48 protein-coding genes and 1 pseudogene (1 of these 49 running past the window's edge) are annotated in these 45,824 nt (G+C 59.8%); 24 read left to right on the plus strand and 25 right to left on the minus strand.

Going from position 1 to position 45,824, the window contains the following annotated elements:
- A protein-coding gene (locus HCF10_RS19475) for a hybrid sensor histidine kinase/response regulator (RefSeq protein WP_131699509.1) crosses the window boundary here: on the plus strand, window positions 1–1,853 show its 3' portion. It extends 457 nt beyond the left edge of the window; the window shows 1,853 of its 2,310 coding nt (coding positions 458–2,310); its start codon lies beyond the left edge, outside the window; the stop codon is at window positions 1,851–1,853.
- Here the strand turns inward: HCF10_RS19475 and HCF10_RS19480 are convergent.
- The 3 genes from HCF10_RS19480 to msrB all read right to left on the minus strand — a co-directional run bounded on the left by HCF10_RS19480 (window position 1,807) and on the right by msrB (window position 3,391).
- On the minus strand, window positions 1,807–2,298 hold the full coding sequence (locus HCF10_RS19480) for a MarR family winged helix-turn-helix transcriptional regulator (RefSeq protein ID WP_131699510.1): 492 nt from the start codon (window positions 2,296–2,298) through the stop codon (window positions 1,807–1,809). The genes HCF10_RS19475 and HCF10_RS19480 overlap by 47 nt on opposite strands.
- The gene (locus HCF10_RS19485; protein ID WP_027607003.1) at window positions 2,295–2,780 is read right to left on the minus strand and encodes a glutathione peroxidase; all 486 of its coding nucleotides are present in this window, start codon (window positions 2,778–2,780) and stop codon (window positions 2,295–2,297) included. Before HCF10_RS19485 ends, HCF10_RS19480 begins: the two co-directional genes overlap by 4 nt.
- A 218-nt stretch (window positions 2,781–2,998) precedes the next feature.
- On the minus strand, window positions 2,999–3,391 hold the full coding sequence (msrB, locus tag HCF10_RS19490) for a peptide-methionine (R)-S-oxide reductase MsrB (RefSeq protein WP_131699511.1): 393 nt from the start codon (window positions 3,389–3,391) through the stop codon (window positions 2,999–3,001).
- A 202-nt stretch (window positions 3,392–3,593) separates the two neighbouring features.
- Between msrB and HCF10_RS19495 the strand changes: the two genes are divergently transcribed.
- Together HCF10_RS19495 and htpX are read left to right on the plus strand one after the other, a co-directional pair.
- Window positions 3,594–4,805 (plus strand): pyridoxal phosphate-dependent aminotransferase, encoded by a 1,212-nt coding sequence (locus HCF10_RS19495; RefSeq protein WP_012723006.1) that lies wholly within the window; start codon window positions 3,594–3,596, stop codon window positions 4,803–4,805.
- A gap of 302 nt (window positions 4,806–5,107) precedes the next feature.
- Window positions 5,108–5,995, plus strand: coding sequence for a protease HtpX (gene htpX / locus HCF10_RS19500; protein ID WP_027607000.1), 888 nt, complete (start codon window positions 5,108–5,110; stop codon window positions 5,993–5,995).
- A gap of 53 nt (window positions 5,996–6,048) precedes the next feature.
- On the opposite strand, the gene HCF10_RS19505 is transcribed toward htpX, so the two are convergent.
- Window positions 6,049–6,705, minus strand: coding sequence for a thiopurine S-methyltransferase (locus tag HCF10_RS19505; RefSeq protein ID WP_167656200.1), 657 nt, complete (start codon window positions 6,703–6,705; stop codon window positions 6,049–6,051).
- A gap of 105 nt (window positions 6,706–6,810) precedes the next feature.
- On the opposite strand from HCF10_RS19505, the gene HCF10_RS19510 reads away from it, so the two are divergent.
- Window positions 6,811–7,578, plus strand: coding sequence for a DODA-type extradiol aromatic ring-opening family dioxygenase (locus tag HCF10_RS19510; protein WP_131699513.1), 768 nt, complete (start codon window positions 6,811–6,813; stop codon window positions 7,576–7,578).
- Window positions 7,579–7,647: 69 nt separating this feature from the next.
- Here HCF10_RS19510 and HCF10_RS19515 read toward each other — a convergent pair whose 3' ends face one another.
- A complete protein-coding gene (locus tag HCF10_RS19515) occupies window positions 7,648–9,321 on the minus strand; it encodes a DEAD/DEAH box helicase (RefSeq protein WP_027606997.1) in 1,674 nt (557 codons plus the stop codon).
- Between the two features lie 411 nt (window positions 9,322–9,732).
- Between HCF10_RS19515 and HCF10_RS19520 the strand changes: the two genes are divergently transcribed.
- Entirely contained in the window at window positions 9,733–10,524 is a 792-nt protein-coding gene (locus tag HCF10_RS19520) for a crotonase/enoyl-CoA hydratase family protein (protein WP_145338080.1), read from the plus strand.
- A gap of 116 nt (window positions 10,525–10,640) precedes the next feature.
- Here the strand turns inward: HCF10_RS19520 and HCF10_RS19525 are convergent, their stop codons facing one another.
- The gene (locus tag HCF10_RS19525) at window positions 10,641–11,396 is read right to left on the minus strand and encodes a spermidine synthase (protein WP_131699515.1); all 756 of its coding nucleotides are present in this window, start codon (window positions 11,394–11,396) and stop codon (window positions 10,641–10,643) included.
- A 124-nt stretch (window positions 11,397–11,520) separates the two neighbouring features.
- Here HCF10_RS19525 and HCF10_RS19530 point away from each other — a divergent pair, with 124 nt between their 5' ends.
- Window positions 11,521–12,867, plus strand: a complete 1,347-nt coding sequence (locus HCF10_RS19530) for a class II 3-deoxy-7-phosphoheptulonate synthase (protein ID WP_167656201.1) — start codon at window positions 11,521–11,523, stop codon at window positions 12,865–12,867.
- Window positions 12,868–13,056: 189 nt separating this feature from the next.
- On the opposite strand, the gene HCF10_RS19535 is transcribed toward HCF10_RS19530, so the two are convergent.
- The gene (locus tag HCF10_RS19535; RefSeq protein ID WP_167656202.1) at window positions 13,057–14,277 is read right to left on the minus strand and encodes a winged helix-turn-helix domain-containing protein; all 1,221 of its coding nucleotides are present in this window, start codon (window positions 14,275–14,277) and stop codon (window positions 13,057–13,059) included.
- Window positions 14,278–14,322: 45 nt separating this feature from the next.
- A complete protein-coding gene (locus HCF10_RS19540) occupies window positions 14,323–14,529 on the minus strand; it encodes a DUF1127 domain-containing protein (RefSeq protein ID WP_237683153.1) in 207 nt (68 codons plus the stop codon).
- A gap of 70 nt (window positions 14,530–14,599) precedes the next feature.
- On the opposite strand from HCF10_RS19540, the gene HCF10_RS19545 reads away from it, so the two are divergent.
- Entirely contained in the window at window positions 14,600–15,481 is an 882-nt protein-coding gene (locus tag HCF10_RS19545; RefSeq protein WP_131699519.1) for a LysR substrate-binding domain-containing protein, read from the plus strand.
- Here the strand turns inward: HCF10_RS19545 and HCF10_RS19550 are convergent.
- Window positions 15,471–16,220, minus strand: a complete 750-nt coding sequence (locus tag HCF10_RS19550; RefSeq protein ID WP_131699520.1) for a sulfite exporter TauE/SafE family protein — start codon at window positions 16,218–16,220, stop codon at window positions 15,471–15,473. The genes HCF10_RS19545 and HCF10_RS19550 overlap by 11 nt on opposite strands.
- A 108-nt stretch (window positions 16,221–16,328) precedes the next feature.
- Between HCF10_RS19550 and HCF10_RS19555 the strand changes: the two genes are divergently transcribed.
- From HCF10_RS19555 to HCF10_RS19570, 4 genes are all read left to right on the plus strand, one after another.
- Window positions 16,329–17,279 carry a LysR family transcriptional regulator gene (locus HCF10_RS19555; RefSeq protein WP_167656204.1) on the plus strand — a complete coding sequence of 317 codons (951 nt, stop codon included), beginning with the start codon at window positions 16,329–16,331 and terminating at the stop codon, window positions 17,277–17,279.
- 81 nt (window positions 17,280–17,360) lie between these two features.
- Window positions 17,361–17,813: a MarR family winged helix-turn-helix transcriptional regulator gene (locus HCF10_RS19560; protein WP_167656205.1), complete on the plus strand. Its 453-nt coding sequence runs from the start codon at window positions 17,361–17,363 to the stop codon at window positions 17,811–17,813.
- Window positions 17,814–18,050: 237 nt separating this feature from the next.
- Window positions 18,051–18,470 carry an organic hydroperoxide resistance protein gene (locus HCF10_RS19565; RefSeq protein ID WP_034126737.1) on the plus strand — a complete coding sequence of 140 codons (420 nt, stop codon included), beginning with the start codon at window positions 18,051–18,053 and terminating at the stop codon, window positions 18,468–18,470.
- Between the two features lie 27 nt (window positions 18,471–18,497).
- Window positions 18,498–19,514 carry an alpha/beta hydrolase gene (locus HCF10_RS19570; RefSeq protein WP_167656206.1) on the plus strand — a complete coding sequence of 339 codons (1,017 nt, stop codon included), beginning with the start codon at window positions 18,498–18,500 and terminating at the stop codon, window positions 19,512–19,514.
- A 64-nt stretch (window positions 19,515–19,578) separates the two neighbouring features.
- Here HCF10_RS19570 and HCF10_RS19575 read toward each other — a convergent pair whose 3' ends face one another.
- Window positions 19,579–20,151 (minus strand): elongation factor P, encoded by a 573-nt coding sequence (locus HCF10_RS19575; RefSeq protein ID WP_003172723.1) that lies wholly within the window; start codon window positions 20,149–20,151, stop codon window positions 19,579–19,581.
- 49 nt (window positions 20,152–20,200) lie between these two features.
- Window positions 20,201–21,334, minus strand: a complete 1,134-nt coding sequence (earP, locus tag HCF10_RS19580; RefSeq protein WP_167656207.1) for an elongation factor P maturation arginine rhamnosyltransferase EarP — start codon at window positions 21,332–21,334, stop codon at window positions 20,201–20,203.
- A gap of 132 nt (window positions 21,335–21,466) precedes the next feature.
- Between earP and HCF10_RS19585 the strand changes: the two genes are divergently transcribed.
- Both HCF10_RS19585 and HCF10_RS19590 read left to right on the plus strand, forming a co-directional pair.
- Entirely contained in the window at window positions 21,467–21,835 is a 369-nt protein-coding gene (locus HCF10_RS19585; protein ID WP_167656208.1) for a hypothetical protein, read from the plus strand.
- 5 nt (window positions 21,836–21,840) lie between these two features.
- Window positions 21,841–22,323 (plus strand): GreA/GreB family elongation factor, encoded by a 483-nt coding sequence (locus tag HCF10_RS19590; protein WP_167656209.1) that lies wholly within the window; start codon window positions 21,841–21,843, stop codon window positions 22,321–22,323.
- A gap of 5 nt (window positions 22,324–22,328) precedes the next feature.
- On the opposite strand, the gene cysB is transcribed toward HCF10_RS19590, so the two are convergent.
- From cysB to HCF10_RS19615, 5 genes are all read right to left on the minus strand, one after another.
- On the minus strand, window positions 22,329–23,303 hold the full coding sequence (cysB, locus tag HCF10_RS19595; protein ID WP_003189876.1) for an HTH-type transcriptional regulator CysB: 975 nt from the start codon (window positions 23,301–23,303) through the stop codon (window positions 22,329–22,331).
- 104 nt (window positions 23,304–23,407) lie between these two features.
- Window positions 23,408–23,908 (minus strand): universal stress protein, encoded by a 501-nt coding sequence (locus HCF10_RS19600; protein ID WP_131699527.1) that lies wholly within the window; start codon window positions 23,906–23,908, stop codon window positions 23,408–23,410.
- 53 nt (window positions 23,909–23,961) lie between these two features.
- Complete coding sequence (locus HCF10_RS19605) at window positions 23,962–24,879, minus strand: 5'-nucleotidase (protein ID WP_131699528.1); 918 nt, start codon at window positions 24,877–24,879, stop codon at window positions 23,962–23,964.
- 15 nt (window positions 24,880–24,894) lie between these two features.
- Window positions 24,895–25,857 (minus strand): putative 2-dehydropantoate 2-reductase, encoded by a 963-nt coding sequence (locus tag HCF10_RS19610; protein WP_167656210.1) that lies wholly within the window; start codon window positions 25,855–25,857, stop codon window positions 24,895–24,897.
- Window positions 25,854–26,240, minus strand: a complete 387-nt coding sequence (locus HCF10_RS19615; protein WP_131699530.1) for a thioredoxin — start codon at window positions 26,238–26,240, stop codon at window positions 25,854–25,856. The genes HCF10_RS19610 and HCF10_RS19615 overlap by 4 nt, the downstream gene beginning before the upstream one ends.
- On the opposite strand from HCF10_RS19615, the gene HCF10_RS19620 reads away from it, so the two are divergent.
- Both HCF10_RS19620 and HCF10_RS19625 read left to right on the plus strand, forming a co-directional pair.
- The gene (locus HCF10_RS19620) at window positions 26,239–26,673 is read left to right on the plus strand and encodes a PilZ domain-containing protein (RefSeq protein WP_167656211.1); all 435 of its coding nucleotides are present in this window, start codon (window positions 26,239–26,241) and stop codon (window positions 26,671–26,673) included. The two genes, HCF10_RS19615 and HCF10_RS19620, sit on opposite strands and share 2 nt — an antisense overlap.
- A 130-nt stretch (window positions 26,674–26,803) precedes the next feature.
- Window positions 26,804–27,880 (plus strand): 3-deoxy-7-phosphoheptulonate synthase, encoded by a 1,077-nt coding sequence (locus tag HCF10_RS19625; RefSeq protein ID WP_053130701.1) that lies wholly within the window; start codon window positions 26,804–26,806, stop codon window positions 27,878–27,880.
- 72 nt (window positions 27,881–27,952) lie between these two features.
- Here HCF10_RS19625 and HCF10_RS19630 read toward each other — a convergent pair whose 3' ends face one another.
- Window positions 27,953–28,234, minus strand: a complete 282-nt coding sequence (locus tag HCF10_RS19630) for a GNAT family N-acetyltransferase (RefSeq protein ID WP_027606976.1) — start codon at window positions 28,232–28,234, stop codon at window positions 27,953–27,955.
- Between the two features lie 609 nt (window positions 28,235–28,843).
- Here HCF10_RS19630 and oprI point away from each other — a divergent pair.
- A complete protein-coding gene (gene oprI, locus HCF10_RS19635) occupies window positions 28,844–29,095 on the plus strand; it encodes an outer membrane lipoprotei OprI (protein WP_003172710.1) in 252 nt (83 codons plus the stop codon).
- A gap of 135 nt (window positions 29,096–29,230) precedes the next feature.
- Here oprI and HCF10_RS19640 read toward each other — a convergent pair whose 3' ends face one another.
- The 3 genes from HCF10_RS19640 to HCF10_RS19650 form a co-directional block, all read right to left on the minus strand.
- On the minus strand, window positions 29,231–30,199 hold the full coding sequence (locus tag HCF10_RS19640; protein WP_167656212.1) for a L,D-transpeptidase family protein: 969 nt from the start codon (window positions 30,197–30,199) through the stop codon (window positions 29,231–29,233).
- A 72-nt stretch (window positions 30,200–30,271) separates the two neighbouring features.
- Complete coding sequence (locus HCF10_RS19645) at window positions 30,272–30,565, minus strand: hypothetical protein (protein ID WP_003172705.1); 294 nt, start codon at window positions 30,563–30,565, stop codon at window positions 30,272–30,274.
- A gap of 58 nt (window positions 30,566–30,623) precedes the next feature.
- On the minus strand, window positions 30,624–31,229 hold the full coding sequence (locus HCF10_RS19650) for an arylesterase (protein WP_167656213.1): 606 nt from the start codon (window positions 31,227–31,229) through the stop codon (window positions 30,624–30,626).
- Window positions 31,230–31,239: 10 nt separating this feature from the next.
- Here HCF10_RS19650 and HCF10_RS19655 point away from each other — a divergent pair, with 10 nt between their 5' ends.
- Both HCF10_RS19655 and HCF10_RS19660 read left to right on the plus strand, forming a co-directional pair.
- Entirely contained in the window at window positions 31,240–31,923 is a 684-nt protein-coding gene (locus tag HCF10_RS19655; protein ID WP_016972350.1) for an ABC transporter ATP-binding protein, read from the plus strand.
- Window positions 31,923–34,433: an ABC transporter permease gene (locus tag HCF10_RS19660; protein WP_145338087.1), complete on the plus strand. Its 2,511-nt coding sequence runs from the start codon at window positions 31,923–31,925 to the stop codon at window positions 34,431–34,433. The genes HCF10_RS19655 and HCF10_RS19660 overlap by 1 nt, the downstream gene beginning before the upstream one ends.
- Before the next feature lie 45 nt (window positions 34,434–34,478).
- On the opposite strand, the gene greB is transcribed toward HCF10_RS19660, so the two are convergent.
- Both greB and HCF10_RS19670 read right to left on the minus strand, forming a co-directional pair.
- Window positions 34,479–34,952, minus strand: a complete 474-nt coding sequence (gene greB, locus HCF10_RS19665; protein ID WP_167656214.1) for a transcription elongation factor GreB — start codon at window positions 34,950–34,952, stop codon at window positions 34,479–34,481.
- A gap of 113 nt (window positions 34,953–35,065) precedes the next feature.
- Window positions 35,066–36,037 (minus strand): hypothetical protein, encoded by a 972-nt coding sequence (locus HCF10_RS19670; RefSeq protein WP_167656215.1) that lies wholly within the window; start codon window positions 36,035–36,037, stop codon window positions 35,066–35,068.
- 212 nt (window positions 36,038–36,249) lie between these two features.
- On the opposite strand from HCF10_RS19670, the gene HCF10_RS19675 reads away from it, so the two are divergent.
- Genes HCF10_RS19675 through HCF10_RS19685 form a run of 3 tightly spaced genes read left to right on the plus strand, consistent with a single transcriptional unit; the run spans window position 36,250 to window position 39,659 of the window.
- Window positions 36,250–37,176, plus strand: a complete 927-nt coding sequence (locus tag HCF10_RS19675) for an ABC transporter ATP-binding protein (RefSeq protein ID WP_167656216.1) — start codon at window positions 36,250–36,252, stop codon at window positions 37,174–37,176.
- A complete protein-coding gene (locus HCF10_RS19680; RefSeq protein WP_145338090.1) occupies window positions 37,173–37,898 on the plus strand; it encodes an ABC transporter permease in 726 nt (241 codons plus the stop codon). The genes HCF10_RS19675 and HCF10_RS19680 overlap by 4 nt, the downstream gene beginning before the upstream one ends.
- A 15-nt stretch (window positions 37,899–37,913) precedes the next feature.
- Window positions 37,914–39,659, plus strand: a complete 1,746-nt coding sequence (locus tag HCF10_RS19685) for a Gldg family protein (RefSeq protein ID WP_167656217.1) — start codon at window positions 37,914–37,916, stop codon at window positions 39,657–39,659.
- A gap of 4 nt (window positions 39,660–39,663) precedes the next feature.
- Here the strand turns inward: HCF10_RS19685 and HCF10_RS19690 are convergent, their stop codons facing one another.
- The 3 genes from HCF10_RS19690 to HCF10_RS19700 form a co-directional block, all read right to left on the minus strand.
- Window positions 39,664–39,972, minus strand: a complete 309-nt coding sequence (locus HCF10_RS19690) for a hypothetical protein (RefSeq protein ID WP_090407344.1) — start codon at window positions 39,970–39,972, stop codon at window positions 39,664–39,666.
- 261 nt (window positions 39,973–40,233) lie between these two features.
- The gene (locus HCF10_RS19695; protein WP_131699539.1) at window positions 40,234–40,668 is read right to left on the minus strand and encodes a DoxX family protein; all 435 of its coding nucleotides are present in this window, start codon (window positions 40,666–40,668) and stop codon (window positions 40,234–40,236) included.
- A 103-nt stretch (window positions 40,669–40,771) separates the two neighbouring features.
- Window positions 40,772–42,193, minus strand: coding sequence for a transglycosylase SLT domain-containing protein (locus HCF10_RS19700; RefSeq protein ID WP_167656218.1), 1,422 nt, complete (start codon window positions 42,191–42,193; stop codon window positions 40,772–40,774).
- A 236-nt stretch (window positions 42,194–42,429) separates the two neighbouring features.
- On the opposite strand from HCF10_RS19700, the gene HCF10_RS19705 reads away from it, so the two are divergent.
- From HCF10_RS19705 to HCF10_RS19715, 3 genes and pseudogenes are all read left to right on the plus strand, one after another.
- Complete coding sequence (locus HCF10_RS19705; protein WP_167656219.1) at window positions 42,430–43,236, plus strand: TatD family hydrolase; 807 nt, start codon at window positions 42,430–42,432, stop codon at window positions 43,234–43,236.
- Window positions 43,237–43,332: 96 nt separating this feature from the next.
- The gene (locus tag HCF10_RS19710) at window positions 43,333–44,814 is read left to right on the plus strand and encodes a methyl-accepting chemotaxis protein (protein WP_167656220.1); all 1,482 of its coding nucleotides are present in this window, start codon (window positions 43,333–43,335) and stop codon (window positions 44,812–44,814) included.
- 198 nt (window positions 44,815–45,012) lie between these two features.
- Window positions 45,013–45,824: pseudogene (locus tag HCF10_RS19715) on the plus strand (type IV secretion protein Rhs); the annotation flags it as partial.

The raw sequence follows: 45,824 nt of genomic DNA on the forward strand, positions 1-45,824 counted from the left end.
TCCTACGCCGCGCTGAGATCACCCTGCTCAACGGGTTCGTGCGCAGCCTGCTGCTGACCGGGATTTTGCTGGGCCTGTTCTACGTGATGCTGACCCAGCCACTGGTGCGCATTATTCGTGAGCTGAGCACACGCAATCAGGCACGCCTGGACTGCCCGCCAGGGCATGAGCACGATGAAATCGGCGTGCTGGTAAACGTCGCCAACCAGCAATTCGAAAACATGGAAACCGAAATCCAGCAGCGCCGCCACGCCGAAGACCGGCTGACTGAATACTTGGGGCAACTGGAAGACATCGTTTCCGCGCGCACCCTTGAACTCAAGGCCAGCAACCAGCGACTGACCCAGTCCAACGATGAACTGGAAGCGGCGAAGATGAAGGCATTGGGCATGGCCCAGGCCCGGGCGGCCTTCCTGGCGAATATGAGCCACGAAATCCGCACCCCGCTCAACGGCCTGCTGGGCATGATCGCGCTGTCGCTGGACAGTCCGTTGAACGCCGAGCAACGCCAGCAACTGTCTATCGCCCATGACTCCGGCAAAGTGCTGGTGGAGTTACTCAACGATATTCTCGACCTGTCCAAGTTCGACGCCGGCCAGTTGGAGCTGGAGCGCATCCCGTTCGACTTGGGCGCACTGGTGGAAGACACCGCCAACCTGTTATCGCAGAACGCCGCACCGAGCGTGGAACTGAGCTGCCTGATCGACCCGCAGTTCCCGGCCCAGGTGCTGGGTGACCCGACCCGTGTGCGGCAGATTGTCAGCAACCTACTCTCCAACGCCCTGAAGTTCACGCGCTTTGGTCGGGTTGATGTGCGCCTGCGTACCCACGACGGCGGGGTGCGCATTGAAGTCTGCGATACCGGCATCGGCATTGCGCAGGAGGCCCAGGTGAAAATCTTCCAACCGTTCACCCAGGCAGGCGCAGGTATCACTCGCCAGTTTGGTGGGACGGGCCTGGGCCTGGCGCTGACGCACAACCTGTGCGAAGCGATGAAGGGGCGTTTGAGTATCAGCTCGGAAGTGGGCTTTGGCAGCCAGTTCTGCGCCGACCTGCCACTGCCTGCCCACTTGCCCGCCTTGCAGCCACCGCCGCTCAAAGGTGAGGTCATCGCCATCACCAACGCCGGCAGCGGCCTGACAGAGTTGCTCACGACCCTGCTGCCCAGCTGGGGACTGGCCCCCCGTTGTTTCACCATGGAAGACGACTTGAGCGGGCAAACGCCTGACCTGCTGATTACCGACTGCCCGGAATGCCTGTTCCGCATACGACCGGGCATTACCACGCCCATCCTGCTGGTGACCGCCTATGGCAATTTCATGCCCAGCGAAGAAGTGGCAGCACTCGCGCCGCTGCACCAACAGGCGCGCCCCTTGAGCCGCAACGCGCTGTACCAGATCCTGCACCGCAACTTACGCACCGACGCACATCTGATGCCTGACCCAATCCAACTGGATGCCGCGCCACTCGCACATCGGGCGCGCATCCTGCTGGTGGAGGACAACCCGGTCAACCAACTGGTGGCCAAGGGTATGCTCAGCAAGCTGGGCTGCGAAGTGATTGTCGCCGCCCATGGTGGCGAAGCACTCAAGTTTCTTGAAGAACAGCGCTTCGATATGGTGCTGATGGACTGCAACATGCCGGTGATGGATGGCTATGAGGCCAGCCGGCAGATTCGTCGCAGCGGGCGCTGGCCGGACCTGCCGATTGTCGCATTGACCGCCAACGCCCTGTCCGAAGAACGCGAGCGCTGCCGTGCGGCGGGGATGAATGACTACCTGGCCAAGCCGTTCCGCCGCGAAGAACTCAATGCGCTGCTGGACTTGTGGGTGCCTGGGACGACAAGTCTTTAAGCTGCGCAAGCAACTGGTCGAGGCCATCGCGCAAGGCATCGGCTTGATTCAGGTCGATGCCGCGATCACACAACAAGCGGGTCTTCAAACCATGGGCCTGGTCCCGCAGCTGCACACCGGCCGCGCTCAGGCTCAAATGCACTTCACGCTCATCCCTGGCACTGCGCCGGCGCTTCACTAACTCAAGCTGCTCAAGGCGCTTGAGCAGCGGCGTCAGCGTGCCCGAGTCGAGCATCAGGCGTTCACCCAAGGCCTTGACCGTCGGCTGCAGCGCAGGCGTGGCGTGCCACTCCCATAACACCAGCATCACCACATATTGCGGGTAGGTCAGGCCCAACTGGTCGAGCATCGGCTTGTAGGCGCGGGTGACTGCGCGTGACGCTGCGTAGAGCTTGAAACACAGCTGGTTGTTCAGGGCCAGGGACACGCTGGGCAGGTCGGTCATTTGAGCAAGGCTTCGATCTCTTGGGTCAAGTCCTGCGGCTTGGTGGCAGGACCGAAGCGCTTGACCACCTGGCCGTCGCGGCCGATGAGGAACTTGGTGAAGTTCCACTTGATGCCTTTGGAGCCCAGCAGTCCGGGCGCCTGTTTTTTCAGTTGCACGAACAGTGGATGGGCATCACTGCCATTGACGTCGATCTTCTTGAACAACGGGAAGCTGACACCGAAGTTCAGCTCGCAGAATTCGGAAATCGCACCTTCGTCACCGGGCTCCTGCTTGCCGAACTGGTTGCAAGGGAAGCCCAGCACCACCAGGCCCTGGTCCTTGTACTGCTGCCAAAGTTGCTCCAGGCCCTTGTACTGCGGGGTGAAGCCGCATTTGCTGGCGGTGTTGACCACGAGGACGGCCTTGCCGGCGAAATCCGCCAAGGTCTTTTGCTCACCCTTGATAGTGGTGCAAGGGATACTCAGCAGGTTGTTGCTCATGGCAGTGCCTCGATAAAGGGGGAAGAAGGTGAAACATAGTAGGCAATTCAATTGCGTGCAATTTAATTGACCAGACTGATGGCATCCCATCAACACTCTGTAGGAGCGGGCTTGCTCGCGAAAAACTCAAGGACACCGCGCGGAACCAGAATGCCCGCGTAATCGTTGACGACTTTCGCGAGCAGGCTCGCTCCTACAGAGGCCCGCCGTCAGTCGAGTTAACGGGGTACAAGGTCCAGGCACACCGAGTTGATGCAATAACGCAGCCCCGTCGGCGGCGGACCGTCCGGGAACACATGCCCGAGGTGCGCATCGCATTTGGCGCAGGTCACTTCGGTGCGGATCATGCCGTGGCTGACGTCACGGATCTCGATCATCGCGCTGTCGGCGATCGGCGCGTAGAAGCTGGGCCAGCCGCAGCCCGAATCAAACTTGGTGGTCGAATCGAACAGCGGCTCATTGCAACAGATGCAGTGATACACACCCTCAGTCTTGGTCTCATTGTACTTACCGCTGAAAGGACGCTCGGTGCCCTTGAGGCGGCACACGTTGTACTGCTCTGGATCGAGCATTGCCTTCCATTCTTCAACGGTTTTCTGCAACTTTTCCATCGGTACACCTCGGCAACTGAAAAAGCCTGATCTGTATCTTTTCCACGGATCAGGCGGCACGTATGATTGCGCCTCTTCAAAACGCCAGTCTGGCACCCGCGCTACCGGCATTCAAACGTATTTATGGGTGCGGACCTTGCAGCATTCACAGTACGGTAGTGCCCATACCGTCTGGATCGTTCATTTTCAGGATCACATCGCCATGCAGGTCAGCAAATCGAACAAGCTCGCCAACGTCTGCTACGACATTCGCGGCCCAGTGCTCAAGCACGCCAAGCGCCTGGAAGAGGAAGGCCATCGCATCCTCAAGCTGAACATTGGCAACCCGGCGCCCTTTGGTTTCGAAGCGCCGGATGAAATCCTCCAGGATGTGATCCGCAACCTGCCCACCGCCCAGGGCTACAGCGATTCCAAAGGCCTGTTCAGCGCGCGCAAGGCCGTGATGCAGTACTACCAGCAGAAGCAGGTCGAAGGCGTCGGCATCGAAGACATCTACCTGGGTAATGGCGTATCCGAGCTGATCGTGATGTCCATGCAGGCCCTGCTCAACAACGGTGACGAAGTGCTGGTGCCGGCACCGGACTACCCACTGTGGACCGCCGCCGTGACCCTGGCCGGCGGCCACCCGGTGCACTACCTGTGCGACGAGGGCGCCGACTGGTTCCCGGACCTGGCCGACATCAAGGCCAAGATCACGCCGAACACCAAGGCCCTGGTGATCATCAACCCGAACAACCCCACCGGCGCCGTGTATTCCAAGGAAGTGCTGCTGGGCATGCTCGAGCTGGCACGCCAGCACAACCTGGTGGTGTTCTCCGACGAGATCTACGACAAGATCCTCTATGACGATGCGGTGCATATCTGCACCGGCTCCCTGGCGCCGGACCTGCTGTGCCTGACCTTTAACGGCCTGTCCAAGTCCTACCGCGTGGCGGGCTTCCGCTCCGGCTGGATCGCCATTTCCGGGCCCAAGCACAACGCCCAGAGCTACATCGAAGGCATCGACATGCTGGCCAACATGCGCCTGTGCGCCAACGTGCCGAGCCAACATGCGATCCAGACCGCCCTCGGCGGCTACCAGAGCATCAATGACCTGATCCTGCCCCAGGGCCGCCTGCTGGAACAGCGCAACCGTACGTGGGAGCTGCTCAATGCGATCCCGGGCGTGAGCTGCGTGAAGCCCATGGGCGCGCTGTACGCCTTCCCAAGGATCGACCCGAAGGTCTGCCCGATCCTCAACGACGAGAAGTTCGTGCTCGACCTGCTGCTGTCGGAAAAGCTGCTGGTGGTCCAGGGCACGGCGTTCAACTGGCCGTGGCCGGATCACTTCCGTGTGGTGACCTTGCCGCGCGTGGATGACCTGGACATGGCGATTGGCCGAATTGGCAACTTCCTCAAGTCCTATCGCCAGTAGCGGTGCGGCGCCGTACGACCGACATTCGGTCGTACGGCGATTATCTGGCAACACTTCTCTGGCTATCTGTTCTCCCCGCGCTGCACTTGTGTCTCCACATCCACAAAACCCTGTAGTTACGGGGCCCCAAGGCAAAAAGTGGCATTTCACGGGTGGCATTCCTCATCGGAAAATCCCTTCAAGACTGTACATTCAAGCTGTAGGACACAGTTTGAAATAGTCGCTCGGTTGAATCACCCTAAGCCGCACCTTATATACCCCGCAGTACGCGACATATTAAGCATGAGGAGAACTCTACAACCATGATGCGCATCCTGCTGTTCTTGGCCACCAACCTGGCGGTCGTGCTGATTGCCAGCATCACCCTGAGCCTCTTCGGCTTCAACGGGTTCATGGCGGCCAACGGGGTTGATCTGAACCTCAATCAGCTGCTGATTTTCTGTGCGGTCTTTGGTTTTGCAGGCTCGCTGTTCTCGCTGTTCATCTCCAAGTGGATGGCGAAGATGAGCACCAGCACCCAGATCATCACTCAACCACGCACGCGCCATGAACAATGGCTGATGCAAACCGTGGAGCAGTTGTCTCAAGAAGCAGGTATTAAAATGCCCGAAGTCGGGATTTTCCCTGCTTACGAGGCCAATGCCTTTGCAACGGGCTGGAACAAGAACGACGCCCTCGTGGCGGTCAGCCAAGGGCTGCTCGAACGTTTTTCACCCGATGAAGTGAAGGCGGTACTCGCCCACGAGATTGGCCACGTGGCCAACGGCGACATGATTACCCTCGCGCTGGTGCAAGGCGTGGTGAACACCTTCGTGATGTTCTTCGCGCGGATCATCGGCAATTTTGTCGACAAGGTGATCTTCAAGAACGAAGGCGGCCGCGGTATCGCCTACTTTGTAGCGACCATCTTTGCCGAAGTGGTACTGGGCTTCCTGGCCAGCGCGATTGTGATGTGGTTCTCGCGCAAACGAGAGTTCCGCGCAGACGAAGCCGGCGCACGTCTGGCTGGCACCAGTGCAATGATCAGTGCGCTGCAGCGCTTGCGCTCCGAACAGGGCCTGCCGGTGCATATGCCCGACAGCCTGACCGCCTTTGGCATCAACGGCGGCGTCAAGCAGGGCCTGGCTCGCATGTTCATGAGCCACCCGCCGCTGGAAGAGCGTATCGACGCGCTGCGTCGCCGGGGCTGATACCCGGTAATGCAAAAGGGGCGATTGGATCGCCCCTTTTTTGTGCGCGGGTTTTACACCTTGGTGAGCCGATAAGCGCGCTCTTCGAGGCGCGTGACACCGTCCTGCACGAACTTCCAGCTCTCATCCAGAATATCCTGAGCTTCGAGCACCTCCAGGCACCACTGCAAACCCAGCCTTACCTTCACCTCATCGTCCGTCACCGCAAAGGGTGGGCCGGCTTTTTGCGTCTGGTCATAGTCCAGGGTGATCAGCAGCCCCTGGCAGCCCGGCCGCAACAGGCTGTTCAACTGCTCGGCGTACTGCGCACGCATCAGCGGCGGCAAGGCAATCAGTGCGGCACGGTCGTAAAGCGCCGTGCAATCAGCCAGTGCCCCAGCATCCAAGGCAAAGAAATCGCCGCACCATATCTCGATCAAATCGGCCTGGTACACCTTGAATACGCCGTGCCAAGTGATTCGCGGCGTCAGATTCTGCTCGCGGAAAAACGCATCAACCGCCTGCTCCGACAGTTCAACGCCGAGTACGTGATAGCCGTTGCTGGCCAGCCACATCAGGTCCAGGCTTTTGCCGCACAGCGGCACCAGCACCTTGGCGCCCTGAGCAAGGGTCAGCGAAGGCCAATAACGCAGCAGGTAAGGGTTAACTTCGGGCAAGTGAAAGCCGATCTGATTACGCGCCCAGCGCTCCTGCCAAAATTTGGGCTCCATGAAATCACCTCCGAGAATTCGATCAAAAAGCGCTAAAACTTATATTAGATTTAGATCAATGATCTGATTGAAGATGGGCCCATGTTAAACCTCAGGACCTTCCTTATGTTACCCAGCCTGTTTATCTCCCACGGATCACCCATGCTTGCCCTGCAACCCGGCGCCAGCGGCCCTGCCCTGCAGCGCCTGGCCGCTGAACTGCCACGGCCGAAGGCAATTGTGGTGGTGTCGGCGCATTGGGAAAGCCAGGAACTGCTGGTCAGCGGCAGCGCTGCGCCCGAGACCTGGCACGACTTCGGCGGTTTCCCCCGCGAGCTGTTCGCCGTGCAGTACCCGGCGCCGGGCGACCCGCAATTGGCCAACCAAATCGTCGACCTGCTTCATGCCGACGGCTTGAATGCGCGAATCGATGAGCGCCGCCCGTTTGACCATGGCACCTGGGTGCCGCTCTCGCTGATGTACCCGGCAGCGGACATTCCAGTGGTGCAAGTCTCCTTGCCCAGTCGCATGGGCCCTGCCCTGCAAACCCGCGTCGGACATGCCTTGGCCAGCTTGCGCGAACAGGGCGTGCTGTTGATCGGCTCCGGCAGCATCACCCACAACCTGGGCGAGCTGAACTGGCAGGCCGGACCTGAGAGTATCGAACCCTGGGCACGCGATTTCCGCGACTGGGTAGTGGACACACTCGCTGCCAACGACGAAGCGGCGTTGCATGATTACCGTCGCCAGGCGCCACACGCCGTGCGCAGCCATCCCAGCGATGAACATTTGTTGCCGTTGTACTTTGCGCGCGGCGCTGGGGGTGACTTCAGCGTGGCGCATCAAGGGTTCACCATGGGCGCGCTGGGCATGGACATCTACCGCTTCGGTTAACACCGGACAAAAAAAACCCCCGAACCAGTCGGGGATTTTTTATGTGCGATCAATCAGCCCAGGGGCGGATCAATCTTCGCGGTAACGACGCAGCTTCAATTGCTTGCCGGCAACACGAGTGTCTTTCAGCTTGGTCAGCAGTTTTTCCAGACCGTCTTCCGGCAACTCCACCAGGGAGAAGCTGTCACGGACCTGGATGCGACCGATGGCTTCACGTGCCAGGCCACCCTCGTTGAGGATAGCGCCCAGCAGGTTCTTGGCAGCGATACCATCACGCGCGCCCAGCGCGGTACGGCAACGAGCACGGCCTTCAGCCAATGGAACCGGAGCACGACGCTCACGATCGCCACGGTCCGGACGGTCGCCGGTACGTTCTGGACGATCACCGCGCGGCGCGTTGTTCGGCACCAGCGGGCGCTCTTTCTCGATGGCTGCCAGGGTCAGGGCCTGACCGTTGGTAGCCTTGCGCAGCAGGGCTGCAGCCAGGGCGCGTGGAGTGCAACCGATATCGGCGGTCAGGCGGTCCAGCAGGTCGCCGTGGGTCGATTCAGCGTCAGCCACCAGTGGCGACAGGCTGTTGGTCAGTTTCTTGATGCGGGCATCGAGAACGGCCTGGGCATCCGGCAGGCGGACTTCAGCCACTTTCTGACCGGTTACACGCTCGATCACTTGCAGCATGCGGCGCTCACGTGGAGTCACCAGCAGCAGTGCACGACCTTCGCGACCGGCACGGCCGGTACGGCCGATACGGTGAACGTAGGACTCTGGATCGTAAGGCATGTCAACGTTGAACACGTGGGTGATACGCGGAACGTCGAGACCACGAGCGGCTACGTCGGTCGCAACAACGATGTCCAGACGGCCATCCTTGAGGGAGTCGATCACGCGCTCACGTTGGTTCTGGGCGATGTCACCGTTCAGCGCAGCGGCTTTGTAGCCTTTGGCTTCCAGGGCACTGGCCAGGTCCAGGGTCGCTTGCTTGGTACGCACGAACATGATCAGGGCGTCGAAGTCTTCGACTTCCAGCAGGCTCAATACAGCCGAGGTCTTCTGGTCAGCGTGAACCAACAGGTGAGCCTGTTCGATCGCGGTAACGGTCTGAGTCTTGGTCTGGATCTTCACGTGTTGCGGATCGCGCAGGTGGCGTTCGGCAATGGCACGGATCGACTGTGGCAGGGTGGCCGAGAACAGCACGGTCTGACGGGTCGGTGGCAGCGCCTTGAAGATGACTTCCAGGTCATCCATGAAGCCCAGCTTCAACATTTCGTCGGCTTCGTCCAGAACCAGGTGGTTCACGGTCGACAGGACTTTCTCGTCACGACGCAGGTGGTCGCACAGACGGCCCGGGGTGGCGACAACGATCTGAGCGCCATTACGGATGGCTTTCAGTTGCGGGCCCATCGGCGCGCCGCCGTAAACGGCAACAACGGTAACGCCTGGCATTTGCTTGGCGTAGGTTTCAAAAGCGGTTGCTACTTGCAGCGCCAACTCACGAGTTGGCGCCAGGATCAGGGCTTGCGGTTCGCGCTTGGCAGGATCGATGCAGTGCAGGATAGGCAGGGCGAACGCGGCGGTTTTACCGGTACCGGTTTGCGCCTGGCCAATCATGTCCTGGCCGGCCATGATGATCGGGATCGATTGCTGCTGAATCGCCGAAGGTTCTTCGTAGCCGGTCGCGATGACGGCAGCGAGAATGTTCGGGTTAAGATTAAAAGCGGCGAAGCCGCCGGTTTCCTGGGTCATGGGTCTGCCTCTAAGTGCATCCGCAAAGACCCATGCTCCAAAGCTGCGCATGCCGTGTTGAGACTCAAGAGTCGCCCTGGCTGCTTTGTCGGCGGGGATTTGCGAAAACGAATGAATGAAAAAGATTCGTCAAGGGAGAGTCCGCTGTGCGGACGCGCAGCCGAAGCTGACTTCGGGGAATTGCACTACCTAAACGCGGCCCGGTTAAAGGCCGGCGCGCACTATACCGGAAATACCTGAAAAAGGGAGCTTTTTTTATCGCCAGGCGCCGATAAACCGCACGGCATCACAGTCTTTGCAGATAAGCGCGGCAGGGTCTATTTTTCAAAGGCCCGGCCCTGCTGGTCATGACGCTTAAACGGTTCACCTTCCATTGGTCTGAAACTTTTCCCCCGTCCGAGGACACGTCCGATGAATCAAGCCAGCAGTAGTCGCGTCAGCCGTGAACTGCAGGGTCATGTCCTGTTGTTGGGCCTGGATCGGGTCGCCAAGCGCAACGCCTTTGACCTGGACTTGCTCAATGAGCTCAGCCTGGCTTATGGCGAATTTGATCGAAATGATGACGCACGGGTGGCCGTTGTATTTGCCCATGGCGACCACTTCACCGCCGGCCTGGACCTGGCCAATGTCAGCGGGGTAATGGCAGGCGGCTGGCAACCGCCGCTGGGAGGCTGTGACCCTTGGGGCGTTTTCGCAGGCCCCAGGATCAGCAAACCGGTGATCGTCGCCGCCCAGGGCTACTGCCTGACCATCGGTATCGAGTTGATGCTCGCTGCAGATATCAATCTGTGCGCGAGCAATACCCGCTTTGCACAGATGGAAGTGCAACGTGGGATTTTTCCGTTTGGAGGCGCGACATTGCGTTTTCATCAGATCGCCGGCTGGGGCAACGCCATGCGCTGGCTGCTCACTGGCGATGAGTTCGACGCCCATGAAGCCCTGCGCCTGGGTTTGGTGCAGGAAGTCATGGCCAGTGAAGACCTTCTGCCCCGCGCCATCGAGCTGGCCAGTCGCATCGCGCGCCAGGCACCGCTTGGCGTCCAGGCCACCTTGATGTCGGCCCGCCTGGCACGGATGGAAGGCGAAACCGTTGCGGCCGCTGCGCTGCCGCCGATGGTGGATCAATTGCTGAACAGCGAGGATGCCAAGGAAGGCGTGCGCGCGATGGTCGAGAAGCGGCCGGGGGTGTTCAAGGGCATTTGAGTCGCCTGTACCGACGCTATCGCGGGCAAGCCCCCTCCCACATTTGAAATGAGTTCCAAGTGTGGGAGGTGTGGTGCGACGATTCGAGTTGCCCCCGATGGCGTCGGCACAGGCGACTACGTAGCCGGCCGAATCGCCTTGATCAACGCCTGCAACGAATACCCCAATCGCGGTGCCAGGGCTTCGGCGCGGGCCCAGAGCGCATCAAGATCCAGCGCCTGGTCCAGCTCCGAAGGCACCAACAGGATCACATTGCCCTCCTTCACCGGTAGTTCCCAGTAATGCCGGTGGTACAAACCACGCAGCAACGCCGCGCCCAAGGGTTTGCCATCATCGGTCGCCCACTGGTTGATCACCAGCCAACCGCCGGGGTTGAGTTTCTTCTGGCAGTTTTCCAGGAACGTCCAGGCCAGGTGTCCGACGCCCGGGCCGACATCGGTGTAGAGGTCGACGAAAATCAGGTCGGCCGATTCAGCGGTCTCCAACAGCTCCAGGGCGTCGCCGATGCGGATATACAAGCGCGGATCATCATCCAGCCCCAGGTATTCGATGGCCAGGCGCGGCACATCGGGGCGCAGCTCGATAGCTTCGACGTCTTCCAGAGGCAGGAACTTGAGGCAGGCCTGGGTCAACGTCCCGGCCCCCAGGCCGAGGAACAGCGCGCTCTCCGGCTGCTCATGGCACAACGCGCCGATCAGCATCGCGCGGGTGTAGTCGTACTCCAGCCAGCTCGGGTCAGCGGTGAACACGCAGCTTTGCTCGATGGCATCGCCAAACTCGAGAAACCGGTAATCGGCAACCTCAAGCACACGGATCATGCCGAAATCATCATGGACTTCGGCCAGCAGGCGCTCGACACGCTCCTCGGTCATCACAACTCCTAAAGGGTTTACCGCACGGCAAAGGCGCGATTGTCGGCCAACCGGCGGCAACAGGTCACGCACTAATTGCTGATAACATTGACGCCCGACCGTCAACCACCCAATCGAGTTCATGATGAGCCAACCCTGGAGCCCCGACAGCTGGCGCGCCCTGCCAATCCAGCAACAACCCCAGTACCCGGACGCTGCGCACTTGTTGCAAGTGGAGCAGAGCCTGGCCAGCTATCCGCCGCTGGTGTTTGCCGGGGAAGCCCGCGAGTTGCGCCGTCAGTTTGCCGAGGTGACCCAAGGTCGCGCGTTCCTGCTGCAAGGTGGCGACTGCGCCGAGAGCTTTGCCGAGTTCTCCGCCGCAAAAATCCGCGACACCTTCAAGGTGCTGTTGCAGATGGCAATCGTGATGACCTTCGCCGCCGGCTGCCCGGTGGTGAAAGTCGGGCGCATGGCCGGCCAGTTCGCCAAGCCGCGCTCGGCCAACGATGAGACCATTGAAGGCATCACCCTGCCCGCCTACCGTGGCGATATCGTCAACGGCATCGGCTTCGACGAAAAAAGCCGCGTGCCGGACCCGGACCGCCTGCTGCAGTCCTACCACCAGTCCACCGCCACCCTCAACCTGCTGCGCGCCTTCGCCCAGGGCGGTTTTGCCGACCTGCACCAGGTGCACAAGTGGAACCTGGACTTTATCGCCAACTCCGCCCTGGCCGAAAAATACAGCCAGTTGGCCGACCGCATCGACGAAACGCTGGCTTTCATGCGCGCCTGCGGCATGGACAGCTCGCCGCAGTTACGCGAAACCAGCTTCTTCACCGCCCATGAAGCGCTGCTGCTCAACTACGAACAAGCCTTCGTGCGCCGCGACAGCCTGACCAACGACTACTACGACTGCTCGGCCCACATGCTGTGGATCGGCGACCGCACCCGTCAGTTGGATGGCGCTCATGTCGAATTCCTGCGCGGGGTGAATAACCCGATCGGCGTCAAAGTCGGCCCGAGCATGAACCCCGATGACCTGATCCGTCTGATCGACATCCTCAACCCCGACAACGACCCCGGCCGCCTCAACCTGATCGCGCGCATGGGTGCAGGCAAGGTCGGCGACCACCTGCCCAACCTGATTCGCGCCGTGCAGCGCGAAGGCAAGCAGGTGCTGTGGAGCTCCGATCCGATGCACGGCAACACCATCAAGGCCAGCAGCGGCTACAAGACCCGCGACTTCGCGCAGATCCTCGGCGAGGTCAAGGAGTTCTTCCAGGTCCACCAGGCCGAGGGCACGTATGCCGGCGGGATTCATATCGAGATGACCGGGCAGAACGTCACCGAGTGCATCGGCGGCGCGCGGCCGATCACCGAAGATGGCTTGTCGGACCGCTACCACACCCACTGCGACCCACGGATGAACGCCGATCAGTCGCTGGAGTTGGCGTTCCTGATTGCCGAGACATTGAAGCAGGTCAAACGCTAGCAGACGTTTTGAAATAGGGCTTCCTGTGGCAACAAAGCCCCGTGTGGCGAGCGGGCTTGCCCCGCGTTGGGTGGCGAAGCCACCCCAAAACCCACGCCGCAATTCTGCCAGAACCAATACAGTGATCCACTGGGGCTGCTTCGCAGCCCAACGCGGGGCAAGCCCGCTCGCCACGAAAGTACCTTCCTCCTACAAGTGCAGCATAGCTAACCGCAAGCGGTCGGCACTCGGCCGCTGGCAATTGAGCTGGATATGTTCGAGCCCCAGCCAGTCGGCCATTTGCCGCAGGTTCAACGCCAGCACCAACATCCCCTCCTCATCCAGCCCCGGCTCTTCCTCATGCACCGCATGCACGGCCAGGCGTCCGTTGGCGCGTTCGGCCCGCAGGTCGATACGTGCGGCGATCCGCTCGTTGTGCAAAAACGGCAGCACGTAGTAGCCGTACACCCGTTTGTCTTGCGGGGTGTAGATCTCCAGCCGGTAGCGGAAATCGAACAGGCGCTCGGTACGGCTGCGCTCCCAGACCAGCGAGTCGAAGGGCGACAGCAGTGCGCTGGCCGACACCTTGCGCGGCACTTTGGGCTCGGGCAGACAGTATGCTGCCTGCTTCCAGCCTTGCACCTGGCAAACCTGCAAGTGCCCGTCCTCGACCAATTCCGCCAGGCGACTGCGACTGTCGGCGGGGTCAAGACGGAAGTAGTCGCGTAGGTCTTTTTCGGTACCTACACCCAAGGCGGTGGCGCTGTGCAGCAACAGGCCACGTTGGGCCTCGGCCTCGGTCAACGGCGCCTGCTGGAGGATGTCGCCAGGGATGACGCGCTCGGGCAAGTCATAGAGCCGCTCGAAACCACGCCTGCCGGCAACGGTAACCAGGCCGGCGGCGAACAGCCACTCAAGCGCATGCTTTTCATCGCTCCAGTCCCACCAGGGTCCGGCCCGCTCTTCGCGGGTCGACAAACTGCCCGCGCCGAGCGCGCCCTGCTGTTCGACGGTCTGCAAAACGCGCTGGATCGTGGCCTGTTGCTCACGACCGAAGCGCGCCATCTGCGAATAGATGCCGCGCCCCTGCTGCGCTCGCTCCATACGCCAACGCATCAACGGGTACAACGCCATTGGCAGCAGCGAGGCCTCGTGCCCCCAATACTCAAACAACGAGCGTCGTCGGCCCTGGCTCCAGGCCGCTTGTTCAAGCATCAATGGGGAGTAATTGCCCAGGCGGGAAAACAGCGGCAAGTAGTGAGAGCGCACCAGCGCATTGACCGAGTCAATCTGCAACACGCCCAAGCGCTCGATCACGCGGTTGAGGTGCGCAGCTTTTATCAGCGCAGGCGCCTGGCGCCCTGAAAATCCCTGGGCCGCCAGCGCCATGCGTCGAGCTTGCTTGAGGGAAAAGGACAAGTCGGCGGGCATGGGAATCTCCTTGAATGCTCGCGACCTACCCTACTGCATCCGGGGTCATTTTCGCAGTGGATCTTCCCAGAAATGCCGATGGCTCTCACGCTCCACATCGGCACGGCTGAGGCCGATGTCCTTGAGCGCATCATCGTTCATGCTCGCCAGCACCTGCCGTTCGTGGCGCAACACCTGCCAACGCAATACCACTTGCAGCAGCCTGGAAAACGGCCGTTTGGTGATCAACACGAAACCTTTCTGACCTTTCATCTTCTCGCCCTCCAGTGGGGATGACGCAAGTGTGTGCCGTGCAATATGATCAATCCAACGAATGTTTCTTATGCAACACATCTCGGAGATTGATCAATTGTCCGGCTACCCGAGCATCGACACTGAAGTGCTGCGTACCTTCGTCGCCATCGCCGACCAGGGCGGTTTCACCCGCGCCGGTGAACTGGTTAACCGCACCCAATCGGCGGTGAGCATGCAGATGAAGCGTCTGGAAGAAGACGTGTTGCAGCGCAAGCTGTTCGAGCGCGATGGCAGGCAGGTGCGGCTGACGCCCGAGGGCCAGGTGTTGCTGGGTTATGCGCGGCGCATCCTGAAGCTCCACAGCGAGGTGTTCAACACCCTGCGCGAGCCGCATATGGTGGGGTTGGTACGTATCGGTACGCCGGACGACTACGTGATGCGTTTCCTTCCAGGGATCCTCAAGCGGTTCTCCAAGGCCTACCCGCTGATCCAGATCGAGCTGCATTGCGAGTCGTCAACGGTGCTGATGCAGCGACGGGATCTGGCGCTGACCGTTATCAGCCGCGAGCCTGGCAAGGAAATCGGCGAGCTTTTGCGCACAGAGCGCATGGTATGGGCAGCCGCGCCATGTTTTTGTGTGGAAGAGCACGATGCCGTGCCCCTGGCGGTGTCCGGTGCCGACTGCGTGTACACGCAGTGGACCCAGGCCGCACTGGATGCAACCGGGCGGGATTATCGCCTGGCGTATCACAGCACCAACGTGGCGGCGATCCTGGCAGTGGTGAGTGCCGGCCTGGCTGCCATGATCTGCATGGAAAGCCTGGTGACTGAAGACTTGCGAGTACTCGGCAGCGACGAGGGTTTCCCAGCGCTGCCCTCTATGAATCTGCACTTGCTGCGCAATCCGCAAATGACCTCGCCCATCACCGAATGCCTGGCCGAATACATCGTCGAAGGCTTCAGACTTTAAACGTCAGCATCACCGCACACACCACCAGGAAGCCGCAAAACAGGCCGCGCAAGACACGCTCCGGCAACGCATGGGCAACCTTCACGCCCCAGCTGATACTGAGCAGGCCGCCGACGGCGAGCGGCACGCCGATCATCCAGTCCACCTCGTGGTGCCAGGCATAGGTGACCAGCGTCACGCCCGTGCTGGGCAACGCCAAGGCCAGGGACAACCCTTGGGCGACGACCTGGGTGGTGCCGAACAGGCTGGTGAGCACGGGAGTGGCCACCACCGCGCCGCCAACCCCGAACAAACCGCCCATGGAACCGGACGCCGCGCCCAACACGCCAAGCCAAGGCCAGGAGTAACGCATGTGTGCCGTCGGCGGCGCATTCCGCGTGAACATACGCAGCAGGTTGTAAGCCGAAAGCGTCAGCAGAAACACAATAAAGCCGATGCGCATGGCACCTGCGTCGAGCCCCACGGCCCAGATCGAACCAAGCCAGGCAAAGCTGAACCCCATGATGCCCAAGGGCAGCGCGTGCCGCAGTTCGATGCGATTGCGCTGGTGGTAACGCCACAGGGCGAGCATCACATTCGGCACCACCATGACCAACGCCGTGCCTTGGGCAAGTTGTTGGTCCAGGCCGAACCATACGCCGAGTACCGGGATCGCAATCAACCCACCGCCAATACCAAACAGGCCACCCACCGTGCCGAGGGCCACGCCCAATACCAGGTACACCGCTAAATCCAACACCGCTCGCTACTCCCCATTCTCAAGACCTGCATGCTACGCAGTCGACTCTGGCGCGGAAACGCACAGCAACGCACAATGGCTATGCCAATCTCGCATAAGCGCGTACCGATGAATCCCAATACGCTGACCGATCAACTGAGCCTGTTTCTGGATGTATTGGAAACGGGCAGCTTTTCCGCCGCAGCACGTCGCCATCCGCTGACACCCTCGGCGGTGGCGCGGCGCATCGACAGCCTGGAAAGCTCTGTGGGCAGCCGCTTGTTCCAGCGCAGCACCCACGCGGTGGTGCCGACCCCGGCGGGCCTGGCCTTCGCCGAACGGGCACGGCGGATTGTCAGCGAGTTGCAACTGGCACGGGCAGAGGCCGCTTCCCTGAGTCATGCGCCGGAAGGGCTGATTCGCGTGGATGCACCGGCAGCGTTCGGTCGCCGGCACCTGGCGCCGGTGATTGCCGACTTCTTGAACGTTTACCCCGGATTGGATGTGCACCTGCATCTGATCGACAGCTTTGTCGATATGCAGGGCGCGCACTTGGGCAAGGTCGACTTGGTGCTGCGCGCCGGGCATATCGTCGATACACGGCTGATCGCCACGCCCCTGGCCAGTATCGTGCGCATCGCGTGCGCCAGCCCGGCCTACCTGAAAAACCGTGGCACCCCGGCTCACCCCCGCGAATTGAGCGAGCATGACGGCCTGGATTGGGACGGCCTGGCGCCGATGTTCGCGTGGCGCTTTGAGTTGGACGGGCGACGTGCAACGCATCGCCCGCGGCGCATCCGCATGAGCGCCAACAACGCTGAAGCGCTGCTATCGGGCGCTCTCGCCGGGCTGGGCATCGCCCATCTTCCCACCTGGCTGGCCAGTGAATACCTGGTGCGCGGGGAATTGCTGCCGCTGTTTTGCGAGGACGGCCTGCCCAGCCCGGAGACCACCGGGATCTACGCACTGCGGCTGGAACAGCAGCCCAATGCGCGCAGCCGCTTGTTGCTGGAATACCTCAAGTCCCGATTCAGCCCCGTGCCGCCTTGGGATCTGGCCCTGCAAAGCGGGTTGGTCTGACCGCGGGGACAGAATTATCTGGCGCATTAAAGATTTGCCCGCTAGATTCCAGCGTAGACACGCTTTTTTTGAGGCACCACCATGAGCAAAAATCCCACCGCGTGCGATTCCCTGTTGCTGGACAATCAACTGTGTTTCGCCCTGCACTCCACATCGCTGCTGATGACCAAGGTCTACAAACCGCTGCTGCACGCCCTCGGTCTGACCTACCCGCAGTACCTGGCCATGATGGTGCTTTGGGAAGAAGATGGTTTGACCGTCGGCGAAATCAGCAGCCGCCTGCTGACCGACCCGGGCTCCCTGACGCCACTGCTCAAGCGCCTGGAAGCCGAAGGCCTGCTCAGCCGCACCCGCAGCCGTGAAGATGAGCGCGTGGTGGTGGTGGAACTGACCTGCGCTGGGCGTGCCTTGCAGGAAAAGGCCATGGGTATTCCACAGTGCATTCTCGGCGCCAGCGGTTTGGAGCTGGACCAATTGCGCAAGCTGCAGGCTGACTTGCTCGCGTTGCGGGGCAACCTGCAGAACGCGATCTAAACACAGCAAAACGCTCAACATGTGGGAGGGGGCTTGCTCACGATGACGGTTTATCAGTCGACGAATCTTTTGACTGAAACACCGCTATCGGGAGCAAGCCCCCTCTCACATTGGTTTGCAGCGACTGAAAAAATATTTATACATTTATCTTGCGCGCAAAACATTAGCGCTATACATTTGCCTCACCAACTACTTAGCGCACAAAACTTTAGCGCTAACAACCAAGAGGACGACACCATGCAAACGCTCTATACCGCAGTAGCCACCGCCACCGGCGGCCGTGATGGTCGCGCTGTTTCCAGCGACAACATCCTCGACGTCAAACTCTCCACCCCCAAAGAATTGGGCGGAGCCGGCGGCCAGGCCACCAATCCGGAACAACTGTTCGCCGCCGGTTACTCGGCCTGCTTTATCGGCGCCCTGAAATTCGTCGCCAGCCAGACCAAACGCAAAATCCCGGATGATGCCTCGATCACTGCCCACGTCGGCATCGGCCAGATCCCTGGTGGTTTCGGCCTGGATATCGACCTGCACGTCAGCCTCCCAGGCCTGGCCCAGGACGACGCGCAAAGCCTGGTCGACGCCGCTCACCAAGTCTGCCCGTACTCCAACGCCACCCGTGGCAACGTCGATGTGCGCCTGCACGTAACCGTCTAACCCCTGCCGATGTCACTGGAGAAGAACATGAACACATTTGCCAAAGTGCTGACCGGCAGCCTGCTCGCCCTGTCCGTCACTCACGCTTTCGCCGCCAATGGCGACGTTGAACACAACACCCAGGCCTTCCTGGATGTGTTGAACGCCGGCACCGGCAAACCGATGGAACAACTGACGCCCAAGGAAGCCCGCGCCGTACTGACGGGTGCCCAGGCCGGTGTGAAGTTGACCTTGCCCAAGGCGGACGTGAGCCAGAAGACCATTCAGGTCGATGGCCAGCCGCTGGACCTGACCATCGTGCGGCCAGCCGGGGTCAAGGGCACATTGCCGGTGTTCATGTTCTTTCACGGCGGCGGCTGGGTCTTGGGGGATTACCCGACTCACGAGCGCCTGGTGCGCGATCTGGTGGTGGGTTCGGGAGCCGTGGCGGTCTTCGTCAACTACACGCCTTCACCGGAAGCGCACTACCCGGTGGCGATCAACCAGGCCTACGGCGCAACCAAGTGGGTCGCCGAGCATGGCAAGGACATCAACGTCGACGGCAAACGCCTGGCGGTCGCGGGCAATAGTGTCGGCGGCAATATGGCAGCCGTCGTCAGCCTGATGGCGAAGGACAAGGGCACACCCGCGATCAAGTTCCAGTTGCTGTTGTGGCCGGTGACCGATGCCAACTTCGAGACGGCGTCCTACAACCAGTACGCCGAAGGGCACTTCCTCACCAGGAACATGATGAAGTGGTTCTGGGACAACTACACCACCGACGCCAACCAGCGGGCCGAGATCTACGCCTCGCCGTTGCGGGCGACCACGGATCAGCTCAAGGGCTTGCCGCCCGCGCTGATTCAGACTGCCGGTGCCGATGTATTGCGTGACGAAGGCGAAGCCTATGCGCGCAAGCTGGACCAGGCCGGGGTTCCCGTGACGGCCGTGCGCTATAACGGCATGATCCACGACTACGGTTTGCTCAATGTGGTCAGCCAGGTACCAGCCGTGCGTTCGGCCTTGCTGCAGGCATCGGACGAGCTGAAGCAGCACCTGAAGTAAAAAGCAGCGCTCACGAAAAAGCCCGACGCAAGGTCGGGCTTTTTTCGTATCGGCGAGGCCAGAATTACTTCTTGGCGCGACCTTTGTACGAACCACCTTCGCGGGTGTCGATCTCGATCAGGTCGTCGATTTCGATGAAATCGGCTACTTGCAGTTCGGTACCGTTGCTCAGTTTGGCAGGCTTCATCACTTTGCCCGAAGTGTCACCGCGAGCGGAACCTTCGGTGTAGGCAACCTTACGCACGATAGTGGTCGGCAGCTCTACGGAAACCAGGCGCTCTTCGAAGAAAATAGCTTCGCAGACGTCTTCCATGCCTTCTTCGATGAACGGCAGAACAGCTTCGATATCTTCAGCGTTCAGCTCGTACATGGTGTAGTCGGTGGTGTCCATGAACGTGTAGGTGTCGCCGCTGATGAAGGACAGGGTCGCTTCTTTGCGGTCGAGGATCACGTCATCCAGTTTGTCATCGGCGCTGTAGACGATCTCGGTCTTGTAACCGGTCAGCAGGTTCTTCAGCTTGGTCTTCATGATTGCGCTGTTACGACCAGACTTGGTGAACTCAGCTTTCTGAACCAGCCAAGGGTCGTTTTCGAGACGGATCACTGTACCGGGTTTCAGTTCTTTACCAGTTTTCATTGCGTATATCCGAAATTTGGATGGGATTTACAAAAATCAAGGTCGCGTATCATATCCAACTTTCATAAAACTGTACCAGCGCCGTCGCAAGATCGGCCTGCAAGCCCTGTTCCAGACACCACGTCTGCGCGTGCTGACTCAACTCAGGCCAGTGCTCCAGCAGCATTTTCCACGGTTGTGCCATATCGCCATCAGTGTTCCAGGCTTGCCAGAGTTCAACCAGGGCAGCCTTTGCGGCCGGCGACAGGGCAGCGGTGTACAGGTCGAGGAAGGCATCGAGCTTGTCCAGATGGATGTCTTCGTCCTGGCGATAGATATGCCACAACAGCGGCCGCCCGGCCCATTGGGCGCGCACGAAAGAGTCTTCGCCGCGTACGGCGTTGAAGTCGCAACACCACAGCAGGCGGTCATATTGCTCCTGGCGCACAAACGGCAGCACCTGCACAGTCAGCGCGTCGCGCTGATGCAGGTCCCCCACCGACAGGCCTTCGACACCGAGCCAATGCTGCACATCCCCGAGGATGCGCCCTTCAGGGACCAAGAGATGAGTGGCATGCCCGTCGGTCGAGAGTACGTCCAGCCAACTGGCCAGCCCAGCGTTTTCGTAGGCGAACAATGAGATCAGCCGCACACCCGCTGCCGGAAACACACCCAACGCTTGCAGGAATTGCCGCTGCGCAGCGGCATCCTGTTGAAACGCCTGACGCTGTTCCAGCAACCCTGCCTCGCGTAACAGCCCCCCCGTGCCGGGTCGGAACCCCGGAAAAAAGAAGTACTTCTGCACGCCCTTGAACTTCACAGACGGCAACCGATGACACCCCACCACCCAGTCTTCGGCACTGAGGTAATCCAGGTTCATCCACAACGGCGTGCGTTCACGCGCGGCCATGGCTTCCATGTAATCAGGCGGCAACTGGCAGGCGAAGGCGGCGATCACCACATCGGCTGCCGGGGCGCTCGACCACACAGCTGGCCAATGGCGCACATCGACACCCTCTTGCCATTGCTGGTCAAGACGCACATCAATCTCGGGACACATACGCTCGAAGGCGCGCAGGTCGTCGACCCACAAGCGCACCTCGCACCCCTGCTCTGCCACCAATTGCCGGGCCAGGCGCCAGGTCACGCCAATGTCGCCGTAGTTATCGACGACGCTGCAAAAAATATCCCAGCGGGCTTTCATTCCGGGCTCCAACGCTCAAAGGCTCGATTGTCCGCATAAATGCGCCGATGCAGAAGGCTTGATCGCGATTATTCTGCACAGTGGCTGTGCGACAATCGCCGCCATGCCGTTAATGCCTGCCAGGAGGCCATCATGTCTGATCGCTCGTTGTCGCTGCCCAAGCTCACGCTCGCCATTGCCCTGGGGGTGTGGCTGGGGTTTATCGCCATTGCACTGACCACCTGGCTGGCGTCGCGCTATCTGTTCCCGCAAAGCCTGGCGCCTGTAGCCCAGGCCGTTCAGCAACTGGGTAAACCTGCACCGGTTGCGCCGGAGCCGCCGAACCGTATGTTCGAGCAGTACCAACAGAACCTGCGGAAGCAGGAACAACAGCAGGCCCTGGACCAGGCCCGCAACAACGCACGCAACCTGTCCAACCCAAAATGCCAGTTCTGGCTGCAGCAGGACCAGAACGCACCGAATGAAAAGACCCGGGCCAATGTCCAGCAATTCTGCGATTGATGACCATGAATAAACACGCTGTTCACCAGTTGATCCTGGAAAAGCTCACCGCCGACCTCGACATCGCCCGGCGCGCCGCGCAGACCGCCTACGAAACCGCGACCCACGAAGAAAATATCGCCGAGAACAAATACGACACCCTCGGGCTGGAGGCGTCTTATCTGGCAGCCGGACAAGCCAAGCGCGTCGAGGAAATCAAGCAGGCGCTGGTGCTGTGCCAGAACCTTCCTCTGCGTGGGTACGATGATCAACGTGGCATAGAAGTCGGCACACTGCTGGGCCTGGAAGACGAGAACGGCCGCCAGCAGTGGCTGTTCCTGGCACCGGATGCAGCGGGTTTGAAGGTGGACGTGGTCGGGCAACCGGTGACCGTCATCACCCCACGCTCACCCTTGGGCAAAAGCCTGCTGGGCAAGTTCGAAGGGGATGAGGTGGAGATTCTGGTGGCAGGCGCCCGGCAACACTTTACGGTTACCGAGGCCAAATAACCCCCTTAATGGACGGGCAATTCCACGCCGTCGAACAGCTCTTCCAGTTCCTGTTTGTTGTGGCACTGGATCGCCTTGGCCATGACTTCACGGGTCAGGTGCGGCGCGAACTTCTCGATGAAGTCGCACATGAAGCCCCGCAGGAAGGTGCCACGACGGAAGCCGATCTTGGTCACGCTGGACTCGAACAGCTCACTGGCATCGAGCACCACCAAGTCTTTATCGAGGTTGGTATCGACTGCCATCTTGGCAACGATACCCACGCCCAGGCCCAGGCGAACATAGGTCTTGATGACGTCGGCGTCGGCGGCGGTGAACACCACTTTCGGCGTCAGGCCCCGATGGCTGAAGGCTTCGTCGAGCTTGGAGCGGCCGGTGAAACCGAAGACGTAGGTCACGATCGGGTATTCGGCCAGGGCTTCCAGGGTCAGCTTCGGCAACTTGGCCAATGGGTGGCCTTGGGGCACGACCACGCAACGGTTCCAGCGATAGCACGGCATCATCACCAGGTCACCGAACAGCTCCAGGGCTTCGGTGGCGATGGCGAAATCGACGGTGCCGTCAGCGGCCATCTCGGCGATCTGCATCGGTGAACCCTGGTGCATGTGCAGCGCGACGTCCGGGTATTGCTTGATAAAATCACGGATTACCGGCGGCAACGCATAACGCGCCTGGGTGTGGGTAGTGGCAATCGACAGGGTGCCTTTCTTCTCGTTGGAGAACTCCTGGGCGATCTGCTTGATGCTCTCGACTTTGCGCAGGATCTCGCCGGCGGTGGTGATGATGCGTTCACCGGCCGGGGTGACACGGGTGAGGTGCTTGCCGCTGCGCGCGAACACTTCGACGCCCAACTCGTCTTCGAGCAGGCGGATCTGCTTGCTGATACCCGGTTGCGAGGTGTAAAGGCTTTGAGCGGTAGCGGAAACGTTGAGGTCGTGGTGCGCCACTTCCCAGATGTAGCGCAGTTGTTGAAGCTTCATATGTATCCCTCAAAGCAGGTAGACGCCGTGGGTATCAGCGACGGTATATAACTATATTAAAGGTTAGACAGATAAATCTAGAACCTTTTATCATTTTCTATCCCTCACACGTCATCGCTGCGTCGACGCTGTAAGGAAGGCACCAGATAAACCGGCACGTTAGACAGCTGCAGCACCCGTGCAGCGGTGCGCCCAAGCGGTGTGGCGGCCGCCGCGGCATGGCTGTGACTGCCGACGATCAGCAGGTCGACGGACAGTTTGCGCAACTGGTCGAGAATCACCTCACACGGGTCCCCCTGGATCACCCGTACCGAGCGGATCAACTTCAAATCCTGCTCACCCTCTCCCAACTCCTCGCGAAAGCTGTCGAGCACCCGCTGCTCGATAGTCGCCATCACCGTGCTCAAACCCTGGGTCTGCCACTCACTCAAGGCCTGTTCATCAAGGTAGCTCTGCAACACCGATTCGGCGAACAGACCAATCGGTTCAACCGCGTGAATCACATACAGGTCAGCCTTGAACGTCCGCGCCAGCGCCAGTGCATGTTGCATCACATACGGCGCATACAGACCAAGGTCCGTGGCGTACAGCATCGAACGAATCATAAAACCTCCTGGACAGCCGGAATGGAGGAGATTGAATGAGCTTAGCAGCGCCCCTAACTCTCGGCCTGAATCCTCACCTCGTTACTGATGCCATGGGGCACATGCCCGGTGGCCACCACCTCCCGGGCCTTCTCGCAATGCCCGGCCTGGTCATCGAAAAACACATCAGCGGCAAACGCCTCCAGGAATGCGGACTTCTCCAGGCCGCCGAGAAACAATGACTCATCCAGTCGGATATCCCACTCACGCAAGGTACGAATCACCCGCTCGTGAGAAGGCGCCGAACGGGCGGTGACCAAGGCTGTGCGGATCGGGCAGGCCTCGTCTGGAAACTCACGCTGCAACAAGTTGAGTGCCGCCAGGAACCCCTTGAAGGGACCGCCGTGCAAAGGTTGCCGCGCCGACTCGCGCTCGCTGGCCTGGAACGCCTCCAACCCGCCGGCCTGGTACACGCGCTCCGACTCATCGGAGAACAGCACCGCGTCACCGTCAAAGGCGATCCGCAGCTCCTCGCTGGACGCCCGGCGCGGACCGCCCGACAGAATCGTCGCGGCGGCAAAGCCGGCATCGAGGGCACTGCGTACATCTTCAGCATGGGTGGAAAGAAACAGATGGCAGCCAAACGCAGCTAAATAAGGATAAGGACTACGTCCGCCTACGAAAGCGGCACGGGAAATATCCAGGCCGTAGTGCTGAATCGAGTTGAATACACGCAGGCCGGTGTCGGCACTGTTACGCGATACCAGTACCACCTCGACCCGAGCACGGCCCAGGCTGGCATTGAGGCTCAGCAGCTTCTTGACCAGCGGAAAGGCGTCACCGGGCTCAAGGGTCTCTTCCTCGTGTTCGATCTGATATTTACGGTAGGCCTCCACCCCTTGGGCCAGGTAGACCTTGTGGCTGTCGCTCAGGTCGAACAGCGCCCGCGAAGAAATCGCCAGCACCAGTTTGTCGCCCAATCCCTTTGCCATGGTACATCCCCCGAATCAGCGGTTATGCCGATCAATAAAACTCAAGGCCTGGTACAGCGCCTGCATTCGCGGCAATTCGCAACCCGCGGCCTTGGCGGCAGCGAGCGGTCGCGCATAGATCGCCGCCAGTTCCAGCGGGCGTTTGTGCACATGGTCGTGGTACATGCTGGGCAGGTAATCGTCCATGGTTTCCGTCATGGCGAACATCTGCTCGGCGTAACTGCCGGGAATTTCATGGCCACAGGCATGGGCGCCCTGCACCACTTCGGCCATCAGCGCCTGGATCAGCTCACGGCTGGATTGGTCCGCCATCATCGCCGTGGTGCCCGCGCCCAGCAACACCGAGAGGCCGTTGTAGGGGACGTTCCACACCAGCTTGTGCCAGCGGGCCTGATGCACATTGGCCATGGCTTGGGATTCGATGCCGGCCTTATGAAACAACGCAGCGCCGGCTTCGACAATAGCCTTCTGGCAGCTCTCATCGTTGGCCGCCGTGCCGCTGTGGTAGCCCAGGTTGACCCGGCCCAACGCCTGATGTTCTACGACGCCAGGTGCAGAGCGGTGTACGCCGATGTAGCACAGCCCGCCCAGTAGATGCAGCGATGGCGGCAGGTGTTCACGCAGACTGTCTTCGACATCCAGGCCGTTTTGCAGCAACACCACCTTGGCGTCCGGCGCTGCGACCTGGGCGAGGGTCGGGGCCAGCTCGACATTGCCCGTGGACTTGGTGCCCACCAGCAGCCAATCGCACGGCGGCATGTCCGCGGCACGGGCGTAGGCCTGCACCGGGTGCAGCAGCAGGTTGCCATGCACACTGCTATTGACGCGCAGGCCGTGCTCGCTGACCGCCGCGTATTCGCTGCGCAGCAGGAAGTGCACGTCGAAGCCCGCGCGTGCCAGCATCACTCCATAGAAGCCACCAATGGCGCCGGTTCCGATAATGCCGATACGTGGCGTCTGGGGTGCAAGTGCAGTCATGGCAAATCCTCCGGGGTGCGGGTAAGCGCTATTTTTACTGCTTCGCAGGTGTCAGCAGGCGTAAGACGTGTCTGTATCTGCCCGAAGAATTGACCCTCGCACACCACAAACAACGCCGGCAAATGAAAGATCTGGTAGCGTTCGACCGCACCGCCGTTGTGCCCGGCATCCACCCAGCACACGCGGTCCACCGGCAAACGCCAGCCCGGCAATTGCTGGCGCGCCCAACGGCAACTGGAACACCCCACGCTGGTGAACACCACCAGCGAAATACCTGGCAATCCCAGCAATTGCTGGTCAATATCCAGGTCGGTCAATTCCAGTTCCTTCACTATACTGCTGCCACCGCCGTCAACTGGACGGTGCTCGGAGTCCGTGTACATGGGTCGTTTTTTACCTCACCCTGATGATGTCGCTGTCGAGTTAATCCAACGCCCCTCTCCTGCCATCCCCCGCCAACGCCTGCTCACTATCGGCCTGGGCGGCGTCGCCTGCAATTGGCCGCGCGCGTGGCGCCAGGGCACGGCCGTTGATCTGCTCATTCCCTCCCTGGGCGCCAGCGCCCGCTATCCAGGTTATGTGGCGTGGTGTCGCAAGGTGGAAAACGGCTACCGCGTGGGCATTTCGTTTACCGATGAACATGCGTTGTTCGGTGCGCGAATGGGTGAGCAAGCATGCCGGATAGAGCGCTACTGCCGCCAGCATGAAGATGCCGAACCGACCCCGGAGCAACTCGAAGCTCTTGCCCGTGAGTGGGTGGCGCGCCATGCGGGCGAGTTCTCCCATGAGACATTTGTGCGACCAGCGCGGGATTAAAGCGGGCTTTGCCCATTGTCGCGGGCCCGTGTTACGCGCTAAGGTTCCTCCCCCCTGTATTCCAATCATGCTGTGCCCGCCGCACGGGGATGGCTGGCGGCCGGCACCCGTGACCCTGGCGAGTAACACGATGGCTGATTTACCGATCAATGACCTAAACGTCGAATCCAACGAGACCCTGATCACACCCGATCAGCTCAAGCGCGAAATCCCTTTAAGCGACGCTGCCCTGCAGACCGTCACCAAGGGCCGCGAAGTCATCCGTGACATTCTCGATGGCACCGACCACCGCCTCTTCGTCGTGATCGGGCCTTGCTCGATCCACGACCTCAAGGCTGCTCACGAATACGCCGAGCGCCTAAAAGTACTGGCGGCAGAAGTGTCCGACACCTTGTACCTTGTGATGCGCGTCTATTTCGAGAAGCCGCGTACCACCGTTGGCTGGAAAGGCTTGATCAACGACCCGTACCTGGACGACTCGTTCAAGATCCAGGACGGTTTGCACATCGGTCGGAAATTGCTGCTGGACCTGGCCGAAATGGGCCTGCCCACTGCCACCGAAGCCCTCGACCCGATTTCCCCGCAGTACCTGCAGGACCTGATCAGCTGGTCGGCCATCGGCGCGCGCACCACCGAGTCGCAGACCCACCGCGAAATGGCATCCGGTCTGTCTTCGGCCGTAGGCTTCAAGAACGGCACCGACGGCGGCCTGACCGTGGCGATCAACGCGCTGCAATCGGTCTCCAGTCCTCACCGTTTCCTGGGGATCAACCAGGAAGGCGGCGTCTCCATCGTCACCACCAAGGGCAATGCCTACGGTCACGTGGTGTTGCGCGGCGGCAATGGCAAGCCCAACTATGACTCGGTCAGCGTTGCGCTCTGCGAGCAGGCGTTGAACAAGGCCAAGATCAAGCCGAATATCATGGTCGACTGCAGCCACGCCAACTCCAACAAGGACCCGGCCCTGCAGCCACTGGTGATGGAAAACGTGGCCAACCAGATCCTCGAAGGCAACCAGTCGATTATCGGCCTGATGGTCGAGAGCCACTTGAACTGGGGTTGCCAGGCGATTCCGAAGGACCTGGCCGACTTGCAGTACGGCGTGTCGATCACCGATGCCTGCATCGACTGGTCCGCCACCGAAAATACCCTGCGCAGCATGCACGCAAAGCTCAAGGACGTATTGCCGAAACGCAAACGCACCTGAACCTGTATATGAAGTATGCGCACACAAAAACGCCGGGCTGAGCCCGGCGTTTTTCATCCTGCGTTTTATGCCTCAAAGCTTCGCGGCATGGCGCTGGTGGCGTTCCATGTAGCGTTCGACATAGGAGCACGACGGGATCACCGTGTAGCCTTGCTCTTCGGCAAACTTCAACGCTTCCTCGGTCAACGCAGCTGCAATGCCACGGCCGCGCAGTGCGTTGGGCACGAAGGTCCGATAGATGTCCAGGGTCTGCTTCCCGAGGTCCATATAGGTCAGATAGGCACGATGACCGTCCACATTGGTCTCGAACTGATGACCAGCCTGGTCATGGTGGATGGACAACGCCTCGCTCATCACTACTCCTCGCGGGTCTTGGATTCTGACCCCTACCTTACCGATGTTTTTCCGGCGAAGGAACATCTACGCCACCCCGTGCCGGTTTCGACAACGAGAAAACCTTGAGCGCTCACAACCAGCACGTAGGGAATAGTAGGCACCAATCCTGTAATTGCTCAAGGCGTACCCGTCATCCCTGCCGCTGGTGGATATAGAAAGGGCCTCGATCAACCGGTGACCGAAAGCCTGAACATTGCCGGCAGTTGAACCTTGAGACGAACAGGCGCTCTTAAAGTCACCTCTACATGCACAAAAGATGCGGAGCGTGGTAAAGGCCAGCCAAACGAAAGTGTCAGCCTCGATATATAAAATTTCATCTATTTACAAGGCTTAACACATGCGGGCCGGCCCTCTCAGCCTGGGTCCAACCTACGTCAGACTGCAAAAAACTGTACGGTTTTTATACAAATGTCCAAAAGATTAGCCAAAATAGATTCGGCACAAGAATTTTTTTTGCTTCTTGCGCTACGTCAGTTTACTTACTACAAGTAATGGGTAGTATGTACGCCGGCTATTAGCTCACTCTGAGAGTAGCCATTTAATAGAAAGTCCTTGAAGGGGAACACGATGAACAACGTTCTGAAATTCTCTGCTCTGGCTCTGGCCGCAGTTCTGGCTACCGGTTGCAGCAGCGTCTCCAAAGAAACCGAAGCTCGTCTGACTGCAACTGAAGACGCAGCAGCTCGCTCCCAGGCCCGTGCAGACGAAGCCTACCGTAAAGCTGATGAAGCTCTGGCTGCTGCTCAAAAAGCACAACAGACTGCTGACGAAGCTAACGAGCGCGCTCTGCGCATGCTTGAAAAAGCTAGCCGCAAGTAATAATCCCTCGGGATTGTTATCAAGCCGATCCATTCTTGGATCGGCTTTTTTATTGCCTGCGATTCGGCTCTCGATTACAGACAATAAAAAGCCCGCCGCAGCGCAAGGCTGCAGCGGGCTGTTGATGGAGCAGGCTTACTGCTGCAAATCAATCGGCGCGCTGGAGGCAATCGGTGCAGCACCTGGCACACCGATCTCGGTTGGCAGGCCATCTTCCGCCGCGACCACATCACGCACCTGGTCCCAGTTCACCCGCAGGTTATTGGCCAGGTCTTCACGCTTGAGCAAGGCGTTGATCACTGCCGTGTGCTTGTCGACCACCGACGGCGTGCCGTCGTCGTTCAAGGGCGTATGCGCTTCGAGGTAGACCTTGCCGCCGCTGCTGCCGAACTTGTAGGCATCGTTGATGATGCGCACCGACGTCCCCACCGGGACCATACCGGCCATTTCCAGCACGTTGTTGTTGAACATGCGGAAGCAGCCGTGGCTGGTACGGGTGCCGATGCCGAACTTCATGTTGGAACCGTGGATCAGGTAACCCGGCGTCCCCAGGGTGAACTTGAACGGCCCCAGAGGGTTGTCCGGGCCGGCCGGCACCACATTGGGCAACGGGTCGCCGTTGGCGGCGTGCTCGGCCTTGATCGAGGCCGGCGGCGTCCAGGTCGGGTTCGGCGTCTTAGCGATGATGCTGGTGTGAGCAATGGGCGAGCCCCAGCCTTCACGACCAATCCCAAGCGGGAAGGTGTAGACCACGTCCTGTCCCTTGGGGAAGTAGTAGAGCCGATATTCCGCCAGATTGATCACAATGCCCTCACGGGGGCCTGGCGGCAGAATGAAGCGCGTCGGCAGGACGATCTCGGTCCCCGCCCCCGGCAACCAGGCATCGACGCCCGGATTGGCCGCGACCATTTCCGAATAGCCCAGGTCGTAGGTGGTGCCCAGGTCGGCAAAGGTGTCTTCGTACTTGGCCTTGATCACCTGGACCTGACCGACGATGTCTTCACCGGGTGGAGGCAAGGGCAACTGCAAGGCGGCGGCAGAACCGGCCGCACACAAGGCAGCAAGAGACAGGCAGCAGGTGACGACGGAAAGGCGCGACAACATCCGGAAAATCCTTCGCAGAACGACGGGAGGTAAAAATCGATTGTATACGTGAAGCGGGCTTCTAGCTGCCCCCTACAACTCGAAACGCAACTCGGGCCAGATTGGCGGCGTGCCACGCTTCTGCGATTCCAGGATCGCCCGGCACAAAGGGCACAGGCGCTGGTCCTGAAAAATCGAACGGTCGACCAGGGACCAGCGCGGCTGCGCCGGCAATAACGTACCGCACAGGGTCCGATCGATGGAGCCGCCCAGTTCCAATTGACGCGTCACCAGATGCACCCGCACTTCCTGGCAGGCGAACAGATCCAGCTGTTCGTCCGGCTCGATCAGTTGGTAGTTAAACAGGGACCAGGCAGGACGCGACATCGGGGGCTCCAGATCGGGGGGGCGCCACCTTAGCCGAAAGCCTGCCGGTAGAAAAGCGTCATAGCAGCGGTTTTAGCATCGGCCAGACATTTTCCAGCAATTTACCCTGGGCGCCGACCGCCGGGTGCAGTTGATCCGCCTGCATCAGCTCCGGATTCCCCCCCACGCCTTCAAGGAAAAACGGTACCAGCGGGACGTTTTTTTCCTTGGCCAGCACGCCATAGACTTCGGCAAACGCCGTGGTATATCGCGGGCCATAATTGGGTGGCAACTGCATACCCAGCAACAAGACTTTGGCACCGCCGGCCTTGGACTGGTCGATCATCGACGCAAGATTTTGTTTCAATTGCGCAGGCGGCTGCCCGCGCAAGCCATCGTTGCCCCCCAACTCGATCACCACCACGTCCGGCTTATGCTCTGCAAGCGCCGCCGGCAGCCGCGCCAGGCCTCCGGCACTGGTGTCGCCGCTGATGGAGGCGTTGACCACCTTATCGTCGAAACCCTCCTTCTTGAGCCGTTGCTCCAGCAGTGCCACCCACCCTTTGCGGGTATCCAGGCCGAAACCGGCACTGATACTATCGCCAACGATCAGGACTGTACCCGCCGCTGCGTTCTGGGCCATGCACATCAAGGCCAGGCCAGCACTCAAAAACCACATTCGCATCGGATTCTCCATGGGCGCAAGCATTCTCACCGCGCGGAACCTCAGCAAAGTGGTTCCCAGCGCGGAAGGTGAACTGACTATCCTGCACGAACTGAGCCTGGAACTGAACAAGGGCGATAGCCTGGCTATCGTCGGCAGCTCCGGTTCCGGTAAATCCACCCTCCTCGGCCTGCTGGCCGGCCTCGATCTGCCCAGCAGCGGTGAAGTCACCCTCGCCGGCCAGGCGCTCAGCACCCTCGACGAAGACCAACGGGCGCGCATCCGCGCCGAACACGTGGGCTTTGTGTTCCAGTCGTTCCAACTGCTCGACAGCCTCAATGCGCTGGAGAACGTCATGCTGCCGCTGGAGCTGGATGGCCGCAAAGACGCCCGCGAACGCGCCAAACACCTACTGGAGCGCGTGGGCCTCGGCCAACGCCTGACCCACTCACCACGCCAGCTTTCCGGGGGCGAACAGCAACGGGTGGCGATTGCCCGCGCCTTCGCCGCCGAACCGGACGTGCTGTTTGCCGATGAGCCCACCGGCAACCTCGACAGTCACACCGGCGAGCGCATCAGCGACCTGCTGTTCGAGCTCAATAAAGAAAGCGGCACGACCCTGGTGCTGGTTACCCATGACGAGCGCCTGGCTCATCGTTGCCGACGCCTGATCCGCCTTGAAGCCGGCCTGATGGTCGCCCCCCTGGAGCCTTGATGGCACGTTTGCCGCTGTTGCGCCTGTTCAGCCTTGCCCTGCGCCAATTACTGCGCGATGCCCGCGCCGGCGAATTGCGTGTGTTGTTCTTCGCCCTGTTGGTGGCCGTGGCCGCCAGTACCGCTATCGGTTATTTCGGCGCCCGCCTCAACGGCGCGATGCTGTTACGCGCCACCGAGTTCCTCGGCGCCGACCTGGTACTCGAAGGCAGCTCACCGGCCCGCCCCGAACAAATCAGATCCGGGACCGAACTGGGCCTGGATCACGCCCGTGTGGTTGAGTTCTCCAGCGTCATCGCCACCGACAACGGCATTCAGCTTTCCAGCATCAAGGCCGTGAACGAGCAGTACCCGCTGCGGGGCGAGTTGAAGAGTGCCGCTGCGCCTTTTGGCGATGAAACCCCAGGCGGCGGACCGAAACCGGGTGAAGCCTGGGTAGAGGCGCGGCTGTTGACGGCGCTGGACCTGAAAGTCGGCGACAGTATCGATGTGGGTATGAAGACCTTGCGCCTGGCACGCGTACTGACCTACGAACCGGATCGCGCCGGCAACTTCTATAGCCTGACGCCCAGGGTGATGATCAACCTGGCGGACCTGGACGCCACCGGCGTAGTCCAACCAGGCAGTCGCGTCAGCTACCGCGAGTTGTGGCGTGGACCACAGGCCAGCACTGCGCTGCAAACCTATCGTGACCTGATCAAGCCGGGGCTCGCCGCCAACCAGCGTCTTCAGGACTCACGGGACGGCAACCAGCAGATCGGTGGCGCCCTTGGCAAAGCCGAGCGCTACCTGAACATGGCCAGCCTGGTGGCTGTGCTGTTGGCCGGTGTGGCCGTGGCCCTGTCGGCCAACCGTTTTGCCACCCGCCGTTTCGACGCCAGTGCGTTGCTACGTTGCCTTGGGTTGTCGCGACTCGAGGCCATGTTGCTGTTCAGCCTGCAATTGAGCGTACTGGGGTTGCTGGCGAGCCTGGCCGGCGCCCTGCTCGGTTGGCTGGCACAGTTTGGCCTGTTCTATTTCCTGCACGACCTGCTGCCGGCGGATGTTCCCCCAGGCGGGCTGTTGCCGGCAGTCGCCGGGATCGGCACCGGGCTGGTCGCTCTCGCGGGTTTCGCCCTGCCACCACTGGCCGCACTCGGTCGCGTACCACCTCTGCGCGTGTTGAGGCGCGACCTGCTGCCTATCCCGTCCAGCACCTGGATGGTCTACGGCGCTGCGCTGTTCGCCCTGGGCCTGATCATGTGGCGCCTTAGCCTCGACCTGGTGCTGACCTTCGCCCTGCTGGGCGGCGGCGTGGTCGCCGCGCTGGTTCTGGGTGGCTTGCTTCTGCTGCTGTTGCAGAGCCTGCGACGCCTGTTGGCCCGCGCGTCCCTGCCCTGGCGCCTGGGCCTGGGCCAATTGCTGCGCCACCCGCTGGCGGCGGCGGGCCAGTCCCTGGCGTTCGGCCTGATCCTGTTGTCCATGGGCTTGATCGCCCTGCTGCGCGGCGAATTGCTGGACACCTGGCAAAACCAGTTGCCCAAGGACGCACCTAACTATTTCGCCCTGAATATCCTGCCGGCCGATAAGGACACCTTTGGCGCCCGCCTGCTGGAAGTGCAGGCGCAATCAGCGCCGCTGTACCCGGTGGTGCCAGGGCGATTGATCAGTATCAATGGCGAGCCTGTACAGGAAATAGTCAGCAAGGACTCCAGTGGTGACCGCGCGGTACAACGCGACTTGAGCCTGACCTGGGCCGCCGACCTGCCGCCGGGCAATACCCTGACCGAAGGCTCATGGTGGTCGCAACAACCCACCGATGGAATTCCTGGAGTCTCGGTAGAAGCCAAGGTCGCGCAAAGCCTCAAGCTCAAGTTGAACGATCACCTGGTGTTCACCATCGCCGGGGAAAACCGTGAGGCACGGGTTGCCAGCCTGCGAACCATCAACTGGGATAACTTCCAGCCGAACTTCTTCATGATTTTCCAACCGGGTACTTTGACGGACCTGCCGGCCACCTACCTGACCAGCTTCTACCTCGCGCCAGGGCATGATCAGCAGATCGTTGATCTGTCCCGCGCCTTTCCGGCGGTGACCATCCTGCAGGTCGAGGCGCTGCTGGAGCAGCTGCGCAGCATCCTCGCCCAAGTGACCCTGGCAGTGGAATACGTGTTGTTGTTTGTACTTGCCGCAGGGATGGCAGTACTGTTCTCCGGCCTGCAGGCCACATTGGATGAGCGCATTCGCCAAGGCGCACTGCTGCGAGCACTGGGCGCAGAGCGCAAGCTGCTGGTCAAGGCGCGGCGTATCGAGTTCGGCTTGCTGGGCGCAGTCAGTGGCTTGCTGGCAGCGCTGGGCACCGAGTTGGTGACGTGGGTGCTGTACCGCTATGCCTTCGACCTGGCCTGGCACCCGCACCCCTGGCTATTGCTGCTGCCTGTGGTCGGCGCCGTATTGATCGGCGGTGCCGGGGTGTTCGGCACACGCCGTGCGCTGAATGCAAGCCCGCTGACGGTATTGCGCGAGGGTTGAGCGGTCAACGGCCCGCCTCCCTTGCGGGGTGCGGGTCAACGTCGCTTACTTCACGTACTCAATAGCGGTGATCCACCAGCACACCTCGCCTCCCGGGGTCTGCACAATGGCCTCATCGTCGACTTCCTTGCGCAGCAGCGCACGGGCCATCGGTGAATCGATGGAGATATAGTCCATCCGATCATAAATCTCGTCATAACCAACGATACGAAAACGCTTGGTGTCGCCTTGCTCGTTTTCAATATCGACCCATGCGCCGAAAAACACCTTCCCCTCCTGCTCGGGCATGTACTCCACCACGCGCATGTCTTCCAGGCGCTTGCGCAAATAACGCACCCGCCGGTCGATTTCACGCAGCAGCTTTTTGTTGTACTGATAGTCGGCATTCTCGCTGCGATCCCCCAGGGAGGCAGCCCACGTCACCTTGCGTGTGGTATCCGGACGCTTTTCGCGCCACAGGTAATCCAGCTCTTTCTTCAGCGCTTCATGACCTTCTTTGGTAATCAGCTTGGTACTCAAACGCATGCATCCCCAGGCAATGTCCATAGGTGTCGATAGGCCAGGAAATCACACCCCGGCGTCGGTTCGCTGGCATTGATGATAAATGAACCCGAGAAAGTAGCCAGGCCGGTCTAACCATCCAAGGCCTGATCCAGTTCAAGCAGCACACCTCGCAGGCTCTGGCGCAAGCCCGATACTTGCGAGGTCATCACCTTCAGGGCCTCGGTTCGCTGACTGACCGCCAAAGACTGGTCATGCAGTTGAGCGGTGCGTTGCTCCAAATCCCGGGTCCTTTCATCCAAATGGGTTTGCTCCTGCTGCAATCGGGCCTGCCATTGATCAAGCGCCGTTGCCCTTTCCTCCGCAGCGAGTTTCTGTTGGGTCAACTCCTGAGCGACACGAGCGAGGTTGGTCAGTGTACTGCCCACTTCGGACAAGGTGCCGTCGTCCGCGGGTGCCGGAAGCTGCGGCTGAGCCGGGGGGCTTGGCTCATTCAGGACAACAGGTGTATCCGGAACAATGGCCGCAGGCGCGTCGACTGACATCTGTCGGGGTTCTTCTACAACAGGTTCATGTACAGGCTCGGCTGGATTCGCCCCCCTGACAGGTGAACTCATTTTCGACGAGAAACGAATGGAAGGCACAATCAATGAAGCACTTTCGATTGCCGGCATCACCGGCGCAGACATTCCCAGGGTGATCACTTTCATCACCAATGCCTTCTTTATGATCACCGAGTGATGTTCTTCGGGCCTCGCAGGCGGCAGCTTGCAGCCTTTCAAATCGATAAAATGATAAGGAACCTGAGTTTCGGTGACACCCGCCTTGGTGCCTGCCGCCACCGATGTGAGAATTTGCTTGAAGACATGCATGGCCACATGCAGGTCTTCCTTGGACTCAACACCGCTCAGAAAATACCGATCAAGCTTTTTGCGCAAGGCTGCGACATAAACCCTGGAACTCGCCGGCTCAACCTCTTCATCCAAGCTATAAACAAGGAAGTTGGAGGCAATCTGACCTACAGCAAACCCACAGAGCAATGCACCGTTGACCGGAGCATCCTGACCGTCGCGTTCAAGAACAAGGGTACGTAGAAGCATCATGGTAATCGGGCCTCATTACAAAATTCGAAAAGTCTCTATAACCTTCAGACATTCACTCAATAATTAAAGGTTAAAAACACAAAACAATTGTTTCAGCGACCTGCCTGGCGCGCACGTAGGATTTTTCCGATTAATGCTGAGCGGCGTTCCCAAAAACAGCTATTGCCCGTACTCTTTTCAAACTCTCCCCTTCTACGACCACACCACGCTAAATGATCGAAATAATCAACCTGACAAAATATTTTAATAATAAAAAAATAATCAGCGATTTTTCATTCAGCGCAAACAAACAGGAATGCCTGGGGTTATTCGGAGAAAATCCTACAGTTAAAACGGCGCTTCTCGATGTAATATCGGGCTCGACCACTCCTTCCAGCGGGTATATAAACATCCACGGTTTCAATACTAAAACCCATCCATTTAAAGCAAAAAAACTCATCGGCTACCAACTTCATAGGTGCGTCAGTCATCCTACGATGTCGGTTAAAGAGTTCCTTGACTACATCGCAGCCATTCGCGGACTGCGCGGCACCGAAAAACGCGCGCAGGTGGAATATGCCGCGACACGATTGGAGTTGTTGCCGGTGCTCAATGCGCCCCTCGAGGCTCTCTCCATGGGTTTAAGGCGCAAAGTCGCCATTGCCCAGGCCATCCTGCACACCCCGGCCTTGCTATTACTGGATGAACCGACCGAGGGGCTGGCACCTGATCAGAAACACACATTCAGGAGCCTCATCCAGTCATTGATGCAAGAAATGACAGTGATCATCGCGTCCCGACACTGCGATGAATTGTCCGAACTCTGTACGCGCGCACTGGTTATCGCAGGCGATCGTCTGGTGGCCGATGCCCCTATGCCGGATTTGCAACGCGACTCTCGCCATTTCCAGGCGGTTACCCTCACCGCAGATGCCCCCTTGGACCTGCTGGCTCTCGCCGTACTGCCAGGGGTCGCGGGCATCGAAGAACATCGGCATGCACCCGGCACCGTGACCGTCCTGCCCATGCCGGGGCACACCATCTACCCCCATATCAATACGCTCATTGCCAATCGTCGCTGGAAAATCAACTCACTGAGCCTGGAGCCTGGTCGCCTCAGCGACGTAGTTCACGCTCTGAGCCGAGAGGCCCCCCTTTGAAACTGCTGCCCGTCATTTTCAAGCGTCAGCTCGCCCACTTTGCCGGTACACCCGGCACTTATCTGAGCATTGCCATTTTTTCAGTACTGTCCGTGGCATTGGGGTTGCACATGAGCTCCTGGCCAGAACAGGACAGCAGTCACTTGCAGGTTTTCTTCCAGCTACACCCCTGGCTCTATTTGTTATTGATTCCTGTACTGGCGGCACAACTCTGGTCGGACGAGTCCAATGCCGGTTTTCTCGACCTGATGAAAACACTACCCATCACCACGTTTGAATGGGTTATTGGCAAATTCTTAGCAGCCTGGGTCGTGGCGGGCACAGCCCTCATGTTGACCTTCCCTCTCGTGATCATCGCCAACTACCTGGGCGTGGCGGACAACACTGTTATTGCTTCGCAATTTATATCAAGCTGGCTGCTGGCTGGCAGTTATCTAGCAGTCGGTTGTTTTATCTTCACACTGGTGCGTCAGCGCACTGCCCTTTTCCTACTGACAGTGGGCTTGATGCTTATCGTCAGTGCGCTCTCTTATTTACTCGATGCACTTGAACATCAAGCGCCAATCTGGGCGGTGGACAGCTTGGTCTCCCTCAGCCCTTTTTCGAGATACAGCGCTATCGACAATGGAAAGTTCACACTTCGTGACACGCTTTACTTCATCAGCATGATCTTAGCGTTTCTCGCAGCGACGACCGTAACGCTCAACTATAAACACAGCTGAGAAGGAAAGCCCTCCATGCGACCTACTCTGCGCACCGGCATGACACTCACTGTCATCCTGTTACTATTCCTGGCGTTTAACTTAGTCTGGGTAGGAAAGCTGCCGAATATCCGATGGGACTTCTCACAAGGAAAAACCCATACCCTATCTCCTCAAGTACGACAGTTACTCGCGTCATTGGAAAACCCTCTGGATTTGTATTATTTCAATACCCATGACGACCCTAAACGAAGCTACGCCTTGAAACGCTATGGCAAGCGCATCGAAGACCGGTTGATCGAGTACGAAAACGCAGCGAAGGGCATGATCAACCTGCACCTTATTGATCCCGTACCGTTTTCAGAAGATGCCTACAAAGCCAGGCTGTTCGGTCTCGACGACAATGCGGGGTTCCTGGGCCTGATCGGCACACGAGCCGGCCACGGGGCGCAACGCGTCGAATCGTTCAGCTTGGACCGGGAGTCATTGCTCGAATATGAAATCAGTCATTTGATCTACAAGTTGCAGCATCCGGAGCGCCCCGTTATTGGGCTGCTGTCAGGGTTGGCGGTGGGAGAATCCTCTGGCCGATTGCTGAAGGAACTGCAGCGACATTTTAATCTGGTCAATCTGGGAGCGACCACCGAGCGCGTGCCGGAACAGGTCAAGACGCTCATGGTCGTGCATCCACAGGCGCTGCCTGAACAAGCGTTGTATCAGATTGAACAATTTGTATTGAAGGGCGGTAAATTAATGGCATTTATCGATCCCCTGAGCGAGCAAAGCTCGACCATCACATCCGCCAACACCCGACTGGCTGATTTGCTTGCCGCTTGGGGGATACAAATGCCAGCGGACAAATTTCTGCTCGACCTCCGCTACGCAGCGTCGCAGCCCCCTGTGAACGGGAAGCTCACAGTGCAGCATCCGGGCCGGTTGACCCTGCCCCGACAGGCGATGAACACAGACGATCCGAGCACCTGGAAATTGAATACCGTGACGGTATCGAGCAGCGGCGCGCTCTTTCGCCGCCAGAAAGCTCGCACGACCCTGACCCCTCTTCTGCACAGCTCCGGGCAATCCGAGTTGCGGGAAACCAACCGGCTCGCCTCAGCAACCGAGTTCGATTCAACGGCCGATGAGGCGTCCAGCCAAGCGCAACGCCACGTGATTGCAGCCCGTATAGAGGGGCCGGCCTATTCAGCATTTCCCGATGGCATTGAAGGACAGCCGGCAGGTGTGCAAAAAGCGGCGCAGATCCATGTGGTGGTAGTCGCCGACACTGATTTGCTCACGGATCAAATCAACAACTCAGCGCCCGACAGCAACGCACTGTTTATCTTGAATACACTGGATAACTTGTCCGCTGGCGATGTACTGACCAATATTCGCCCGCGCGCGCTGGCGCAAAGATCGCCGAACAGGCTGGACCAGATGCGCGACAGCGCCGTGCACGCCTACGCGCAGAAGGCGACTGAGTTGGAACAGCGCCTGCTACGAACAGAACATGAATGGCAAATGCTGCGCCCAACGGAGGTCCCACTCGGCTCCCAGACCGTAGACACCACCACCCAATTGGTTGCACTCAACAAGGAACGCCTGCGCTTACCAATGGAATTACATGCCTTGAGGGCCGAGGCATACGCGCAGGTACATCGCCTGGAGTTCGTCATAAAAATGGTCGTGACCTTGGCGATACCACTGATGCTATGCCTGGTCGCCTGGGTGGTTTTTCTCTGCAATCGACGGCGTCGATTACAAGCAGGAGTCGCGCTCTACTGACCGTTCAACGCCTGGCAATCAGCCCCTGCCGGGCAATGCGGGTCAATTGTCGGATGACTTCCTGTGCGTTGCTCGCGCTGGGGGCCTGGATAACCGCTAGATCAAAGCTGTTATTCGCAAAACGAGCAAGAGAATCGCCATCTTCCACAAACTGAATCAAGAATGCCGATGGCCGCCCGCTGCGACGTGGCCACCCGTCCAGATAACGTAAGAGCGTAGGCTGATGCTTGCCGCCCAAGAGGATTTTTGGATTGCGTTGGGTGAGGTCCGCGGTGATCGGGGCCAGGCGTATCAGGGGGCGTAGTGCATTCATCGTGTCGTGTCTCTGCCTCAAAAGTCTGCGGGCAGGTGAGAGGCAACACCGAACCAGCGCTTTAGCGGTATTTCGAAGTTGCCTCCTCAGGGGAAAACAGGCTTCTGTCGGGTTCTATCGAGACCCAGTGGCGCCCCGCAATTAGCTGTTTAAATCGGCGCATGGGCAGCATCCTAGAGAAGCCGGTGGGGCGGTGTCAAGAATCCCGAGCAACGAAAAGGCCCACACGGTGGTGGGCCTTTTCAGAGTTTTGCGCAGGTGTCAGTTGGCGATGGCGCGGTCGGCAGACAGTTTGCCAGCACCTTCCAGCAGCACCGCCAGGGCGCCGCCCAACAGGGCAAGTGCGAACTCATAACCGTTGTTGGCCATGAACAAGCCGTTATGGATATGCACCGAGAAGATCGCTACCAGCGACAAAATGGTCAGGCCCAATGCCGCCGGGCGTACCAGCAAACCGATAATCAGCGCCAGGCCGGCAAAGAACTCGGTTCCGCCCGACAGCAGCGCCATCAGGGTTCCCGGTGCCAGGCCAATGCTTTCCATCCACTGGGCGGTGCCCGCCAGGCCATAGCCGCCAAACCAACCGAAGAGTTTTTGCGAACCATGGGCGGCGAAGATGATGCCGACTACGATGCGCAGGATGGTCAGGCCGTAGCCGGCACGAGTGGACAGTACGCTTTTGATCATTGGGCTCATGGGGTGAATCCTTTTCGAAATAGGGGTTGGTTGGCCGCTATATTAATCAGTTTAAACAATGATAAAAGCGGAAAAACTGCCTGATTAACATCGAAAAAATCGATTATTTCCGTGAGGCGATTTTCGGCGCCGGCGGTTCCAGAGACTCTCGCTCCCGATCAAACGCCAAGTAGTACTTGTTGACGCTATTAACATAGCTGACGCCCCCCATCCCCACCTGCTCCATGGCGATGCGTTCCACCTGGAAGAACCATTGATTGGGGTTCAGTCCCCGGCGCCTGGCCTCGGTGCGCATGCCCTGCACCCGCTCCGGTCCCATGTTATACGCGGCCAATACGAAGGCCATGCGCTCGCGCTCGTTGAGCTTGGGGCTGGCAAAGAACTTTCGGCGGATCAGCGCCAGGTAACGCGCGCCCGCCTGCACATTACTGTCGAGACTTTCGATGTTGTTGACGCCCACCCGCTGCGCCGCCGAAGGGGTGATCTGCATCAGGCCGGTAGGGCCGCCGCTGTTGCGCGCACCCGGGTCGAAAGCCGACTCCTTGAACGCCAGCGCCGCGAGGTTCAGCCAGTCCATGCCTTGCTCACGGGCGTGCTTTTGCAATACCGGGCGCAGTTTTTCCAGGCGCTGGCGGTCGACGCGGGCCAGCGGGTTGCGCACCTGGTAGAGGCGCCGATAGATGCGCTGGAATGCCACGTCCTGGTCGGACGGCGTGCGATAGGTCTTGAGAAATCGGTCAATACTGGCACGCAGCATCGAGGCATCCTGGCGCACAAACCAGTACTCGTCGCCCGGTCCACTGATTGCCACCTGCTTGTCGAAGCGCAACTTGGGCAGGATCTTCGACCAGCGTTCGGCAATCGGCTTCTCGACGATAGTCAGGTGAAAAATACCCGCCTGGACCATCTCCAGCACATCCTCCACCGCCAGGGTCGGGTCCACCCATTCCACTTTTACCGGCGGCTGTTTGTGCAAGGCCAGCTTCTGGTTGACCTGGCTGATGGCATCCGCCGCCGCACTGCCGGTGGTCAGCGCCAGGGTACGCCCGGACAGCTGCTCCAGCTTGGTAAACCGCCGCTCACCCTTCACCCCCACCAGCCATAACGGCACACCGCTGGCGATCGGATCGCTGGTGCTGATCTTGTGCGCGGCCTTCACATCCAGCAATTCACCGGGGGCCACCAGGTCACCTTCGCCACGGGCCAGTGCGCCGAGCAGTTGATCCTTGGCCTTGGGAATGATCTTGAGGTTGATTTCCTGGCCATCACGGGCGTGGCCATTGAGGTATTGCTCGAAGGCACGCAGGCGATGGTATTCGACACCGATGGCCTGCCCCTGAACCTCGCCGGAACTGTTACGGCTCTGGTTGACCAATACACGCAGGGTGCGACTCGAGCGAATCTGCGCCAGGTCGCGCACTTTGCCGGGCTTGGTCACTTCCAGCGGCCCATCCAGACGCGCGACCGCCGCCATGGGCAGCAGCAGCGTCAGGCACAACATAAGCAACGCCGAGGGTCGGATCATCCGCTCTCCGGAAAGAATACTGGCCAACACCCTCGCGAAAAACGAGGTATTGGGGGTCAGAAACAGAGCGCTTTAAGCGCTGGCAAGACGCGCAACGGTGGCACAGTGCGAGGCGTTCAGCCAACCACGATGTCACTTGCGACGTTCAAAGACAGCTATAACTCGTTGTAGTTCTTAGTTTTTCTTATAAATCTACAGCTCTGATATGCTTTCCGGCCGCAGGCGGAGATAGCACCATGCAACTCATTGATATCGGCGTCAACCTGACCAACCCCAGTTTCGACGAGAAGCACCAGGCTGTTCTCGACCGCGCCTATGCCGCCGGGGTCCAACAATTGGTGCTCACCGGCACCAGCGTCGACGGCAGCGAACAGGCCTTGGAACTGTGCGTCAACCTCGATGACAGCGGCCAACGCCTGTTCAGCACTGCCGGCATCCACCCCCACTCCGCCAGCGATTGGAACGGCGATAGCGCCAGGCGCCTGCGCGGTTTACTCAGCGATAGCCGCGTACGTGCGGTGGGCGAATGCGGCCTGGATTTCAACCGGGATTTCTCACCCCGTCCGCAACAGGAAAAAGTTCTGGAAGAGCACTTGGCTCTGGCGGTTGACCTCAAACTGCCGGTGTTTCTCCACGAGCGCGACGCCAACCAACGCTTGCTGGAGATCCTCAAGGACTACCGCGACCATCTGAGCGCCGCCGTGGTGCATTGCTTCACCGGCGAACAACAAGCACTGTTCAGCTACCTCGATCTCGATTTGCACATCGGCATTACCGGCTGGATCTGTGATGAACGTCGTGGGACGCACCTGCACCCGTTGGTCAGGGAAATTCCCCGCGGTCGTCTGATGCTGGAGAGCGATGCGCCCTACCTGCTGCCGCGCACCCTGCGTCCAAAGCCGAAAAACGGCCGTAACGAACCCGCCTACCTGCCGGAAGTACTGCGCGAGGTCGCCCTGCACCGCAACGAAACGGTGGAGGACCTGGCTCTGCACAGCACCGCCTGTGCCCGTGCGTTTTTTGGGCTGCCTGCAGTGGATTGATGCGGCGCATTGACCCATGTCAAAACCGCTTTTCTGAGTAGCAGCACAATAGTGGCACCTTGCCAATGCTGTTTCCGCTATCAGAGAAAACCTTCCATGGGTGCCTGGCTTAGCAATATCTCGCTGAAATACAAATTCTGGGCCGTCAACGCGGTCGCCTTTATGACTACCCTGCTCCTGGTGCTGTACGCCGTGCACCTCGAGCAGCAATCGCGCAGCTATGCGTCCCAGGCCTCGGCACAGGCCCAGGCGCAATTGCTCGGTGCATGGCCGGCCGACAAGGCCCTGCCCAAGAGCGAGCAGTGGCTGACGTTTGCCCGCGGCCAAGTCCCACAGCTTGCCGATCAGGATCTGTCAGCCCTGAGCAGCACCACGGGTTGGGTCGAACTCAACCACATGCCGCTGTTTGGCGAAAACATACTGATGGGCGCTGAAGTGATCGCCCGCCCTGATGGGCAATACATTGCCGTGCTCGCCCACGCACCCAGCCTGAGCCAGGTATTCAGTGAACGCTTCGCCAACTATGCCGTGGCGGTGCTGATCCTGATGCTGGCAATGCTCTGCGCGTCGCAACTGCTGATCCGCTTCCTGCTCAGCCAACTCAACACCCTCAAGGACGTGATGCTGCACGTGGAGAAAACCGGCGATCTGTCGGCCCGCGTGCCATTGGCGTGCAAGGATGAAGTCGGCCAGATGGCCAGCGCCTTCAATGCCATGCAGGCGGGCTATCAGCGTGTGGTCAGCACCGTGGCGCGCACCGCCAAGCTACTGGACGATGGTGCCGCTCGATTGGCCAGCAGCATGAACGAGGTACAACACGGCATGCTTGGCCAGCAAAGCGAGACCGACCAGGCCGCCACCGCCATCAACGAAATGACCGCCACCGTTTACCATATCGCCCAACATGCCGGCGCCACCCGCGACTTGTCCCAGACCGCCGACACCCTCGCCGGCAGCGGTCAGGAAGTGGTCACCCGCGTACAACATTCAATCGCCGGCCTGTCTTCCGGCGTGCAACAGACTGCCGAAATGATCCAGAAACTGGCCGAGGACAGCCAGAAAATCAACAGCGTGGTGAGTGTGATCCACAGCATCGCCGAACAGACCAACCTGCTCGCCCTCAACGCTGCCATCGAAGCCGCCCGCGCCGGGGAAATGGGCCGTGGGTTTGCCGTGGTCGCCGACGAAGTGCGCAACCTGGCCAAGCGCGTGCAAAGTTCCACCGACGAAATCACCCGCATGGTCTCAGCGCTGCAAGCCGGTACCCGTGACGCGGTGGACTTCATGCAGGAAAGCTCGTTCAAGGCCGACGACTGCGTACAACAAGCCCTGGAAGCCGGCGCAGCACTGGCCGAAATCACCGGTGCAGTGGCGCAGATGCGTGAAAGCAACACCCAGATCGCCGTCGCCGCCGAACAGCAAAGCCACGTGGCCGAAGAGATGAACCGCGCGGTGGTGAGCATTCGTGATGTGACCGAGAACACCGTGCAACAGACGGTTGATTCGGCGACCACCAGCAATGAGCTGGCGACGTTAGCTGGGGAGTTAAGCAAAGCGATTGGGCAACTGAAGCTGTAGGACTTCTCCACCTGTAATCCGACTCCTACGATCGACTCCCCGTTTACCCGAAGTTTTGGCGAACCCTCCTAGCCGTCCTGGCGAATAGCGCCGACTTCTTTACCTGACGAACCTCGCCAAAGTCTCTCGCCTGATCATTCAGTGCGAGGGACCGCCGATGTACCTATCCGTTAATGCCCTGGTTGTCGGGGCTGCCCCTTGATCCCCGTCATTGCCAGTTTTGTCCTGGCCCCCATGGATGCCAAGGCGCCGGACGTTGAGCGCGTCTTTCGTGACTTTCGCGCTTGCCTGAATACCTTTGATGAGTGGGCCGAGAGCTTCTGGAGCGTTTCGGCACTGGAAATGGAGCAGGTGTTCAACGTTGGGGAAGAGGTGGCGCTGGTGGCGCCGGTCTCTTCCAACGCCCCAAGTAAAACGGTCGCCAGGTGCGATACCCAGGGATCGTTGACTCTGGTGCATATGTTCGAAAGCACTCGGTTTGTGCCGATCGGCAATACGCCGGTGATGCTGCAAGCCATTGCCCAGGACGGCAGCCCGCTCGGCGCACCACTCCATCGAACCATCGGTCCCAGCGGCATCCTCGAAATCACCGAGTGTGATCGCAACCAGCCGTACCGAATCAGTTTCTACCCCAACGTTTCCACGGATCACGTCAAGGCGCTGTATGCGTCTTATCAGTCGGTGATCGCGGGGTTGGAAGGTCGCCTGCGTGACGAATGGACCAAGACCTTCCAGCCCGAATGGGACGACTTCGCCAACGCCACGCGCTTCGAGCGCAGCGCGATGCAGGGCTTGGCCTTTTCCACCGGGATTGCCAAGGCGTTCTACAACCTGTGGGACAACGTTACGCAGCTGTATGACTTGCTGGCGGACCTCAAAGCCAACAGCGAAAAGCTGTTGGCCTACATCTCCCAGGCCGAACTCGATGAACTGTTGAAGCTCGGCAAAGACACCATTGCCAACGGTTTGCTGGTGCTCAGCGATGAGCCGCTGCTGTTTATCTACGTGTC

The organism is Pseudomonas sp. B14(2022) (assembly GCF_012030485.1).
In the GTDB taxonomy this organism is placed as follows: domain Bacteria; phylum Pseudomonadota; class Gammaproteobacteria; order Pseudomonadales; family Pseudomonadaceae; genus Aquipseudomonas.

Bases quoted from the DNA above. Each gene is read 5' to 3' on its own strand.
- HCF10_RS19695 (WP_131699539.1), bottom strand. From the start codon at position 40,668: ATGAGCCCAATGATCAAAAGCGTACTGTCCACTCGTGCCGGCTACGGC.
- HCF10_RS19710 (WP_167656220.1), top strand. From the start codon at position 43,333: ATGGGTGCCTGGCTTAGCAATATCTCGCTGAAATACAAATTCTGGGCC.
- HCF10_RS19560 (WP_167656205.1), top strand. From the start codon at position 17,361: ATGAGCAAAAATCCCACCGCGTGCGATTCCCTGTTGCTGGACAATCAA.
- HCF10_RS19675 (WP_167656216.1), top strand. From the start codon at position 36,250: ATGATCGAAATAATCAACCTGACAAAATATTTTAATAATAAAAAAATA.
- HCF10_RS19655 (WP_016972350.1), top strand. From the start codon at position 31,240: ATGGGCGCAAGCATTCTCACCGCGCGGAACCTCAGCAAAGTGGTTCCC.
- htpX (WP_027607000.1), top strand. From the start codon at position 5,108: ATGATGCGCATCCTGCTGTTCTTGGCCACCAACCTGGCGGTCGTGCTG.
- HCF10_RS19545 (WP_131699519.1), top strand. From the start codon at position 14,600: ATGCAACACATCTCGGAGATTGATCAATTGTCCGGCTACCCGAGCATC.
- HCF10_RS19600 (WP_131699527.1), bottom strand. From the start codon at position 23,908: ATGATTCGTTCGATGCTGTACGCCACGGACCTTGGTCTGTATGCGCCG.
- HCF10_RS19535 (WP_167656202.1), bottom strand. From the start codon at position 14,277: ATGCCCGCCGACTTGTCCTTTTCCCTCAAGCAAGCTCGACGCATGGCG.
- HCF10_RS19570 (WP_167656206.1), top strand. From the start codon at position 18,498: ATGAACACATTTGCCAAAGTGCTGACCGGCAGCCTGCTCGCCCTGTCC.
- oprI (WP_003172710.1), top strand. From the start codon at position 28,844: ATGAACAACGTTCTGAAATTCTCTGCTCTGGCTCTGGCCGCAGTTCTG.
- HCF10_RS19700 (WP_167656218.1), bottom strand. From the start codon at position 42,193: ATGATCCGACCCTCGGCGTTGCTTATGTTGTGCCTGACGCTGCTGCTG.
- HCF10_RS19525 (WP_131699515.1), bottom strand. From the start codon at position 11,396: ATGACCGAGGAGCGTGTCGAGCGCCTGCTGGCCGAAGTCCATGATGAT.
- HCF10_RS19650 (WP_167656213.1), bottom strand. From the start codon at position 31,229: ATGCGAATGTGGTTTTTGAGTGCTGGCCTGGCCTTGATGTGCATGGCC.
- HCF10_RS19585 (WP_167656208.1), top strand. From the start codon at position 21,467: ATGTCTGATCGCTCGTTGTCGCTGCCCAAGCTCACGCTCGCCATTGCC.
- HCF10_RS19510 (WP_131699513.1), top strand. From the start codon at position 6,811: ATGTTACCCAGCCTGTTTATCTCCCACGGATCACCCATGCTTGCCCTG.
- HCF10_RS19620 (WP_167656211.1), top strand. From the start codon at position 26,239: ATGGGTCGTTTTTTACCTCACCCTGATGATGTCGCTGTCGAGTTAATC.
- HCF10_RS19645 (WP_003172705.1), bottom strand. From the start codon at position 30,565: ATGTCGCGTCCTGCCTGGTCCCTGTTTAACTACCAACTGATCGAGCCG.
- HCF10_RS19610 (WP_167656210.1), bottom strand. From the start codon at position 25,857: ATGACTGCACTTGCACCCCAGACGCCACGTATCGGCATTATCGGAACC.
- HCF10_RS19690 (WP_090407344.1), bottom strand. From the start codon at position 39,972: ATGAATGCACTACGCCCCCTGATACGCCTGGCCCCGATCACCGCGGAC.
- HCF10_RS19540 (WP_237683153.1), bottom strand. From the start codon at position 14,529: ATGAAAGGTCAGAAAGGTTTCGTGTTGATCACCAAACGGCCGTTTTCC.
- HCF10_RS19685 (WP_167656217.1), top strand. From the start codon at position 37,914: ATGCGACCTACTCTGCGCACCGGCATGACACTCACTGTCATCCTGTTA.
- HCF10_RS19615 (WP_131699530.1), bottom strand. From the start codon at position 26,240: ATGTACACGGACTCCGAGCACCGTCCAGTTGACGGCGGTGGCAGCAGT.
- HCF10_RS19515 (WP_027606997.1), bottom strand. From the start codon at position 9,321: ATGACCCAGGAAACCGGCGGCTTCGCCGCTTTTAATCTTAACCCGAAC.
- HCF10_RS19590 (WP_167656209.1), top strand. From the start codon at position 21,841: ATGAATAAACACGCTGTTCACCAGTTGATCCTGGAAAAGCTCACCGCC.
- HCF10_RS19575 (WP_003172723.1), bottom strand. From the start codon at position 20,151: ATGAAAACTGGTAAAGAACTGAAACCCGGTACAGTGATCCGTCTCGAA.
- HCF10_RS19485 (WP_027607003.1), bottom strand. From the start codon at position 2,780: ATGAGCAACAACCTGCTGAGTATCCCTTGCACCACTATCAAGGGTGAG.
- msrB (WP_131699511.1), bottom strand. From the start codon at position 3,391: ATGGAAAAGTTGCAGAAAACCGTTGAAGAATGGAAGGCAATGCTCGAT.
- HCF10_RS19495 (WP_012723006.1), top strand. From the start codon at position 3,594: ATGCAGGTCAGCAAATCGAACAAGCTCGCCAACGTCTGCTACGACATT.
- HCF10_RS19705 (WP_167656219.1), top strand. From the start codon at position 42,430: ATGCAACTCATTGATATCGGCGTCAACCTGACCAACCCCAGTTTCGAC.
- HCF10_RS19565 (WP_034126737.1), top strand. From the start codon at position 18,051: ATGCAAACGCTCTATACCGCAGTAGCCACCGCCACCGGCGGCCGTGAT.
- HCF10_RS19520 (WP_145338080.1), top strand. From the start codon at position 9,733: ATGAATCAAGCCAGCAGTAGTCGCGTCAGCCGTGAACTGCAGGGTCAT.
- HCF10_RS19660 (WP_145338087.1), top strand. From the start codon at position 31,923: ATGGCACGTTTGCCGCTGTTGCGCCTGTTCAGCCTTGCCCTGCGCCAA.
- HCF10_RS19640 (WP_167656212.1), bottom strand. From the start codon at position 30,199: ATGTTGTCGCGCCTTTCCGTCGTCACCTGCTGCCTGTCTCTTGCTGCC.
- HCF10_RS19625 (WP_053130701.1), top strand. From the start codon at position 26,804: ATGGCTGATTTACCGATCAATGACCTAAACGTCGAATCCAACGAGACC.
- cysB (WP_003189876.1), bottom strand. From the start codon at position 23,303: ATGAAGCTTCAACAACTGCGCTACATCTGGGAAGTGGCGCACCACGAC.
- HCF10_RS19530 (WP_167656201.1), top strand. From the start codon at position 11,521: ATGAGCCAACCCTGGAGCCCCGACAGCTGGCGCGCCCTGCCAATCCAG.
- HCF10_RS19555 (WP_167656204.1), top strand. From the start codon at position 16,329: ATGAATCCCAATACGCTGACCGATCAACTGAGCCTGTTTCTGGATGTA.
- HCF10_RS19480 (WP_131699510.1), bottom strand. From the start codon at position 2,298: ATGACCGACCTGCCCAGCGTGTCCCTGGCCCTGAACAACCAGCTGTGT.
- earP (WP_167656207.1), bottom strand. From the start codon at position 21,334: ATGAAAGCCCGCTGGGATATTTTTTGCAGCGTCGTCGATAACTACGGC.
- HCF10_RS19605 (WP_131699528.1), bottom strand. From the start codon at position 24,879: ATGGCAAAGGGATTGGGCGACAAACTGGTGCTGGCGATTTCTTCGCGG.
- HCF10_RS19670 (WP_167656215.1), bottom strand. From the start codon at position 36,037: ATGATGCTTCTACGTACCCTTGTTCTTGAACGCGACGGTCAGGATGCT.
- HCF10_RS19630 (WP_027606976.1), bottom strand. From the start codon at position 28,234: ATGAGCGAGGCGTTGTCCATCCACCATGACCAGGCTGGTCATCAGTTC.
- HCF10_RS19505 (WP_167656200.1), bottom strand. From the start codon at position 6,705: ATGGAGCCCAAATTTTGGCAGGAGCGCTGGGCGCGTAATCAGATCGGC.